We start from the raw sequence: 46592 nt of genomic DNA on the forward strand, positions 1-46592 counted from the left end.
TCAACGCGAAGAAGAACGGCGGCAGCTACGACCTGACCGTCAAGACGGCGAAGGGCGCGATGGCCGCGCCCATGGCGCTGCCCGCGGGGGCCCTCAAGCCCTCGATGAACGTCAAACTCGGCGGCGCGGACAGCGGCATGGTCAAGGTCTCCGGCCCGGCCAACGCGGAGCCGATCCCGGACAAGGCCCCGGTCAGCCTCAACGACATGACCGGCACCTACAAGCCGGGCAAGACCGGCAAGGTGACGCTGAGCCCGGACCAGCTGACCATCGACGTCACGATGGCCCCCGGTTCCACGCCGATCAACGTGCCCTGCAAGGCGACCAGCAGCGGCGTCTCCCTGGAACTGGACACCACCGCCCAGGCGGGCGGCTCCGGCTCGCCCTCCACCACGGGCAGCACCACCAGCGGTCCGGGCGGCCTCGCCGACACCGGCGCCGAGGACGAGGGCGGCATCCAGGCCCTGGCCCTGGTCGCCGGCACGGTGATCCTGCTCGGCGGCGCAGTCTTCACGTTCACACCGTGGCGCCGTCTGCGCGGCACGCGCTGACCGCGGGAGAACGCCGGCACAACGCGGGCGGCCCGGCACACCTTCCGGTGTGCCGGGCCGTCGCGCTGCGAAGGGGGTGCGTCAGTGGACGTCGCCCATCATCGTCTGGACCTTCTTGCGGTACATGTGGATCGCGAAGCCGGCGAGCGCCGCCAGCGCGGCCTGCGCGGCGATGATCGTCGTGCCGTTCAGGTCCACACCGGCGATGGAGAGCAGGCTGGTCGTGCAGTCACCGGCGGTGACCGCGAGGAACCAGACACCCATCATCTGGCTCGCGTACTTCTGCGGCGCCATCTTGGTGGTGACGGACAGACCCACCGGGGACAGGCACAGCTCGGCGATCGTCTGGATCATGTAGATCGAGACGAGCCACATCGGGCTGACCTTGCCGCCGTCGCCCGCCATGCCCATCGGCACGACGAAGACGAAGAACGAGCCGCCGACCAGGACCAGGGCCATCGCGAACTTCACGATGGTCGTCGGCTCCTGGTTCTTGCGCGCCAGCCAGATCCACAGCCAGGCGAAGACCGGGGCCAGGGACATCACGAAGAGCGGGTTCAGCGACTGGAACCACGTCGACGGGAAGTCGAACCCGAAGAGCGTGTTCGCGGACTTGGTCTCGGCGAACGCGGCCAGCGTGGAACCACCCTGGTCGTAGATCATCCAGAAGACGGCGGCGGCCACGAAGAACCAGATGTAGCCGGTCATCTTCGACTGCTCGGGAGCCGAGAGGTCCTTGTCGCGCTTGATGCGGACCAGGACGCCGATCGGGATCAGCAGACCGGCGATGGTCAGCGGGATCATGGCCCAGTTCAGCGTGAACAGACCGGCGAAGGCGACGACCGCGTAGAACAGGGCGATGATGCCGACGCTCGCCGCGACCTTGACGATGATCGCGTTGCGCTCCTGGGCGGAGAGCGGGTTCGGGACCAGGTTGCTGGTCGGGCTCAGGTGCTTGGTGCCCAGGAGGAACTGCACCAGACCCAGCGCCATACCGACACCGGCCATGGCGAAGCCGAGGTGCCAGTTGACGGTCTGGCCGACCGTGCCGATGGCGAGCGGGGCGACGAAGGCGCCGAGGTTGATGCCCACGTAGAAGAGGGTGAAGCCACTGTCACGGCGCGGGTCCTGCGGACCGTCGTAGAGGTGGCCGACCATCGTGGAGATGTTGGCCTTCAGCAGACCGGAACCGACCGCGACCAGCGCGAGACCGGCGAAGAACATCGCCTGGCCGGGGAGGGCGAGCGCGAAGTGGCCGGCCATGATCACGCCGCCCGCGACGGTGACCGTCTTGCGGGCACCCCAGACGCGGTCGCCGAACCAGCCGCCGGGCAGGGCCATGAGGTACACCATGGCGACGTACACGGAGTAGATCGCCGTCGCGACGGCGGTCCGCATGGCGAGGCCGCCCGCCTGGCTGCCCTCCGCCGCGTCGGGGCCGCCCGACAGGATGTACACGACGAGAAGTGCGCGCATGCCGTAGTAGGAGAAGCGCTCCCACATCTCGGTCATGAACAGCGTGGCCAGGCCACGGGGGTGGCCGAAGAAGGTCTTCTCGGTGGACGGATCCGCCGAGTCCCTCGTCAGGCTGGAAGCCATGGTCGATCCTTGCTTGCTCGGGACGCGTGGCCTCGTGAGCCCATCAGCGCCCGGTGGGGGGTGGCCGGCACCGGCAGCGGGGTCCCACCCCACGCCCAGGGGTTTCGCTCCCGTGGGGCCGGGGGCGAAGAGACATCCGTAACCGGGATCCACGCCCGGCCGCGCATCCTCGCGCGACGGGCCCGGCCCACAGGTCATTCACTGTCATCAAGCCCGGCCAGGTCAGTCCGTCAAGACTGCCCGGTCCGGTCAGGACAGAAATAGAGACCTTCGGCGCGCTTTTCGGCACAAAGGTCCCCGAGGTAGTGCATCAGGCGTCTCGACACCATACGACACGACAGGGCCGGATAAGGAAGGACTTGAGATATGGATCACAGGCGATGCGGGAACCGTTCGACCATATTCGAAGGCGGCGCGTCGCTCATAAGCCCAGATAGACAGGGGTGTTCCCGCGGCCGCCTCGAGCCGGTCGCCGCGGACTACCATCACCCACATGACGCGTGTACTGCTCGCCGAGGACGACGCATCCATCTCGGAACCCCTGGCCCGCGCCCTGCGCCGGGAGGGGTACGAGGTCGAGGTCCGGGAAGACGGCCCCACGGCCCTGGACGCCGGACTGCAGGGCGGCGTCGACCTCGTCGTCCTGGACCTGGGCCTGCCGGGCATGGACGGCCTGGAAGTGGCCCGCCGGCTGCGCGCCGAAGGCCACGGCTTCCCCATCCTGGTCCTGACCGCCCGCGCGGACGAGGTCGACACGGTCGTGGGCCTCGACGCCGGCGCCGACGACTACGTGACCAAGCCCTTCCGCCTCGCCGAGCTGCTGGCCCGGGTCCGGGCCCTGCTCCGGCGCGGCGCCGCCGAGGCCAGCCAGCCCCCCGCCACCCACGGCGTGCGCATCGACGTCGAATCGCACCGCGCCTGGATGGGCGAGGAGGAGCTCCAGCTCACGGCCAAGGAGTTCGACCTGCTGCGCGTCCTGGTCCGCGACGCCGGCCGGGTCGTCACCCGCGACCAGCTCATGCGCGAGGTCTGGGACACCACCTGGTGGTCCTCCACCAAGACCCTCGACATGCACATCTCCTGGCTGCGCAAGAAGCTGGGCGACGACGCCGCCAACCCCCGCTACATCGCCACCGTCCGCGGCGTCGGCTTCCGCTTCGAGAAGAGCTGAGCAGCTCCCACGCCATGCGCCGCCGTCTGATCAACTCCACGCTCGCCGTCGTACTCGTCGTGATCGCCGTCTTCGGCGTCTCCCTGGTGATCGTGGAGACCCGGACCATCACCAGCAGCGCCCAGGAACGCATCGAGTACGAGGCGCAGCGCCTGGCCGGCATCGTCGAGGCGAACGTCATGGAGCGCAAGCAGGTCGACGCCCAGGCCCTCGCCGACCAGCTGGACGTGGGGCACCACGCCACCATCACCATCCCCGGGCAGCCCTCCGTGGAGGTCGGCCACCGGATCGACGAGGACGTCATCCGCGGCACCGCACACGGTGAGCAGGGCGAGCTCGTCGTCGTCGAGGAAGCCCGCTCCACCGTGACCAAGGAGGTCGTCCGGACCCTCGCGGTGGTCGGCGCCGTCGCGCTGCTGGCCGTCGTGGCGGCCGTACTGCTCGCCGTACGCCAGGCCAACCGGCTGGCCTCCCCGCTCACCGACCTCGCCGAGACCGCCGAGCGCCTCGGATCGGGCGACCCGCGGCCCCGGCACAAGAGGTACGGGGTGCCCGAGCTGGACCGGGTCGCGGACGTACTGGACTCCAGCGCCGAGCGGATCGGACGGATGCTGACCGCCGAGCGGCGCCTGGCCGCGGACGCCTCCCACCAGCTGCGCACCCCGCTCACCGCACTGTCGATGCGGCTGGAGGAGATCACGGTCACCGAGGACCTGGAGACCGTACGGGAGGAGGCGACCATCGCCCTCACCCAGGTGGAGCGGCTCACGGACGTGGTCCAGCGCCTGCTCACGAACTCGCGGGACCCGCGGACCGGCTCGGCGGTCCCCTTCGACCTCGACGAGGTCGTCAAACAGCAGGTGGAGGAGTGGCGGCCCGCCTACCGCAGCGCCGGCCGCGCCATCGTGCGCTCCGGCAAACAGGGCGTACGGGCCGTCGGCACCCCGGGCGCGGTCGCCCAGGTCCTGGCCACCCTGGTGGAGAACGCGCTGATGCACGGCGGCGGCACGGTCGCCCTGCGCACGCGGGTGATCGGGAACCAGGCGGTGCTGGAGGTCACGGACGAGGGACCGGGAGTCCCGCCGGACCTCGGCAACCGGATCTTCGAGCGGGCCATCAGCGGCCGCAACTCCACCGGCATCGGCCTGGCCGTCGCCCGGGACCTCGCGGAGGCGGACGGCGGGCGCCTCGAGCTGCTCCAGGCGCAGCCGCCGGTCTTCGCGCTGTTCCTGAGCCGGACGGCCCCGGATCGCAAGGAACCGGAGAAGACCGTCCGCTAGCGTCCCTGCCGTCCCTAACGTGCGGGCTCGGGTTCGGGCGCGGGGTCGGGCAGCGGTTCGGGCTTGCGGTCCGGCTTCGGCAGCGGGGCCGGCTCGGGTATCGGCTCCGCCTCGGCGGCCGGCGGCAGGGCCTTGAAGACCCAGGTCCGGTACGACCAGAAGCGGAAGACCGTCGCGACGCCGATGCCGATGAACTTGAACACGTTGGTGGCGACCGGTCCGTCCCAGCCGAAGCCGTACGTGGCCGTGTACAGCACGCCGTTCTCGATCACCAGGCCGATCGCGCTGAAGCCCGCGAACAGGGTCAGCTCGCGGGTCCGGCCGCTCTTGGCGCGGTCCCGGTAGGCGAAGTAGCGGAAGCCGAGGTAGTTCGTGGCGATGGCGACCACGGTGGCTATCACGCTCGCGCGCACCACCTGGAGGTCGGTCGTGTTGCGGATCAGGTTGAAGACGCCCAGGTTGACCAGCACACCCAGACCGCCGACCGCCCCGAACTTGGCGACCTCCCGAACGAGACCGCGTACGCGTTCGAGAACAGATCCGTTCCCCGGCGTGCTCATCTGAATGGTCAGTCCCTGTCGGTCACCGCCCCAGAGGGGCGTCCGCTGTTCTCCGTCAACCCCCTCATGTTAAGTGTCGCCCCTCCGGTCCGTCTGTGCCTTCGGACTGCGTGCGACACACGGCACACCGGCGGGTCCGCGCCGAGGGCTGCGTCCATGCGGGTCCTGATGGCCGAATACCGCCGGATACCCTGGAGGAGTGACGTTCCCGGTAGTCGGCATGGTCGGCGGCGGACAGCTCGCCCGCATGACCCACGAGGCGGGCATCCCCCTCGGCATCAGATTCAAGATCCTCAGTGACAGCCCACAGGACTCGGCGGCCCAGGTCGTGAGCGACGTCGTCATCGGCGACTATCGCGATCTGGAGACGCTGCGCGCCTTCGCGCGCGGCTGCGACGTGATCACCTTCGATCACGAGCACGTGCCCACCGAGCACCTCAGGGCCCTGGAAGCGGACGGCGTCCCCGTCCGCCCGGGGCCCGACGCGTTGGTGCACGCCCAGGACAAGGGGGTGATGCGCGCCAAGCTCGACGAGATCGGCGCGCCGAGCCCCCGCCACCGGATCGTGAGCGATCCGGCGGACGTGGCGGCCTTCGCGGACGAGGTGGGCGGCTTCCCCGTCATCCTCAAGACGGTGCGCGGCGGGTACGACGGCAAGGGCGTGTGGTTCGTCCGCACCCCGGAGGACGCGGAGGCCCCCTTCAAGGCGGGCGTCCCGGTCCTCGCGGAGGAGAAGGTCGAGTACGTCCGCGAGCTCGCGGCCAACATCGTCCGCTCCCCGCACGGCCAGGCCGTGGCCTACCCCGTCGTGGAGTCCGTCCAGGTGGACGGGGTCTGCGACACGGTGATCGCCCCCGCCCCGAACCTCTCGGAGGAGCTGGCGGGCGAGGCCCAGGCCCTGGCCCTGCGCATCGCCAAGGAGCTCGGCGTGACCGGCCATCTGGCCGTGGAGCTGTTCGAGACCACCGACGGCCGCATCCTCGTCAACGAACTGGCCATGCGCCCGCACAACAGCGGCCACTGGACCCAGGACGGCGCCGTCACCTCCCAGTTCGCCAACCACGTACGGGCGGTCCTGGACCTTCCGCTGGGCGACCCGCGCCCCCGCGCCAAGTGGACGGTGATGGCGAACGTGCTGGGCGGGGACTACCCCGACATGTACGCGGCCTACCTGCACTGCATGGCCCACGATCCCCAGCTGAAGATCCACATGTACGGCAAGGACGTGAAACACGGTCGCAAGGTCGGCCACGTCAACACCTACGGCGACGACCTGGGCGATGTGCTGGAGCGCGCACGCCACGCTGCCGACTACCTCAGAGGAACGGTCACCGAATGAGCACCTCCGCCGCAGCCCCCGTCATCGGCATCGTCATGGGCTCCGACTCGGACTGGCCGGTCATGGAGGCCGCCGCCCAGGCCCTGGACGAGTTCGAGATCCCCTACGAGGTCGACGTCGTCTCCGCGCACCGGATGCCGCGCGAGATGGTCGCGTACGGGGAGCAGGCCGCCGGCCGCGGTCTCAAGGCGATCATCGCCGGTGCCGGCGGGGCCGCCCACCTGCCCGGCATGCTCGCCTCGGTCACCCCGCTGCCGGTCATCGGCGTGCCGGTCCCGCTGAAGTACCTCGACGGCATGGACTCGCTGCTGTCGATCGTCCAGATGCCCGCCGGGGTTCCCGTCGCCGCCGTCTCGGTCGCCGGGGCGCGCAACGCCGGGCTGCTGGCCGTACGGATGCTGGCCGCGCACGACGCCGAGCTGCTGGGCCGGATGCGCGAGTTCCAGCAGGAGCTGAACGACCAGGCCACCGAGAAGGGCAAGCGGCTGCGGGCGAAGGTCGCGGGCGCGGAGTCCTTCGGATTCGGCAAGTGAGCGCCGCGCAGCGCCTGGACGAGGCGCGCGAGCTGCTGGCCGGGCACCCCGTCGTGGACGGCCACAACGACCTGCCCTGGGCGCTGCGCAAGCAGGTCCGTTACGACCTGGACCAGCGGGACATCGCCGGCGACCAGTCGGCGTACCTGCACACCGACATTCCGCGGCTGCGGGCCGGCGGGGTCGGCGCGCAGTTCTGGTCCGTGTACGTGAGCACCGAGCTGACCGGCGACGAGGCGGTCAGCGCCACGCTGGAACAGGTGGACGCGGTCGGCCAGCTGATCCGCCGTTACCCCGCCGACCTGGCGCGGGCCCTGACGGCGGACGACATGGAGGCCGCCCGCGCCGAGGGACGCATCGCCTCCCTCATGGGCGCCGAGGGCGGCCACTCCATCAACAACTCGCTCGCCACCCTGCGCGCCCTGCACCAGCTGGGCGTGCGGTACATGACGCTCACGCACAACGACACCATCGACTGGGCGGACTCGGCGACCGACGAGCCCCGGCACGGCGGCCTGACGGACTTCGGCCGCGAGGTCGTCCGCGAGATGAACCGCGTCGGCATGCTGGTGGACCTCTCGCACGTGGCCGCGACGACGATGCGCGACGCGCTGGACGCCACGGCCGCGCCGGTGGTCTTCTCGCACTCCTCGGCGCGCGCGGTGTGCGACCACCCGCGCAACGTCCCCGACGACGTGCTGGAACGGCTCCCGGCCAACGGCGGCGTGGCGATGGCCACCTTCGTCCCGAAGTTCATCCTCCCGGCGGCCGTCGAGTGGACGCTGGCCGCGGACGAGAACCTGCGGGCCCACGGCCTCCACCACCTGGACACCACACCCCGGGCGATGGCCCTGCACCGGGCGTTCGAGGCGGAGCGCCCGCGCCCGGTGGCCACGGCCGCCACCGTCGCCGACCACCTCGACCACATGCGCGAGGTGGCCGGGATCGACCACATCGGCATCGGCGGGGACTACGACGGCACGGCCTTCACCCCGTCCGGGCTGGACGACGTGGCGGGCTACCCGAACCTGATCGCGGAGCTGCTCACGCGCGGCTGGTCGAAGGCCGACCTGGCCAAGCTGACCTGGTCCAACGCGGTACGGGTGCTGCGCGACGCGGAGGCGGTGGCACGGGACCTGTCGGCGACCCGGGGCCCGTCCAACGCGGTGATCGGGTAGCGGGCAGCCCCACCCGCGCGGGTGGGGCAATCGGGTGTGACCTGCGGATTACACCCGAATGCCACACCTGCCGGGCGACCCGGGCGTCCCGCGTGTCACGGTGGCACCATCTCTCCCTGCTGCCGCCGAGACCGGAGCGAACGCCATGGCCGACCTGCAGGATGAACCTCAGTCCGTGGGCATCGGGGCGGAAGACCTTCCCGCCCCCGCAGCGGTGACCGGCGCCCTCGAACGGGCCGCCGCGCTGCTGTCCGTGCATCCCGTCGTGGACGGGTGCAACACGCTGGTGTGGACCTTGCGCCAGACCCCGTACCACGACATCGACACCCCGGACTTCGGTGTCGACACCGACATCCCGAGGCTGCGCGCCGGGGGAGTGGGGGCCCAGTTCTGGTCGCTGCTCACCCCGAGCGAGGCCCCGGCCGACGACCAGGTGGTCTCCGACACCCTGGAACAGATCGACGTGGCGCTGGCCCTCGTGCACCGCTACCCCGACAGCCTGTGCCTCGCGCTGACCGCCGACGACATGGCGGACGCCCGCAACCGCGGCCGCATCGCCTGCATCCTCGGGCCGGTGTCCGGCCGTACGCTGACCGACTCGCTCAGTGCGCTGCACGCGTTCCACGCCCTGGGCGTACGGATCTTCGCGCCCGCCGGAGCGCCCTGGGCCCGGGAGGACCTGACGGCCTTCGGCCACGAGGTGGTCCAGGAGGCGAACAGGCTGGGCATCGTGCTGGACCTGGCCGGGTGCCCGCCGGCGGCGGCCCGCCGCATCGCGGCGGCCTCGAAGGCCCCGGTGCTCATCTCGAACACGGCGGCCGCGGCCCTGAACCCGTATCGGGGGAACGTGACCGACGAGGTCCTGCTGGCCCTGCGGGAGGCGAACGGCCTGGCGATGGTCACCTTCGACACCGCCCGGACCGGGGACTCCCTGCACGCGGTGGCGGACCACCTCGACCACGTACGGGCCGTCGCGGGTCCGCACTGCGTCGGCCTGGGCGCCGGCTTCGGCGCCGAACCGGGCGCTCCCCGCCCCACGGGCCTCACCGACCCCTCGGGCTACCCGCGCCTGATCGCGGAACTCCTCGACCGCGGCTGGCCGGAATCCGATCTGGCCCTACTGACCTGGGGCAACGCCCAACGAGTCCTCCGCGACGCGGAATTCACCTCCCGCGCCGCCCATCACCGCCGCCCCGCCCCCACTCCTTTTTGACGGGAGGGCCAGGGCCTGCCTTTCGGATCAGGCCCTCAGGCGCGGGGGCGGCCCATCGCCCGGTAGGTCCAGCCCGCCGCACGCCACAGGTCGGGATCGAGCGCGTTGCGCCCGTCCAGGATCAGCCGGTCGGTGACGACGCGGCCCAGCTCCGCCGGGTCGAGCTCGCGGAACTCGCGCCACTCGGTCAGGTGGAGGACGACCTCCGCCCCCCGGGCCGCCTCCACCGCGGAGTCCGCGTACCCCAGCGTCGGGAAGACGCGCCGCGCGTTGTCCATGCCCTTGGGGTCGTAGACGGTGACCTGCCCGCCCTGGAGGTGGATCTGCCCGGCCACGTTCAGCGCGGGCGAGTCCCGTACGTCGTCCGAGTCCGGCTTGAACGTGGCACCCAGCACCGCGACCCGCTTGCCGAGGAACGACCCGCCGACGGCCTCCCGCGCCAGCTCCACCATGTGCCCGCGCCGCCGCATGTTGATCGAGTCGACCTCCCGCAGGAAGGTCAGCGCCTGGTCGGCCCCCAGCTCGCCGGCCCGCGCCATGAAGGCCCGGATGTCCTTCGGCAGGCAGCCGCCGCCGAAGCCGATCCCGGCGCGCAGGAACTTCGCGCCGATCCGGTCGTCGTAGCCGATGGCCTCCGCCAGCTTGACCACGTCACCGCCGGCGGCCTCGCACACCTCGGCCATCGCGTTGATGAAGGAGATCTTCGTCGCGAGGAAGGAATTCGCGGCGGTCTTCACCAGCTCCGCCGTCGGGAAGTCGGTGACCACCAGCGGCGAGCCCTCCGCCATCGGCGCCTCGTACACCTCCCGCAGCACCTTCTCGGCCCGCTCGCCCTGGACTCCGATCACGATCCGGTCGGGGTGCAGGGTGTCCTGCACCGCGAAGCCCTCCCGCAGGAACTCCGGGTTCCACGCCAGCTCCACGTCCGCACCCGCCGGCGCGAGCTCCGCGAGCTTCGCGGCGAGCCGCTGCGCCGAGCCCACCGGCACGGTGGACTTGCCGACCACCAGCACCGGCCGCTTCAGGTGCGGGGCCAGCGAGGCCATCGCTGAGTCGACGTACGACATGTCACACGCGTACTCGCCGCGCTTCTGCGGAGTGTTCACGCACACGAAGTGCACGTCGCCGAACTCCCCGACCTCCTCCCAGGAGGTCGTGAACCGCAGCCGCCCCGACGAGCCCGGCAGCCCGGCCACGTGCGCCGACAGCAGCTCCTCAAGCCCGGGCTCGTACATCGGCACCCGGCCCGACGCCAGCATCTCGATCTTCTCGGGCACCACGTCCAGCCCCAGCACCTCGAACCCCAGCTCGGCCATCGCCGCGGCGTGCGTGGCGCCGAGGTAACCGGTGCCGATCACAGTGATCCTGAGGGGGGCCATGGGTGCTCCGTACAGTTGCTGGGGTGCGGCGGGCCGTTTGCGGCCACTGAGCATAGTCGGGCCGGTCGCGGGGGACGTTCTCCAGTAGGTGACGCCTCTGTCACGCAACTCACGTGGCCGTCCATACCGCCACCCGCGCCCCGGCCACTAGGCTTGCGTTACTTAACGGTAGTTAGCATTACGCATCACCCTGGGGAGTGAGAGATCTTGGCGGGTTCTGCCGACTTCGACCTGTACCGCCCGGCCGAGGAGCACGACATGCTCCGCGAGTCGGTCCGCTCGCTCGCCGAGGCGAAGATCCTGCCGTTCGCCGCCGCGGTCGACGAGGAGTCCCGCTTCCCGCAGGAGGCCCTCGACGCGCTGGTCGCCAGCGACCTGCACGCCGTCCACGTGCCCGAGACCTACGGCGGCGCGGGCGCCGACGCCCTCGCCACCGTGATCGTGATCGAGGAGGTGGCCCGCGTCTGCGCGTCCTCCTCCCTCATCCCCGCGGTCAACAAGCTCGGCTCGCTCCCGGTGATCCTCTCCGGCTCCGAGGAGCTCAAGGCCAAGTACCTCGGCCCGCTCGCCAAGGGCGACGCGATGTTCTCGTACGCGCTCTCCGAGCCGGACGCGGGCTCCGACGCCGCCGGCATGAAGACCCGCGCGGTCCGTGACGGCGACTTCTGGGTCCTCAACGGCGTCAAGCGCTGGATCACCAACGCGGGCGTCTCCGAGTACTACACGGTGATGGCCGTCACCGACCCGGAGAAGCGCTCCAAGGGCATCAGCGCGTTCGTCGTCGAGAAGTCGGACGAGGGCGTCTCCTTCGGTGCGCCCGAGAAGAAGCTCGGCATCAAGGGCTCCCCGACGCGCGAGGTCTACCTCGACAACGTCCGCATCCCGGCCGACCGCATGATCGGCGCCGAGGGCACCGGATTCGCCACCGCGATGAAGACCCTGGACCACACCCGCATCACGATCGCCGCCCAGGCGCTCGGCATCGCGCAGGGCGCCCTGGACTACGCCAAGGGCTACGTCCAGGAGCGCAAGCAGTTCGGCAAGCCGATCGGCGACTTCCAGGGCGTGCAGTTCATGCTCGCGGACATGGCCATGAAGATCGAGGCCGCCCGCCAGCTGACGTACTCGGCGGCCGCCAAGTCCGAGCGGGTTGCCGCCGGAGGTGACAAGGAGGACCTCACGTTCTTCGGCGCCGCGGCCAAGTGCTTCGCCTCCGACGTGGCCATGGAGGTCACCACGGACGCCGTCCAGCTCCTCGGCGGCTACGGCTACACGCGCGACTACCCGGTGGAGCGCATGATGCGCGACGCCAAGATCACGCAGATCTACGAGGGCACCAACCAGGTCCAGCGCATCGTCATGGCCCGCAACCTGCCGTAACGCGCCCGGCCCGCACGAACGCGTCGCGAACGACCCCCGGAGGCCCGCCGGGGGTCGTTCGTGCGTCCGCAGGAGCCAGGACCGACACTTCGGCCAGGTCATTTGGGGACAGGCCGGGCACTACGGCCGTACGGGTGCACGTACCGGCGGCTTCCGTCGCCTCGGGCCCTTCGGGGCCACTCGGATGGGCTAAATTTGGGCCTTCGTACGCAGGAATCGGTTGGGGAGAACGCACATGACGGAAGCGATCCTGCTGGTCGGCGGACAGGGGACGCGGCTGCGTCCCGTGACGGTGAACACGCCGAAGCCGATGGTCCCGACCGCAGGCGTGCCCTTCCTCGCCCACCAGATCGCCCGCGCCGCGGCCGCCGGCGTCACGCACATCGTGATGGCCACCTGCTACCTCGCCGAGGTCTTCGAGCCCTACTTCGGCGACGGATCCGAGTTCGGCGTCCACCTGGAGTACGTCGTCGAGGACGAGCCGCTGGGCACCGGCGGCGCCATCCGCAACGCCGCGCGGCTGCTCACCGGTGGTCCGGACTCCGCCGTCCTCGTCTTCAACGGGGACATCCTCACCGGCCTGGACATCGCCGGACTCGTCGAATCGCACAAAACGGCCGACGCCGACGTCTCCCTGCACCTGGTCCGGGTCGAGGACCCGCGCGCCTTCGGCCTGGTCCCCACCGACTCCGAGGGGCGGGTGCTGGCCTTCACCGAGAAGCCGCAGACGCCCGAGGAGATCATCACCGACCAGATCAACGCCGGCTGCTACGTCTTCCGCCGCAGCGTGATCGACTCCATCCCGGCGGGCCGCCCGGTCTCCGTCGAGCGCGAGACCTTCCCCGGCCTGCTGGCGTCCGGCGCCACGCTGCACGGGGTCACCGAGAACACGTACTGGATGGACCTGGGCAAGCCCGAGGCCATCGTCCAGGCCTCCGCCGACCTGGTCCGCGGCGTGGTCTCCTCCCCGGCCGTGCCCGGCCGGCGCGGCGAGTCCCTCGTCCTGCCCGGCGCCCACGTGGCGGCCGGCGCCAAGCTGTCGGGCGGCACCGTCGTGGGCGCCGGCGCCCGGATCGAGGCGGGAGCGGTCGTCCAGGGCTCCATCGTGCTGGAGGGGGCCGTCATCGGCGCCGACGCCCAGGTGACCGCCGGGCTGATCGGCGCACGCGCCACGGTGGGCGAACGGACCGTGCTGGAGGGCGCCGTCATCGGCGACGACGCCGTCGTGGGAGCCGACAACGAGCTCCGCTCGGGCGCCCGGGTGTGGTGCGGGGCAGAGCTGCCCGCCGCCGCCATCCGCTTCTCCCCGGACGCCTGACCCGGGAGGCGGCCGGGCCGCCTCCCCCATCGGATGAGTCGGCCCGGCCTTCCGTCAGTTGCCGCGGACGGTGACCTTCTCGTCGTTCTGGATCTGCTTCACCAGCTGCTGCACCTTCGCCTTGTCCCAGACGAGGTTGCCGCCGCGCTGGCCGGAGATCGGCATGTTCATCGAGACGCCGTCACCCCCGTTGACGCCCTTCATCGCGAAGAACATCTGGCCCATGTCGTACAGGCCCATGTCCTTGTCCACGATCAGCGTGTCCAGGCCCGCGCCCAGCAGCGGGTAGAGCTCGAACGGGTTGAGGACCGTGGACGGGGTCGCCGCCTGGTTGGCCAGCGCCGCCAGGAACTTCTGCTGGTTCTTCGTCCGCTGCAGGTCCGACTCCGCGAAGGCGTACCGGGTCCGTACGAAGGCCAGCGACTGCTCGCCGTTCAGGGTCTGCTTGCCCGCCTGGAAGTCGGCGCCGGACTTCTCGTCCTTGAAGCCCTCCTCGATGTCCAGCTCCACCCCGCCCAGCGCGTCCACGATGTTCGCGAAACCGGCGAAGCCGATCTCCGCGTAGTGGTCGATCCGCAGGCCGGTGTTGTGCTCCACCGTCCGCACCAGCAGCTCGGGGCCGTCCTCCGCGTACGCCGCGTTGAGCTTCACCCGGCGCCCCTGCGCGGGGAACTTCTTGCCCGACTGGGAGCCGACGAAGGACGGGATCTCCACGTCCGAGTCGCGCGGCAGCGAGATCATCGTGTTCCCGCTGGAGCACTTCGCCAGGATCATCATCGAGTCGGTCCGCTTGCCCTCGGCCGAGCCCGTGTGGAGCTTCTTCTTCTCCTCGTCGGACATGCCCTCGCGGCTGTCGGAGCCCACGATCAGGTACGTCGTGCAGTCGCCCTCCTTCGGGCGCTCGATGACCTTGGACAGGTCGACCTCCCGGCGCACCTTGGAGTCCGCCCAGAAGTACGTGGAGACCGTGGTCACCACCAGCGCGGAGACCAGCACGATCGAGCCGATCTTGATCCGCCGGCGCCAGTCCGGGGCGGGGCCGGGCGCCCGGCCGGGCCGGCCCGGGCCCGAGGGCGGCCGCGCGGGCCCGCCGGGGCCCGCGGGCGCCCCGTAGACCTGGCCGGTGTTGTAGCCGCTGTCGTAGCCGCCGTACGTGTCGTGGCTCTGGGCCTGCTGCGGGGGCACCGCGGGGCCGGGCGGCGGTCCGGGCCGCCGGGCGGGCGGCGGTACCGCCGGGCGCGGGGGCTGCTGCCGCGGCTGCCGCTGGACGTGCCGCATCCGCTGCGCGCCCTCGGGCTGCGCTCCCGCGCTGCCGCGCCCGTACCCGTCCTCACGACCTTCAGGCCAGTCATTCATGCGCCCAAGGATGCCTGCCCCGGCGTGTCGTCCGACAGCCCGGGGTGCCTTCCGTACCGCTCCTGTTGCAGAGCTGATGCCTCCGCACCGCATCTAAGGTGTCCGTATGACAGAGATACCGGGCGAGCTGCCCGGGAAGCCGACCGCGGCCTCCCGTACGACCCTCAGCCACATCATGACGGCCAACGACACCAACCTCCTCGGCACGGTGCACGGCGGTGTGATCATGAAGCTGGTGGACGACGCGGCCGGGGCCGTGGCCGGGCGGCACTCCGGTGGCCCCGCGGTCACCGCCTCCATGGACGAGATGGCCTTCCTCGCCCCCGTACGGGTCGGTGACCTCGTGCACGTGAAGGCCCAGTGCAACTGGACGGGCCGCTCCTCCATGGAGATCGGCGTACGGGTCCTCGCGGAGCGGTGGAACGAGTCCACCCCCGCCACCCAGGTCGGCAGCGCCTACCTCGTCTTCGCGGCCGTGGACGCCGACGGCAAGCCCCGCCGGGTCCCGCCCGTGCTCCCGGAGACCGAGCGGGACGAGCGGCGCTACCAGGAGGCCCAGATCCGCCGCACGCACCGGCTCGCCCGCCGCCAGGCGATCATGGCCCTGCGCGAGGAGCGGGCCGCCCAGGGCTTCGACGACTGACCAGCGGCCGTCCCGGCGGCTCAGTTCGCGCAGGTCACCTCGTCGCCCGTGAGCACCCCGGAGGTGCCCTGGTACGGGTCCTCCGCCCGCACCGGCACCACCTTGCGGTAGTCCGAGCCGGCGATCACCACCACCGTCCGGCCCTGGCGCGCCACCGCCCGCAGCTCGCTGCCGGGCAGCGCGGCCGCCACCGAGCGGGCGGAGCGGTCCCAGCGCGGGTCGTACGTGACCACCGTGCGCCGGACGTCGCGGCCGGCGCCGTTGCCCGGGGCCCCGGTGGTGTCGAAGCCGGTGGCGCGCAGGGCCGCGTCCACCCGGCCGCCCAGCCCGTCGATCCGGGTCCCGTTCTCCACCTGGACCCGGACCTGCTTCGGCGGTACGTCCACCGGCACGGCCGCGGCCCGGCTGCCTGAGCTCGCGGGCCGGGCCGGGGCGAGCGGCCGGTCCTGCCGGAGCGCCTCGAAGAGCTTGGCGGCCTTGGGCTCGTCCCACCTCACGGTGGACCCGATGCTCTTGACCCGGAACGAGGGGTCGCCGATGGGCACGGAGGCGAACTCCGAGGAGGACGGGGTGAAGTCCCGCATGGCCTGCCCGAGCGCGAGCATCTGCTCCGAGCCGAAGCCGGTGTCCGCCCGGACCGAGCCCAGCAGGGTGGAGCTGACCTGCTTGAACTTCACCGGGTTGAGCAGCACCCCGCCGCTGGTCGCCTGCTTGATCAGAGCGGCGACGAACCGCTGCTGGCGCTGCATCCGGCCGAGGTCGGAGGCGCCGTCGATGTGCCGGGAGCGCACGTACTGCAGGGCCTGTCCGCCGGTCAGGCGGTGGGTGCCGGGCAGCAGGTCGAGGCCGGTGTTCGGGTCGCGCATGGTCTTGGCGGTGCAGATGTCCACGCCGCCGATGGCGTCGACCGTCTTCATGAAGCTGGTGAAGTCGACCTCCAGGTAGTGGTCGATCTTCACCCGGGTCATGTTCTCGACCGTCCGCACGGTCAGGTTGGGGCCGCCCTCCGCGTACGCGGCGTTCAGTTTCACCGGGTGGGCCTTGTGCGCCTTTCCGGTGACGAGGTCGTGGTGCGCGGGCACCTCCGCGTAGCTGTCGCGGGGCAGGCTGATGACGCTGGCCCGCTCCCGGTCCGCCGACAGGTGCACGAGCATGATGGTGTCGGTGCAGTGGCAGGGCGCCCCGCCCAGGCGGTACTCGCGCTTCTCCTCCGGAGTGATCTTCTCCCGGCCGTCGGTGCCGACCAGCAGGAAGTTCAGACCGTGCCCGGCCTGCGGGCGGTTCTTCATGTCCTTGAACGGGTCCACCCGCTCGATCCCCGTGTCCAGCCCGGTCATCACGGCATGTCCGACGGCCCCGCAGCCCAGCACCGCCACCGACAGCCCCGCCGCGATCCGCACCCCCCACCGGGGTCTGTCGCCCCGGTGCCGGGCCGGACCGCCGCCCGTACCGCCGCGCCGTGCGCGCTGCGGCTGGGGCGGCCTGGCGGGACGGGTGGGGCGGTGCGGCTGGGGCACGGGGGACACCTCCGCGGGGACAGCAGGGGAAACGATCGGCCTGGATCTGATTCGTCAGAACAGTAGGCCCATACGATCAGCCTCTGTCCGTACCGCTCACTCGGCGCGCACCCGGTTCCCCCGTACGCGGTAACGTGACACCGATACCCGACCTTGAAGGACCACATGCCCGCCCAGCAGCCCGCAGTCTCGGTGATCATGCCGGTGCTCAACGAGGAGCACTACCTCCGCGACTCCGTCCGCCACATCCTGGAACAGGAGTACGCGGGCGAGATGGAGGTGGTGATCGCGCTGGGGCCGTCGACGGACCGCACCGACGAGATCGCCGCCGAGCTCGTCGCCGAGGATTCCCGAGTCCACACCGTTCCGAACCCGACGGGCCGGACCCCGGCCGCCCTCAACGCCGCGATCAAGGCCTCACGTCACCCGATCGTGGTACGCGTCGACGGCCACGGCATGCTCTCGCCGAACTACATCGCCACCGCCGTGCGCCTCCTCGAGGAGACCGGTGCGCAGAACGTCGGCGGCATCATGCACGCCGAGGGCCAGAACGACTGGGAAGAGGCCGTCGCCGCCGCGATGACCTCGAGGATCGGTGTCGGCAACGCGCCGTTCCACACCGGCGGCCAGGCGGGGCCGGCCGAGACCGTGTACCTCGGTGTCTTCCGCCGCGAGGCGCTGGAGCAGCAGGGCGGGTACAACGAGGAGTTCATCCGCGCCCAGGACTGGGAGCTGAACTTCCGCATCCGCGAGGCCGGCGGCCTGATCTGGTTCTCCCCGGAGCTGAAGGTCCAGTACCGGCCGCGGCGGTCCGTAAGGGCCCTGGCCAAGCAGTACAAGGACTACGGGCGGTGGCGCCACGTGGTGGCCCGCTACCACTCCGGCTCCATCAACCTCCGCTACCTGGCCCCGCCGACCCTGGTCTGCGCGATCGCGGCGGGCGTGGTCGTGGGTGCGGCGCTCACCCCGCTCGGCTTCGCCGTCCCGGCCGGCTACCTCGCGGCCATCGCCGTGGGCTCCGTCCCGGCGGGCAGGGGCCGCTCCCTCAAGGCCCGGGCGCAGATCCCCCTGGCCCTGGCCACCATGCACCTGTGCTGGGGCTACGGCTTCCTGACGAGCCCGCGCTCGCTCGCGAACAAGCTCATCGCGACCCGCCGCCCGGCCGTCCACCGGAACACCTCGCAGGTCTGAGCAGCAGGGAGCCCCCGCCCCCGACCCGGTGGCTCGGGCCAGGGGGTCCCGGGAGCTACGGGCGGCCCTGCAGCTTCGCCGACGACGTGCGCGTGTCCGGGAGCTTGCCGTAGAGCTTTGCGCCCGGGCAGGCGGTGGCGAAGCCGTCCCGGTGGCCCGAGATGATGTTCATCGACACGCTCTGGCCCTTGGGGTAGCGGTTGCCGCCGCCCGAGGTCAGGGTCGTCTTCGCGCGCGGGTCCCGGCCGAAGAGGCCGAGCTTCCAGGCCGTGAGGCGGGCGACCGCGTCGACCGCCGCCGCCGGCGGGGCCGTGGAGGTGTAGGTGCCCAGCACCGCGACGCCCATGCTGTTCGTGTTGAAGCCCATGGTGTGCGCGCCGAGCACCGCCTTGGAGACTCCGCCCGCCCGGCCCTCGTAGACCGTGCCGCACTTGTCGACGGCGAAGTTGTAGCCGAAGTCCCGCCAGCCGCTGCTGACCACGTGGTAGCGGTACAGACTGCGCAGGACCGCCGGGGCGTCCTTGCAGGCGTAGTTGTTGCCGGAGGCGCTGTGGTGGACGAAGGCCGCCTTGACCGTGTTCGTATACACGAAGCCCGATTCGCGCAGGGACTCGTCCGCGCCCCACCCCTTGCGGGTGACGATGCGCGGGCGCGGGCCGATGAACGGGGCGGCCGCCGCGGTCAGCTCGCCGTCACTGGCGAAGATCGCGTCGGCGGTGGAGTCGGCCTTGTTGAGCTCGGTGATCTCGTTCGCGCCCAGCGCGGCGTGCGGGATGTTCGCGGCGGAGGACTCCGCCATCTCCATCGTCATGCCGGGCACCGCCACCTCGCCCTTGTCGTCGCCGTCGGGGCCGCTGTTCTTGCCGTCCGACCCGGTGGGCGGGGTTTCCGCACCGGGGTCGACGAGTTCGATCCGCATGCCCGTGGGCAGCCGGGCGGCGGCGCGGCTGGACGAGGTGCCGGGCTCCGCCTGGACGCGGACCTCCACGCCGTCGGACTCGCCGACCCACAGCGGGGCGGTGGCGCCGCGGACCCGGCCGGAGCCGCGTTCCACGGCGTCCGGGTCGGCCGCGTGCTCGCTGTTGTGGGTCTCGACGTCCTGCCAGCCGGACCAGGCCGCGGTCTTCGCGGAGCGGGTGCGGACCTGGACCCTGCCGTGCAGCTGGGTGGTGATGTCGTCCCAGACCACGCCGACCAGCGAGAACGTCTTGACCTCGCGGGCGGTCAGGCCCTGCGTCTCGGGGAGGCCCGGCGAGGCGCTCATGCCGGGGACGCCCGGAGTCCGGGTGGCCGCGGGCCCCAGGGGGACGAGCGGCAGCGATTGGGTGGAGCCGGCTGGGGTGATGGGGGCGGACTCCGCCAGGGCCGCGGCGGGGAACGCGAGGGGCAGGGCCAGTACGGCGGCGGTCGCGACGCCGATCGAGGAAGCAAGGAATCCACGCATGAAAAGGATGGTGAGTACCCGCACCGGCGGGCGCCATCGGAGAACTGACGAACCGTCCGACCCGCCCGGGCGTACCCCTCGCCCGTACGGCGGAGCAGCGGGCCGCCGTACGGGGGACGGCCCCGCGTACGCTGTGCCGGGTGAACGCCACTGACCGCACCCCTGCCGACCTGCTGCGATCCGCGCTCGCCGCCGATCCGGGCCGCCCGCTCGTCACCTTCTACGACGACGCCACGGGCGAGCGCGTGGAATTGTCCGTCGCCACCTTCGCCAATTGGGTGGCCAAGACCGCCAATCTGCTCCAGGGCGACCTGGGCGCCGAACCCGGCGACCGGCTCGCTCTGCTCCTCCCGGCTCACTGGCAGAGCGCCGTGTGGCTGCTCGCGTGTGACTCGGTCGGGGTCGTGGCCTCGGTGAACGGGCACCCGGGCGATGCCGATCTCGTCGTGAGCGGGCCGGACTCGCTGGACCGGGCCCTGGAGTGCGACGGGGAGCGCGTGGCGCTCGCGCTGCGGCCGCTGGGCGGACGGTTCCCGCAGCCGCCGGCCGGGTTCGCGGACTACGCGGTCGAGGTGCCGGGGCAGGGGGACCGGTTCGCGCCCTTCGTCCCGGTGGAGGCGGAGGGTCCCGCACTGATCGTCGGCGGCGAGGAGCTCTCGCACGCGGAGCTCACCGCGCGCGCCCGCGAGGACGCGGCCAAGCTCGGCCTCGGCGCGGGCTCGCGGGTGCTGACCGGGCTCGGCTACGACACCTGGGACGGCCTGTCGGCCGGGCTCTACGCCGCTCTGGCGTCGGGCGGCTCCGTGGTGCTGTGCCGGAATCTGGACCGGCTGTCGCCGGACGGGCTGGCGCAGCGGATCGAGAGCGAGCGCGTCACCCACACCGTCTAATCACGGCCCGGAGCCCCGTCACTCAGACTGGTTAATGCCGAGAAGGGGCGATTTGTCACCCACATGGCCCTAGACACCCCCCTGCCCCCGGGCTGCCCAGGCCGCCCGGAGGCAGGATCGGCAGTAGCCGTGCCCACTCGCACGGCTGTTGTCGGAACGGCGAGGGGACGGACGCCAGTGACGGACAGCGCAGGCATACCGGGCGGGACCGGGACGGCCGCGGGCGGCTCGAAGCCTCCGCGCAGCCGTCGTCGCCGACTGCTGCGCTGGACCGGCTTCGGGGCGGCCTTCCTGGTCCTGGCGGGCTCGGCCACCGGCTGGTGGGTCTACAGCAAGCTCGACGGGAACATCACCGAGGACACCTCGGCGGCGGCCGAGCTGCTGCGCTACGACCGCGACCGACCGACGCACTTCGCGAACGGCGCCCAGAACATCCTGCTGATCGGCTCGGACTCCCGCTCGGGCCAGGACAACGCCCGCTACGGGCAGGACCGGGGCACCGAGCGCTCGGACACCACGATCCTGCTGCACCTGCCGGCGGACCGGCGCAGCGCGACGGCGGTGTCGATACCCCGGGACCTGATGGCGGAGATCCCCGAGTGCCTGATGGCGGACGGGAGTCGCACCCGCGAACAGCACGCGCAGTTCAACTGGGCGTTCCAGTGGGGCGGGGCCGGCTGCACGATCCGTACGGTCGAGCGGCTCACGGGGATCCGGATCGACCACCACATGGTGATCGACTTCCGCGGCTTCAAGAAGATGGTCGACGCGATCGGCGGGGTGGAGGTCTGCCTCAAGCAGCCGGTCGACGACTCGGAGGCCAAGCTGCGGCTGCCCGCTGGGCGTCAGACCCTCCGGGGCGAGCACGCGCTGGGCTTCGTCCGCGCCCGCTACAGCCTGGGCAACGGCAGCGACACCGAACGGATGGAGCGCCAGCAGCAGTTCCTCGGTTCGCTGGTCAAGAAGGTGCAGAGCAACGGGGTGCTGCTGAACCCGGCCCGCCTGTACCCGCTGCTGGACGCCGCGACCTCCTCGGTGACCACGGACCCGGGGCTGGCCTCGCTGCGCGGCCTGTACGAACTCGTACGGGGCGTTCGGAACATACCGCCCGATCAGGTCAAGTTCCTGACGGTCCCGCGCAAGCCGTACTCGGCCGATCCGAACCGGGACGAGCTGGTGGAGCCGGATGCCGCCCGGCTGTTCCGGCAACTGCGGATGGACCAGCCGGTGACGGTCGCCCCGCCGAAGCCCGACAGCGCGAACGCGAACGGGACGAGGAACGGGACGAGGAACGGGAACGGGAGCGGGAGCACCGTCGAGCCGGGCGGGGGAACCATCGGGCCCCCCGTACCCGTCCCCACCTTCACCGGGACCACGGCGGGGATCGTCGACTGCCGGTAAAGCAATCCCAAAAGCCGGTGACCGAAGCGAACGGGATGAGCGCTTCGCCCCGTTATAAGGGGAGTGGAATTTGTCACCAGCATGGTTTGCAGCCGAACCTGGCGGATAAGGTGAGCGATCCGGTGCCCCGCCGGACCAGAGGCCGGGCACCAGCAGCCGGATCGTTGACCGTGCGCCCCGGGGGAGGCGCGTCGCGAGGCACCGACGGAGGATTCGAGCAACCGTGGATGCGCAAAGCCGTGGGCGGGCCGAGGAAATCGACCCCGCAGACCAGTGGGTGCTCAATCCCCGCACCGGCAACTACGAACTGCGACTGGGTGACTCCACAGCGCATCAGCCGCGGGCGGGCGTGACCGCCCCGCGCAAATCACCCTCCGCGCCCGGCAAGCCCAGCACGCCCTCCCCGGCCGTACCGGGGCCCCGGCGCGGCGACCCCCCGCCCGGCGGCCGCCGCGGCGGCCGCTCCCGCAAGGGCGGCGGAGGCGGCGGGCGCCGCAAGAAGGCGCTGCTCATCACCAGCGGGACGCTGGCGTTCCTGCTGGTCGGCGGCGCCGCGGCGGCGTACTTCTACTACGACCACCTGAACGGCAACCTCAGCGTCACCGACATCGCGGGCGCCGGCACCGGCGGCTTCAAGAAGGACCAGGCCATCAACATCCTGGTCATCGGCACCGACAAGCGCACGGGTGCGGGCAACGAGGCCTACGGGGACAAGGACAGCGTCGGCCACGCCGACACCACGATCCTCTTCCACGTCGCCAAGGACCGCTCCAACGCCACCGCGCTGTCCATCCCGCGCGACCTGATCACCGACATCCCGGCCTGTCCGACGAAGCAGCCGGACGGCTCGACGAAGGAGATCAAGGGCACGAAGGGCACCCGCTTCAACAACAGCCTGGGCCAGGAGGGCCGCGACGCGGGCTGCACGATGCGCACCGTCAAGGAGCTCACCGGGATAGAGGTCGACAACTTCATGATGGTCGACTTCAACGCGGTGAAGACCCTGAGCACGGCGGTCGGCGGGGTGCCCGTCTGCCTGGAGAAGGCCGTCGACGACGAGGACTCCAAGCTCAAGCTGCCGCAGGGCGAGCACCGGCTGTCGGGCGAGCAGGCGCTGGCCTTCGTCCGGACCCGGCACGCCTTCGGCAACGAGAGCGACCTGGACCGGATCAAGACCCAGCAGCAGTTCCTCGGCTCGATGATGCGCGAGATGAAGTCGAAGGAAACGCTGACGAGTCCGAAGAAGTTCTTCTCGCTCGCGGAGGCGGCCACCAAGTCGCTGACCGTGGACCAGGGCCTGGGATCCATCGACAAACTCACCGATCTCGCGGGTGAGTTGAAGGACATCGACCTCAAGAACATCACCTTCACGACCCTTCCGGTGCTCGACAACCCGGCGGAGAAGGTCAAGGCCACCGTCGTGGTCAACCAGTCTCTGGCCGATCCGCTGCTGCAGATGATCCGGGGGGACGTCTCGCTCACGGAGGTCGAGAAGAAGGAGCAGGCCGCGAAGGAGGCGGCCGACGCGGACGCGAAGGCCAAGCAGGACGCGCTGCTCCAGGGCAACAAGGCCCCCGCGGCGGACGTACGGGTGAACGTGTACAACGGCGGCGGCCCCAAGGGCGCGGCCTCCACCACCCTGAACTGGCTGCAGAACACCAAGGGCGTGCCCAAGGCCAGCAACCTCGGCAACGCCCCCGCGAAGGTCGGTGCCACGCAGCTGGAGTACGCGCCCAACCAGGCCGACCAGGCGCGGGCGCTGGCGGAGATGCTGGGACTCCCGGCGACCGCCATGAAGATGGGGACGGCGGACGCCTCGGCGAGGACGCCGATGAAGCTGACGCTGGGCCCCGACTTCCAGCAGCCGGGCACACCGCTGGCCGCTCCCGTTCCGCAGGAGCTGCCCAAGGACGTGCAGCAGGCGCAGGCCGACAAGGCGATCTGCGCCAAATAACGGGCTTTTGCCGGTGATACCGGCAGATTTTTGACCAAAAGGGATTTCGAGGGGGACGTGTGAGGCACAGCAACGTGCGGGAGGAGGGGGCGACCGCCCAGAACGCCGACGGCATATCCGGCGGCGATGCGGACGCACCCGGCACCGTACCCCGGCCTCGGGGCGGCGGCTCTCGCCGCGGCCACCGGGCGGGCGGCACCCGTACCAGGCGGGGCCGTCGGCGCGTGCTGCGCTGGGTGTCCTGCGTGCTGTCCCTGCTCATACTCGGCACGGCGGCCGGCGGTTACCTCTACTACCGCCACCTGAACAACAGCATCAAGACGGACCCGCTGAACCTCGGCGAGACCAACCTGGGCGGATCGAAGCCCAATTCCTTCGGGCAGATCCCGCTGAACATCCTGCTCATCGGCTCCGACGCGCGCGACGGCGAGGAGAACCAGTCCCTCGGCGGGGCCACCGAAACCTTCGGCGGCCCGGCGCTGGCGGACGTGCAGATGCTGCTCCACCTGTCGGCCGACCGCACCAACATGTCCGTGGTGTCGATGCCGCGCGACACGATTCTGATGATGCCCAAGTGCACCGAGCCGAACGGCAAGGTGCACCCCGCCAGCAAGGGCCTCGTGCAGACGAACGAGTCCCTCCAGCGCGGCGGACCGGGCTGCACGGTCGCCGCCTGGACCGAGCTGACCAAGATCCCCATCGATCACTTCATGATGATCGACTTCAAGGGCGTGGTCTCGATGGCGGACGCCATCGGCGGCGTCCCGGTCTGCGTCGAGCAGAACGTCCACTCCCGCACCCGCGACGGCAAGGGCTCCGGCCTGAAGCTGCAGAAGGGCGAGAACATCATCCAGGGCGAGACGGCCCTGCAGTGGCTGCGCACCCGCTACGGGTTCGAGGACGGCACCGACATCGCCCGCACCCACGCCCAGCACCAGTACATGAACTCGATGGCCCGCGAGTTCCGCAAGAACGCCAAGCTCTCCAACCCGGTGAAGCTCAACAGCCTGGCGCAGGCGGCCATCGACGCCATGGTCGTGGACCCCGGCCTGAAGAAGATAGACAAGCTCTACGACCTCAGCATGGAGCTCAAGAAGGTCCCGCCGGGGCGGATCACCATGACCACCATGCCGTGGGTGTACAGCACGCGCCCCGGCATGGACGGACGGGTCGAGCCCATGGCGGGCGAGGCCGAGGCCCTGTTCCGGATGGTCCGCGAGGACATCGCGCTCGACGGCAAGGGCTCCGGCACCCCGGCGGACGGCGCCTCCCCCTCGCCGGGCGCCCCCGCGACGCCCTCCGCTCCGGCCCAGCCGACCACCGCGGCGAGCACCGCCCCGGCCTCGGCGCCCGCGAAGATCGCGGTCTCCGTCCGCAACGCCACCGGCGGCAAGGACGGCGCCGAGGCCAAGGTCAAGCTCCGGGCGACCGACGTGGCCACGCTGCTGAAGGGCAAGGGCTTCACCAAGGCCACCGCGGACACCCAGACGGGGGCCGAGGACGCCACGGTGGTCCGCTTCGCCACCGACGCCGAGGCGGCCGACGCCGCGGCCGTGGCCACCGCGCTCGGCCTGCCGGCCACCGCGGTGCAGAAGTCCGCCGAGGTCCCCGGGATCGTCCTGTTCGTCGGCAAGGACTGGCGCACCGGCAACGCGCCGACCCCGCCGCCGCCCGCCCCGACCGTGGCCCCGACGTCCGCCCACGCCCTCAACGGCGACAACGACAAGGCCTGCATGGCGATCCAGGAAGGCTTCACCTGGTAACGCGTCACGCGTAGTTCGTACGCACGAGGGCCCGGCGCAGCGGCTGCTCCGATCACAGCCGCCGCCCCGGGCCCTTTCGCGAGTTGCCCGCAGGGCTACGCTCGAGGCATGGCCGGCCGCTTCGATCCACTCAACCGCACCACCGTGCGCGGCGGCCGCACCCCCGTGCCCGCCGGGCAGGGGCAAGCGGGCGGGGCAGGGGCCAAGGCCCGGCGCTGGGTCCCCGACGGCCCCGTCGACCTCGGCCTCACCCTCGGCCCGCTCCGGCGCGGCCCCGCCGACCCCGCCTTCCGCGCCACCCCCGACGGGTCGGTCTGGCGCACCAGCCGGACCCCGCAGGGCGCCGCGACCCTCCGGGTCTCCCGCTCCGGCACCGAGATCACCGCCGAGGCGTGGGGCCCGGGCGCCGACTGGCTCCTGGAGCAACTGCCCGCCCTCCTCGGCTCCGGCGACGACCCCGCCGCCTTCGTCCCGCGCCACCGCCTCGTCCACGCCAGCCACCGCCGCCGCCCGGGCCTGCGCCTCACCCGCACCGGGCTGGTCCTGGAGTCGCTGGTCCCGGTCATCCTGGAACAGAAGGTCACCAGCGACGAGGCGTACCGCGCCTGGCGCCGCCTCGTACGCCAGTACGGCGAGCCCGCGCCCGGCCCGCACGGCCTCGGCCTGTACGTCATGCCCGACGCCCGCACCTGGGCCCTGATCCCGTCCTGGGACTGGCACAAGGCCGGGGTCGACGCCAAGCGCTCCGCCACCATCGTCCGCGCCGCCCGCGTCGCGCACCGCCTGGAGGAGGCCGCCGCCATGGCGCCCGCCGCCGCGGCCGCCCGGCTGGAGGCCGTCCCGGGCATCGGCCCGTGGACCTCCGCCGAGACCCTCCAGCGCAGCAACGGCGACCCCGACGCCGTGACCACCGGCGACCTGCACCTCCCCGGCATCATCGGCTACGCCCTCGCCGGGGACCGCGACGCCGACGACGCCGCCATGCTGGAGCTCCTGGCCCCGTACGCCGGCCAGCGCCACCGCGCCGCCCGCCTCGTCCTCCTCGCGGGCCACGCCCCGCCCCGCCGCGTCCCGCGCATGCCGCGCACCGACATCGGCCGGCTCTGAGCGGTCCGGCAGAGCGCCCGGCCCGGTCAGCGGACCCGGATGAACTCCTCCGCGGACCGCGCGGGCCGCTCCCGGGGCGGCTCGGCCGCGTGCCCCACCGCCACCGCCCCCATCGGATCCCAGTCGCCGGGCAGCCCCAGCACCTCGCGCACCACGTCCTGGCAGAACATCGTCGAGGACACCCACGCCGAGCCGAGCCGCTCCCCGGCCAGCGCGACCAGGAAGTTCTGCACGCCCGCGCCCATCGCGACCACGAACATCTCGCGCTCCGCCGTGTCCCGCCGCGCGTCCCCGTAGTCGTGCGCGCCGTCCGCCACCAGACAGGGCACCACCAGGTAGGGGGCGGCCCGCAGCAGGTCACCGCGCCGCACCCGCTTCGCGATGGACTCCTCCGATGCGCCGTCCGCCCGCAGGTCCGCGACCCACGCGTCCCGCATGGCGTCCAGCAGCTCCAGCCGGGCCGTCGCGGACTCCAGCAGGACGAACCGCCACGGCGTCGTGTGGTGCGGAGCCGGGGCCGTCACGGCCGCCGCCACCGCCCGCCGCACCGCGCCCGGGTCCACCGGCTCGGCGGTGAAGGCCCGTACGGTGCGGCGCTGCGTCACCGCCTCCCGTACCGCCTCCGAGGTGCCCAGCCGGAACATGTCGTCGGCCGGGGTGCGCACCAGGTCCCGCGCCGACGAGCCCTCGCCGAGCACGTGCGCCAGGCCGCGTACGACGGCCACCGGCAGCCCGGCCGCCTTGCCCTTGACCAGGTCGCCCGCCGCCGCCAGTTCGTCCGCGGTCGCCACCACCGTCGCGCTCAGCGGATTGCCGTGCGCGTCCGTGCCCCCGCGCAGGTCGTCCAGGACCCGCACCCCGGCCGAGCCGATCGCCACGTCGGTGAGCCCGGTGCGCCACGGCCGCCCGAAGGTGTCCGTCACCACCACGCCCACGTCCACGGAGAGGATGTCGCGCACCCCTTCGCGGATCGCGGCGGCCGAGGCGTCGGGGTCCTCGGGCAGCAGCAGTACCGTGCCGGGCGCGGTGTTGGAGGCGTCCACCCCGGCGGCCGCCATGACCAGCCCCTGCCGGTTCTCGACGATCCGCAGGGGACCGCGGCGCGCGACCACCCGTACGGTCTCCGCGTCTATGGCCGCCTCGCGCGAGTCCGCCTCGACGAGGCGGCCCTCGGCCTTCGAGACGATCTTCGAGGTGACCAGCAGGACGTCCCCGTCGCGCAGGCCGGGCGCGGCCACCGCGATCAGCTTCGCCAGGTCGTCGCCCGGCCTGACCTCGGGGATCCCGTCGACGGCCCGCACCTCGTACGAGGGACTGTGCTCGCGAGAAGCGTGTGCGGCGGCGGTCACCGGGAGGCCTCGGCCAGTTCCAGCGCGGCCCGGGCCATGTCGGCGGTGGCGGCCAGGTCGGTCATCATCAGCGGCACGGCGCGGCAGGTGATCCCGGCGGCCTCCACCTCGGCGACGGCGTGCGCGTCGGCGGTGTCCACCAGCCAGCCGTCGAGCAGTTCGGTCCCGTAGTGCAGGGCGACGGCGGCGGCCGTGGACTCGACGCCGACCGCGGCCAGCACCTTGTCGGCCATCCCGCGCACGGGCGCGCCCCCGACGATGGGGGAGAGGCCGACGACCGGCGCCTGGGCGGCGGCCACGGCGTCGCGGATTCCGGGGACGGCGAGGATCGTCCCGACCGAGACCACGGGGTTGGACGGCGGGAAGACGATCACATCGGCGGCGGCGATGGCCTCGAGCACCCCGGGCGCGGGCTTGGCCTGCTCGGCCCCCACGGGGACGATCGCCTCCGCGTCCACCGCGGCGCGCAGCCGGACCCAGTACTCCTGGAAGTGGATGACCCGGCGCTCCGCGGAACCGGCCTGCCCGGTGCCCGCCTCGGTGATCGCGACGTGGGTCTCGACCCGGTCGTCGGACATGGGCAGCAGCCGCACCCCGGGCTGCCAGCGGTCGCACAGGGCCTCGGTGACGGCGCTCAGCGGGTAGCCGGCGCCGAGCATCTGCGTACGGACGATGTGGGTGGCGAAGTCGCGGTCGCCGAGGCCGAACCAGGACGGTCCGACCCCGTACGCGGCGAGCTCCTCCTTGACGGTGAAGGACTCGTCGGCACGGCCCCAGCCCTGGTCCTCGTTGATGCCACCGCCGAGGGTGTACATCACCGTGTCCAGATCGGGGCACACCTTGAGCCCGAACAGGTGAATGTCGTCACCGGTGTTGCCGATGACCGTGATGTCCGCGTCGGGCACTGCCGACTTGAGTCCGCGGAGGAACCGGGCGCCGCCTATACCGCCGGCCAGAACAACAATGCGCATGCGGACAGTCTGTCAGCCGCAGGCGGTCGTTCGAGGGGCGGTGGCCGGGCGACGGGCGGGCCCGGCAGGCGGGTGCCGGTGTTACGCGGGGACGGACTCCGGCGTGGCCGGCGAGCAGCTGTGCATCGGCATCTCGGTCAGGCCGGGGAAGTAGACGTGCAGGCTGACCGCGCCGTCGAGCGCGTCGTTGACGACCTCGTGCGCGTAGCCGGGGGCGAAGACCCGCTGGGAGCCGGCGCCGAGGGTGAGCCGCCCGCGCGTGTTGCGCTCGGTGAGCTCGCCTTCGAGGACGGTCAGGACGCCGGAGGAGGGGCCGTGGTCGTGGTGGCCGCTGCCCTGGCCGGGCACCCAGCTGAGCAGCCAGACCTCGTAACCGGGGCCGGTGCGCAGCCGGTGGTACCAGCGGGTGGTGGCGTCGTACTGGACCAGGTGCTCCCACGAGGCGCGGTCCTCGGCGATGGAGCGGGCGAGTCCGGCGAACTCGGCGACGGTGGCCGGGTGTTCGCGGGCGGGCTGGAGGAGGTGCTGGACGGCGAGGATGTCGCCGGCGATCTGGAGGTCGCTCTCGACGGTGATCGGGGCGATCGGTGCGATCGGGGTGCTGTTCATCGTGGGAAGTCCTCGACGGATGTCAGTGGTGCTGGCGGTTGCGGGTCCGGCCGGAGCTCTGGGGAGCCGAAGCTCCGAAGGCATCAACAGCAGCAACAGCAGCAGCGAACCTGGGCAGCGCTCAGGAACCCACGAATGGGGGTCCGGGTGAGTGCTGCGGGCGCTGACATGGGAACAAGGAGAACGGGTGGGGGGTCGGACTGTCAACCCAATGTCCGGTTTACGGCAAAACTTTCACCTCATCCGGTTACCGTGCACGGAGAAAGGTTTGTGCAGTCCGCGCCGGGGGATGTGGCGCCCATGTGCCACCCAAACCCGAACCCGCCATCTCGTGACCGGACTGTGATCTCCGCCGCTTCTTTGGCCGGATCGCAACCCCACCCCCGAGTGACGCGTGATTCGCAGGTGGAGGCGCGCCTCGCAGGGCGCCTGTGGCATGTGTCACGATTTTTGGCGATATGAACACTTTCTGCATAGGCTTGGTTCCGCAGAGTGAATAAGGGGCCCAATAGCAGACCTCGGCTTGACTGCGCCGGAGCCACGCACTTGTAATTTCACTCGTGTCGTTACGTAGCGATCAGTAACGGCATCACCACGGGGACGCACAGACAGAGCGAGGGGCGCACATGACCGAGCTGTTTCAGGAACTGCTGGTCGAGGAGGCGGACGAGGAGCTCGGATGGCAGGAGCGCGCTCTGTGCGCCCAGACCGACCCCGAGTCCTTCTTTCCCGAGAAGGGCGGCTCCACCCGCGAGGCGAAGAAGGTCTGCCTCGCCTGCGAAGTCCGCTCCGAATGCCTTGAGTACGCCCTCGCCAACGACGAGCGATTCGGCATCTGGGGCGGTCTGTCCGAGCGTGAGCGCCGCAGGCTGAAAAAGGCAGCGGTCTGATATCGAACTGCGCGACCGACAGGGCAAATCAGGCAAACGGCACAGCAGACAGCACGACGGAGAACATCGCCAAGAGCACGGCACACGGTCCGCCTCCTGCACCTTCCCCGCAGGAGGCGGACCGCTGCTTTGCCAGCCGTTAGGGTGGGGCGCTGTCCAGCAGCCTCCGAGGGCACACCACCCCCGGACCCTCCCCCGTGACCCGGTCGCGGGGGACCCCCAGGCCGGAGGGCCAGTAGCGCGATGTCCCTGCACAGCCAGTCGGCGGCCTCCCAGCAGGCCCCCGCCACACCCGAGTTCCCCCGGCACGTCGTCACCGCGGTCCTCGTCGCCCACGACGGCGCCCGCTGGCTGCCCAGGACCCTCGCCGGCCTCCTCGGCCAGGAACGCCCCGCGCAGAACCACGTGGCCGCCGACACCGGCAGCGCCGACGAGTCCGCGCGACTGCTCAACCAGGCCTTCGGCGACGACCGCGTCCTGCACCTCGCCCGCCGCACCGGCTTCGGCACCGCCGTCGACGAAGCAGCCCGCACCGCCGGCACCCTGACCCCCGAGGACCTCCCGTACCTCAAGCGCCCCAGCGGGTGGGATCCCGTCAGCCGCACCTGGCGCGACGACACGTACGACCTCCCCGAGCTCCCGCACGGCGAACCCGTCCAGTGGCTGTGGCTCCTCCACGACGACAGCGCGCCCGAGCCCGACGCCCTCACCGAACTGCTCCGCGTCGCCGACGAGAACCCCGAAGCGGCCGTCATCGGCCCCAAACTGCGCGGCTGGTACGACAAGAAGCAGCTCCTCGAAGCCGGCGTCACCATCGCCCGCAGCGGCCGCCGCTGGACCGGGCTCGACCGCCGCGAACAGGACCAGGGCCAGCACGACCAGGTACGCCCCGTCCTCTCCGTCTCCACCGCCGGCATGCTGGTGCGCCGCGACGTCTACGACGCCCTCGGCGGCTTCGACAAGCGGCTGCCCCTCATGCGCGACGACGTCGACCTGTGCTGGCGCGCCCAGAGCGCCGGCCACACCGTCCTCGTCGCCCCCGACGCCGTCATGCGCCACGCCGAGGCCTCCGCCCGCGAACGCCGCACCGTCGACTGCGCCGGCCGCACCAGCGCCAGCCCGCACCGCGTGGACAAGGCCGGCGCCGTCTACACGATGCTCGCCAACAGCTCCGGCCGCGCCCTGCCGTACGTCCTGCTGCGCGTCCTGCTCGGCACCGTGCTGCGCACCCTCGCCTACCTCGTCGGCAAGGCCCCCGGCCAGGCCGTCGACGAGTTCACCGGCCTCCTCGCCACCCTGCTGCGCCCCGGCCGCCTGCTCGCCGCCCGCAAGGCCCGCCGCCGCCCCGCCGTCCCCGCGGCCGAGCTGCGCCCGCTCTTCCCGCCGCCCGGCGCCTCCCTGCGCGCCAACGCCGAACAGCTCGCCGGATACTTCGGCGACGTCCGCGCCACCGACGCCGCCCCCGCCGGCCGGCACGGCGGCGGCAGCATCCTCAACGCACCCGGCGAGGACGGCGACTACCTGGTGGCCGAAGAGCGGTTCGCGCGCCTCAAGCGGATCGCCCGCAACCCCGCCCCCGTCCTCTTCGGCCTGCTCCTGCTCGTCTCCCTCGCCGCCTGCCGCGCCCTCATCGGCGGCGGCTCCCTGATGGGCGGCGCCCTGCTCCCCGCCCCCGACAGCGGCCCCGACCTGTGGCGCGCCTACACCGGCGGCTGGCAGGCCGTCTCCACCGGATCCACCGCCGAGGCACCGCCCTACCTGGCCGTCCTCGGCGCGTTCTCCACCCTCCTCTTCGGCTCCACCCACGCCGCCCTGACCCTGCTGCTCGTCGGCTCCGTCCCGCTGGCCGGACTCACGGCGTACTTCGCCTCCCGGCCGCTCGTCGAATCCCGGCTGCTGCGCGCCTGGGCCGCCATCGCCTACGCCTTCCTGCCCGCCGTCACCGGAGCCCTCGCCGGAGGCCGCCTCGGCACCGCCGTCCTCGCCGTCCTGCTGCCGCTGACCGCCCGCTCCGCCGTCGCCGCCTTCGGGCTCGCCGACAGCGACCGCAGCAGCTGGCGCGCCGTGTGGACGTACACCCTGCTGCTGACCCTGGCCACCGCCTTCACCCCCGTCGTCTGGCCGCTCGCCGCCGTCCTCGGGACCGGCGCTCTCGTGCTCCGCCGCGCGCAGTGGAAGACGTACGGGCCGCGGCTGCTCGCCACCCTCGCCGTCCCGCTCCTCGTGCTCGCCCCCTGGTCGCTGGGCCTGCTCACGCACCCCGGCCGCTTCCTGCGCGAAGCCGGACTGCCCTACGGAACCGGCTCCGCCTCCGCCCTGGACCTGCTCGGCATCAGCCCGGGCGGCCCCGGCGCCGCCGGCGGCCTGCTGCTCCTCGGCGTCGTCCTCGCCGCGCTCGCCGCCCTGCTCCGCACCGACCGGCAGTTCGCCGTCCGCACCGCCTGGGCCACCGCCCTCGCCGCCCTGCTCCTCGCCGTCCTCCTCAACCGCGGTGCGTGGGCCGGACCGGCCACCCTCGTCTACGGGCTCGCCCTGCTGGCGGCCGCCGCACTCGGCGCCGACGGAGCCAAGGAGCGAGTCGCCGCCCGCAGCTTCGGCTGGCGCCAGCCGCTCGCCGCGCTGATCGCCCTCGTCGCCGCGGCCGCACCGCTGATCGCCGCGGCCTCCTGGCTCGTCGCCGGCGCCGACGGCCCGCTCCAGCGCCGCGACCCGGTGCAGGTGCCCGCCTTCGTCGCCGACGCGGGCGGGGACGACAACCAGACCCGCACCCTGATCCTCGACCTGGACCCGCCCGCCACCGTCTCCTACAGCCTCGTCCGAGGCTCCGGCGGCCGCCTCGGCGACGCCGAGGTCGCCGCCCGCACCGGCAGCGACCCCCGCCTCGACAAGGTCGTCTCCAACCTGGTCGCCGGCTCCGGAGCCGACCAGTCCAGCCAGCTCAGCGCCTACGCCATCCGCTTCGTCATGTTCCGCCCCGGCGGGCCCGAGGAGATCCGCCGCGTCCTCGACGCCACCCCCGGCCTCAGCCGCCGCCACCAGCAGGACGGCACGGCGCTGTGGGGCGTCGAACCCTGGCTGCCGCGCGCCGTCATCGTCTCCGGCAAGCAGGGCGAGGCCCCCATCCCGGTCGCCGCGGGCCCCGTCGAGGCCCACGGCAAGATCCCGGCCGGTGAGGCCGGCCGCGTGCTGCGCATCGCCGACCGCGCCGACGCCGGCTGGCAGGCCACCCTCGACGGCAAGCCCCTCAAGCCCAAGACCCTCGACGGCTGGGCGCAGGGCTTCGAACTGCCCGCCGCCGGCGGCCGCCTCGACCTCGTCCACGAGGACTCCCTCCTGCGCACCGGCTGGCACTGGGCGCAAGGACTCCTCGCCCTGGTGCTGCTGGTGATGGCCCTGCCCGGCCGCCGCGAGCGGCTCGACGACGACCTCCCCGAGGACGAGGCCGCCGCCGCGGCACCCACCGGGGCCCCGCCCGGCCCGGGCGAGCCGGGCGAGGGCCGCCGCGCCCGCCGGCTGCGCGCGGAGGCCGAGCCCGCCCCCGCCCCGGTGGAGGCCGCGGTGGCCGCCGACCCGTACGCGGGGATCCCGGCGCAGCCGGTCTACGGGGAGGAGACGTACGCCTACCAGGCCTACCCGGACCAGAGCGGCTACGCCTACGAGCCGCAACCGCAGCAGCCCTACCAGCAGCCCGCGGGGTACGAGCAGTACCCGTACCCGCAGCAGCAGGCCGAGCAGCAGTACCCCTACCCGTACGAGCCGTACGACCCCCACACCAGCCACGACCCCCACGCGCAGTACGACCCGCGTCCGGACGGGAGCCCCCAGCAGTGAAGCAGCGCGCACCCCTCACGCTGGCGGCCGTCACTGCGGCGCTGGCCGCCCTCACCGGCATCGCCGCCCTCACCGCCCCCGCCGCCGGGGGCACCGCGCCCGACGGCAAGGCCGCGGCCGGAGCCCGGATGCCGGTGGAACGGTCCCTCCTGGTCTGCCCGGCGCCCAGCTCCTCGGACATCGCGGACACCACGTACACGGCGTTCACCCCCGGTGCGGCCGGATCCGCCGAGGGCAAGGGCTCGGCCCGGCTGCTCGGCGCCACCAAGGACGCCAAGCCGGTGCTGGAGCCCAAGGAGGTGGGCAAGCCCTTCGGGGCCACCGCCTCCGGCGCCGACGCCCCCGCGCTCACCGGCAGCGCCGACGGGGTCCTCGCCCCCGGCTGGACCGCGCAGCTGACCACGAAGGTCTCCGTCGGCCGGGCCCGGGGCCTCCTCGGCGCCTCCTGCACGGCGCCGGGCACCGACTTCTGGTTCCCGGCCGTGAGCACCGCCAAGGGCCGCGAGGACTACCTGCACCTCACCAACCCCGACGACGCCGCGGCCGTCGTGGACATCAAGCTGTTCGGCCCGGACGGAGCGGCCAAGCCCGACGCGGGCACCAGCGAGAACATCCGGATCGACCCCAAGTCCAGCAAGTCGGTCCTGCTCTCCTCCCTGGTCCCGAACAGCCAGCTCGCGGACGCCACCGCCCACGTGACGACCCGGGCGGGCCGGGTCGGCGCCTCGGTCCAGGTCGCCGAGGAGGGCGTCGGAGCCGACTGGCTGCCGGCCGCCGCGGACCCGGCGGGCTCGCTGGTCCTGCCGGGCATCCCGGCCGACGCGGTCTCCGTCCGGCTGGTGGCCTTCGTACCCGGCGACGAGGACGCGGACCTGAAGGTCCGCCTCGCCGCTCCGGGCGGCGCCATCACCCCGGCGGGCAACGAACAGCTGCACGTCAAGGCCGGTATGACCGCGAGCGTCGACCTCAAGGACGTGACCCGCGGCGAAGCCGGCTCGCTGCTGCTGACCCCGGCGGACCCCAAGAAGGCCGCCCCGGTCGTCGCGGCGGTACGGGTGGTCCGCGGCAGCGGCGCCAAGCAGGAGCTGGGCTTCGTCCAGGCCGTCGGGCCGGTGGGCACGCGGGCGACCGCGGCCGACAACCGCCCCGAGGAGAACGCGACGGTCCTGTCGCTGACGGTGCCGGGCGACCAGGACGCGAAGGTCAAGGTGACGGCCTCACCGGGCACCGGCGGCGGGGAGGCGGCCTCCCAGGAGGTGACCGTCAAGGCGGGCACCACGCAGGTGGTGGCCGTGGCCCCGGCGGGCGGCAAGGGCTCCTACGCGCTCACCGTCGAGACCCTCTCGGGCGGCCCGGTCCACGCGGCCCGCACCCTGAACCTCCCGCACGAGGGCATCGCGATGTTCACCGTCCAGACCCTGTCCGACGACCACTCCACGGTCTCGGTCCCCAGGGCCGCCGAGGACCTGTCGGTCCTGACCCGCTGACCTGCCGACCCGCTGACCTGCCGACCCGCGCTACGGCCCGTGGACCTAGTCCTGGCCGTAGCGCGGGTCCACCGTCTCCGGCGACAGCCCCAGCAGCTCCGCCACCTGCTCCACCACGATCTCGTGGACCAGCAGGGCCTTCTCGTCCCGCGTCTTGGTACGGATCTCCACCGGCCGCCGGAAGACCACGATCCGGGCCGGCCGGCCCTCGCGCGGCTCCTGGACCCCGCCCAGCGGCACCGCCTCGTCGTTCCAGCCGGCGTCCGGTCCGCCAGGCGGCCCCGGCACGTCGCCGACCAGGAACTCCACCTCGGCCAGCTGCGGCCAGCGCCGCTCCAGCCGCTCCACGGAGTCCCGTACGAGGTCCCCGAACATCTCCGACCGGCTCGCCGACAGCGGCACCTGCGGCGGTGCCACCGGCCCGCGCATCCCGCGCCCGTGCCGGTCCCGCCGGCGCGGGCGCGGCTCGGCGGGGGCCCCGGCGGGGGGTTGGGCGGGACGGGGAGGCAGCGGGCTGTCGGTCACCCCCGCAGGGTAGCTCTCGGCACGACACGGGGGAGTGAGCGGCGGGAGAGTCGTCGCGGCCCGGTCAAGAGTGCGGTACCGTCCAACGTCGTGAGCCTTGTACGTCGTTGTTCGCGCACCGCGTGCGGCCGCCCTGCCGTCGCGACACTGACGTACGTCTACGCCGATTCGACCGCAGTTCTCGGCCCGCTCGCCACCTACGCCGAGCCCCACTGCTACGACCTGTGCGCCGAGCACTCCGAGCGCCTGACCGCCCCGCGCGGCTGGGACGTCGTCCGCCTGTCCGACGGCTCCGGGCCGTCGCGCCCCAGCGGCGACGACCTCGAAGCCCTCGCCAACGCCGTCCGCGAAGCGGCCCGCCCGCCCGAGCGCGCGGCTAAGGCCGGAGGATCCGGCTCGGGGGGCCCGGTCACCGGCGAGACCCGACGCGGACACCTGCGTGTTCTGAGATCGCCCGATTCCTGACGCTCCGTTCATCTGAAGAGCGGGTACCGGTTCAAGGTAGGTTGGCCGGACCGCACGGAACCTTCAGGAGGGCAGGCAGTGGCCGCAGATCTTTCGAACATCGTCAAGGCGTATGACGTACGCGGCGTCGTACCGGACGAGTGGGACGAGCCCCTGGCGGAGCTGTTCGGTGCCGCGTTCGTCGAGGTCACGGACGCTTCGGCGATCGTGATCGGTCATGACATGCGGCCTTCGTCGCCGGGTCTGTCGGCGGCGTTCGCACGGGGTGCGGCCGCGCGTGGTGTGGACGTGACGCTGATCGGGCTGTGCTCGACGGACCAGCTGTACTACGCGTCCGGCTCCTTGAACCTGCCGGGTGCGATGTTCACGGCCTCGCACAATCCGGCGAAGTACAACGGAATCAAGCTGTGCCGGGCGGGCGCGGCCCCGGTCGGCCAGGACACGGGTCTGTCGCAGATCCGTGAGCTGGTGGAGAAGTGGTCGGACCAGGGCGCTCCGGCGATCGCGGCGGGCACGGTCGCGGGCACGGTCACCGAGCAGGACACCCTGACCGGCTACGCCGAGCACCTGCGGGGCCTGGTCGACCTGGCCTCGATCCGCCCGCTGAAGGTGGTCGTGGACGCGGGCAACGGCATGGGCGGCCACACCGTCCCGACCGTGTTCGAGGGCCTGCCGCTGGACTTGGTCCCGATGTACTTCGAGCTGGACGGCACGTTCCCGAACCACGAGGCCAACCCCCTCGACCCGAAGAACATCGTGGACCTGCAGGCCCGTGTGCTGGCGGAGGGCGCGGACCTGGGCATCGCGTTCGACGGGGACGCGGACCGCTGCTTCATCGTGGACGAGCGCGGTGAGGGTGTTTCCCCCTCGGCGATCACCGCCCTGGTGGCGGCCCGTGAGCTGGCGCGCAACGGCGGCACCGGCACGGTGATCCACAACCTGATCACCTCCTGGTCGGTGCCCGAGGTGGTCCGGGAGAACGGCGGCACGCCGGTCCGCACCCGTGTCGGCCATTCCTTCATCAAGGAGGAGATGGCGAAGACGGGTGCGATCTTCGGTGGTGAGCACTCGGCGCACTACTACTTCAAGGACTTCTGGAACGCGGACACCGGCATGCTCGCCGCGCTCCACGTGCTGGCGGCCCTCGGCGGTCAGGACGGCCCGCTGTCGTCTCTGGTGGCCTCCTACGACCGCTACGCGGGTTCGGGTGAGATCAACTCGACGGTCGCGGACCAGGCGGCCCGCCTGGCCGCGGTCAAGGCCGCGTACGGGGCCCGCGAGGACGTCGCACTGGACGAGCTGGACGGCCTGACCGCCACCGGCGGCGACTGGTGGTTCAACGTCCGCGCCTCCAACACCGAGCCCCTGCTGCGGCTGAACGTCGAGGCCCGCGACGAGGCCACCCTGGCCAAGGTCCGCGACGAGATCCTCGCCCTGATCCGCGCCTGATGGCGGGAGGGCGGCGGGGGCTGTTCACAGCCCCCGCCGCGCATCCGGCTCCGCCGGGCGGCGCTTTCGAGTGCAGCCGAGCCACACCCAGCCCCGCCGGCGTTCGAGGCGCGGGTCCGGGCGGAGCCCGGTGCCCGGCGGAGCCGGGTTCCCCCGGGGCGGAGCCCCGCAACGGCGCCGCACCGGACCCACGTAGGGCCGCACCGCAGGTGACTCGGCGGTACGCTGACCACGGCCCACCGTCATCCCCGAAGGGAACCCGCCCCATGCCGCTCGAAGCCGGTCTTCTGGAGATCCTCGCCTGCCCCGCCTGCCACGCGCCCCTCGAGGACAAGTCGGCCGACGAGACGGCTCCCGAGCTGATCTGCACCGGCCAGGACTGCGGCCTCGCCTATCCGGTCCGTGACGGAATCCCGGTCCTCCTCGTGGACGAGGCCCGCCGCCCCGCCTGACCCCACCCGCGCCGACACCGCCGGAGGCCGCCATGCTCGACGAGTCGCTCCTCGACGCACCGGACGATCTCGCCCGCGCCGACCGGCGGGGCCTGCTCCGAGGTGCCGCCGAGGCCGGGGCCAGAGTCCGTACCGCGGCCCGGCACGCGGCCGAGGCGGGCCTCGGCGACCTGCGCCCGGACGGCCGCCCCCGCGCCGTCATGATCGCCGGTTCCGGCACCGCCGCCACCGGCGTCGCCGACCTGCTCGGCGCCCTCGCCGGAGCCTCCGCGCCCGTCATCCGCCTGGACCCCACCGGCGTCGCGCACGCCTCCGGCGCCCTGCGCTGGGCCCTGCCCGGCTGGGCCGGCTCCGTCGACCTGCTGCTCATCGCCACCACCGACGGCACCGAGCCGGGCCTCGCCGTACTCGCCGAACAGGCCTACCGGCGCGGCTGCAACGTCGTTGCCGTCGCCCCCGAGCGCTCACCGCTGAGCGAGGCCGTGGACGGCGCGCACGGGCTCCTCGTACCGATGGCCAAGGCCCCGTACCAGGAGTACGACGAGTCCGCCGCGGCCGGACCCGGCGCCCTGTGGGCCCTGCTGACGCCGCTGCTGGTGCTCCTCGACAAGGTCGGCCTGATCAGCGCCGCCCCCGACGCCCTCCAGCTCGTCGCCGACCGGCTCGACCGCACCGCCGAGCGCTGCGGGCCCGCCATCGCCACCTACTCCAACCCGGCCAAGACCCTCGCCGCCGAGCTGGCCGACACCCTCCCGCTCATCTGGAGCGAGGGCACCGGCGCCGGCCCCGCGGGCCGCCGCTTCGCCGCCACCCTCGCCGAGCTCGCCGGCCGGCCCGCACTGGCCGCGGCCCTCCCCGAGGCGCTGCCCGCCCACGGCGTGCTGCTGGCCGGATCGTTCGCCGCCGGGGCCGATCCCGAAGACTTCTTCCGCGACCGGGTCGAAGAGCCGCAGGCTCTGCGCGCCCGCATCGTCCTGCTGCGTGACCGGCCGGCAGGCGGGCTCACCGCCGCCCCCGCCGCACGCGAGCTCGCCCTCAGCCACGACACGGCCGTCAGCGAGCTCGAACCGGAGGAGGGCGTGGAGCTGGAACAGCTCGCCGAACTCCTCGCCGTCACGGATTTCGCCACCGCCTACCTGGCGTTGGCTTCCGGGGGACACAGCTGAGGTACACGTCCGTGCCCGGCTCTATCCAGGAAGACGACGATGGACCGTCTGACGAACACGATCCGCCCCTACGCCTGGGGATCGACCACCGCCATCCCCCAACTGCTCGGCGTAGAGCCCACCGGTGAGCCCCAGGCCGAGATGTGGATGGGTGCCCACCCGGGCGCCCCGTCCCGCATCGACCGCGGAGCCGGTGAGAAGGCCCTCTCGGACGTCATCGCCGCCGACCCCGAGGGCGAACTGGGCGCCGCCGCCGTCGCCAGGTTCGGCCCCCGGCTGCCCTTCCTCCTCAAACTCCTCGCCGCCGGCGCCCCCCTCTCCCTCCAGGTCCACCCCGACCTCGCCCAGGCCAAGGCCGGCTTCGAGGACGAGGAGCGGCGCGGCGTCCCGATCGACGCGGGCCACCGCAACTACAAGGACCCCAACCACAAGCCCGAGATGCTCTGCGCGCTCACCCCGTTCGACGGGCTGTGCGGCTTCCGGCCCCCGCTCCAGTCGGCCGATCTGCTCGAAGGGCTCGGGGTCGGTTCCCTCAAGCCGTACGCCGACCTGCTGCGCGCCCATCCCGAGGACGCCGCGCTGCGCGAGGTGCTCACCGCCGTACTGACCGCCGACCGCGAGCAGATGGCCCAGACCGTCACCGAGGCCGCGGCCGCCGCCGAGCGCCTGGGCGGCCCGTACGCCCCGTACGCGCACCTCGTCCACGACTACCCCGGCGACCCGGGCGTCATCGCGGCCATGCTGCTCAACCACTTCCGACTCCAGCCCGGCGAGGCGGTGTTCCTCGGCGCCGGCGTCCCGCACGCCTACATCGGCGGCCTCGGCGTCGAGGTGCTGGCCAACTCCGACAACGTGCTGCGCGCCGGACTCACCCCCAAACACGTGGACGTGCCGGAGCTCCTGAAGATCGTGGCGTTCGCGTCCGGCGACCCGCACGTGCTGCGCCCCGAGGGCGACGGCGAGGAGGTCTACGAGGCCCCCATCGACGAGTTCCGGCTCTCCCGCTTCCTCCTCGCGCCCGGTGCGGCCTCCCGCGTGCTCCCCGAGGACGCCCCGCAGATCCTGCTCTGCACGGCCGGTTCACCCCGCGTCGGCGAACTGTCCCTGACTCCCGGAGAGTCGGTCTTCGTACCGGCGGGCGAAAAGACCGAACTGTCCGGAACGGGCACCGTCTTCCGTGCCACCGTGGTGGTCTGACGCAGCGTCCGCCGCAGCAGCTGCAACAATGTGCGGCCGGAAGCCAGCGGCAAGGAAGGACACCCAGCACCCATGAGCGCGTCGGGCGGTACCAAGGCGATCGTGGCGGCACTCGCCGCCAACCTCGCCATCGCTGTAGCCAAATTCGTGGCATTCCTCTTCAGCGGCTCCTCGTCGATGCTCGCGGAAAGCGTCCACTCGCTGGCGGACTCCGGGAACCAGGGCCTGCTGCTCCTCGGCGGGAAGAAGGCCCAGCGCGAGGCGACCCCGCAACACCCCTTCGGGTACGGGCGCGAGCGCTACATCTACGCGTTCCTCGTCTCCATCGTGCTGTTCTCGGTCGGTGGCATGTTCGCCATCTACGAGGGCTACGAGAAGATCAAGCACCCGCACGCGATCGAGGCCTGGTACTGGCCCGTCGGCGTGCTCGTCTTCGCGATCATCGCCGAGTCGTTCTCGTTCCGTACCGCCATCAAGGAGTCGAACGAGATCCGCGGCAACCTGTCGTGGCGCGAGTTCATCAAGCGGGCCAAGGCGCCCGAACTGCCCGTGGTCCTGCTGGAGGACCTCGGCGCGCTCGTCGGCCTGGTGCTGGCCCTCGGCGGCGTCGGCATCGCCCTCATCACCGGCGACGGCGTCTGGGACGGCATCGGAACCCTGTGCATCGGCATCCTGCTCATCGTCATCGCGATCGTCCTCGCCGCGGAGACCAAGTCCCTGCTGCTCGGCGAGGCCGCGGGCACCGATGAGGTCGACAAGATCAACGCCGCGCTCGTCGACGGGGTCGTCGTCACCCGGGTGATCCACATGCGGACCCTGCACCTCGGCCCCGAGGAGCTGCTGGTCGCCGCCAAGATCGCCGTCGAGGGCAACGACACCGCGACGCAGGTGGCGGAAGCCATCAACGCCGCCGAGGACCGCATCCGCGCGGCCGTCCCGATCGCCCGGGTGATCTACCTGGAGCCGGACATCTACCGTCCGGACGGGGCCAAGTAACCCTCGGGCGTACGCGTACGAAGGCCCCCCCGAGCCGTTCCCGGCTCGCGGGGGCCTTCGGCGTTCCCGGCTCGGTACTCAGGCCGCGGGCCAGACCGGCGCGACCGGCTCCGGACGCCGCCGGCGCACGACCAGCGCCCAGACCCCCAGCACGCCCCCGCCCAGGAACGCGACGGCCCCGACCATCATGGCCCCGCCCGCGACCAGGAGACCCGTCGGGCGCGGGACGTCCTCGCCGATCACCGACGACTTGGGGAGAGTGCCCTGGTCGTTCTCGGGGCGAAGCGAGGAGTCGAACGAGTTCATGCGGTTGTCGCCCATCAGGAACATCCGCCCCTGGGGCACCGTCACGTCGAAGGGCACGCTCGACGGCCGCGACCGGTCCAGGATGTACGGCTCGTCCAGGGGCGCCCCGTTGAGCCTGAGCGTCGTCTCGCCCCGCCGGTACTCGATCCGGTCGCCGCCGACCGCCACCACGCGCGACAGCAGGGGCCCGTCCGGCACCCACTCCGGAACGTCGACGAGCACCACGTCCCCACGCGAAACCTCGAAGTTGCCACCGTCGGTGCCCATGGAGAACCAGGCGGTGTCGCCCGGCTCGTACGTCGGCCGCATGTTCTCGCTCGGGATGGTCCTCTTGTCGTAGACCACCTCCGAGTGCTGGTCCGTCATCGCGCCCCGGATCGCCCCGCCGAGCACCAGCAGCCCGCCGGCCACCAGCAGCACGATCGCCCAGATGCCGCGTCTGCGGCCCCGCCTGCGTTCCATCAGCCCGTCCCCCTCAGAAGCACCGTGTGAGCGGGCAGCGTACGGAACGCCGTCGGGCCCGTCACCGCCAGGGTGATGACGGGCCCGACCTGTTCAGGTGGGCTACCGGATCTCGCGCAGCACGTCCAGGATCGCCGTCTCGTCCGGAGCGCTCTGCAGGCGCTCCCGGAAGCCGCCGTCCATCAGCTTGCGCGACAGCAGCGCCAGGATCCGCAGGTGCTCGTCACCGGCCGCCGCCTCCGGCACCGAGACCATGAAGATCAGCCGGGCCTTCGTCCCGTCCAGGGCGCCCCACTCGATGCCCTCGCCGGACCGGGCGAAGCCCACCGCGGGCCGGGCCACCGCATCCGTCTTGGCGTGCGGGATCGCGATCGACTCGCCGAGGCCGGTCGTACCCTGCGCCTCGCGCGCGAGAGCGACCCGCACGAGCTCGTCCACGTCCCGGACGCTGCCGGTGGAGGCCAGCATCTGCGCCATCTCGCGGATCGCCGCCTCCTTGTCGCCGGCGGCCAGCTCCGTCCGCACCGTCTGCTCCGTCAGGTACCCGGAGAGCACCTCGGGCTGCCCGGCGGCCGGGGCGGCGGCCGCCGCCGAGGGCACGGCCTGCGCCCGTACGGCCGTCCCGCCCACACCGGCGCCCGCACCGCCGCCCACGTCGGCACCCGCGCCCACACCGGCCGGCACCGGCTCGGGGGCGAGCACCTGCGGCGCGCTCCCGCCCTCCCGGCGCTGCTTGATCTCGATCAGCGCGTTGGTGGTCAGGGCGGTGACGACCGTGCCCGCCGCGATGGCGACGAAGAACATCGCGACCCCGCTGACGGCGCCGAACAGCGAGACGATCGGACCGCCGTGCGGCACCGAGTCCTCGACCCCGGACAGGCCCGCGATGGCGCCGGCCACCGCGCCGCCGAGCATGTTCGCGGGGATGACCTGCGCCGGCCGTGCGGCAGCGAACGGAATGGCCCCTTCTGAGATGCCGAAGAAGCCCATGAACAGCGCGGCGATGCCGGTCTCCCGTTCCTGGCCGGAGTAGAGCTTGCGGCGCAGCAGCGTCGCCAGTCCCTGGCCGAGCGGCATGACCGGGATCGCGGCGGCGGCCATGCCCATGACGGCGTTGTTGGTGCCGATGAGGCCGACAGCGACGAGGAAGGCCGTCTTGTTGACCGGGCCGCCCATGTCGAAGGCGATCATCAGGCCGATCAGCGCGCCGAGCACGATCGCGCTGGAGCCGGTCATCCCGTTCAGCCAGTTGGTCAGGTGCGTGAACACCCAGGAGATGGGCCGGCCGATCACGTAGATGTAGAACAGGCCGAGCGCGACCGTGGACAGGATCGGGATCACGATGATCGGCATGATCGGCTGGACGAACTTGGGGACCTTGACCTTTTTGATCCAGACGACCAGATAGCCCGCCAGGAAGCCGGTCGCGATCGCCCCCAGGAAGCCGGCGTTGGCATCGGCCTTGTAGATGGCCGTGGCATTGGCGGCCAGGAAGCCGCCGATCATGCCGGGGACGAGCGCGGGCCGGTCACCGAGGGCGAAGGCGATGTACCCGGAGAAGATCGGCAGCATCAGCGTGAAGCCGAGGGCGCCCAGGGCGTTCACGTAGAACCAGAACGACCCCTCGTCGAAGACGATGCCCTCGGACGTCGAGCGCCCGCCGAGCGCGATCGAGACGGCCAGCAGCAGACCGCCCACCACCACGAACGGAATCATGTGCGAGACGCCGTTCATCAGCGCCTTGTACGCGGCACTGCGCTCGTGCCCGTCGCCCCCGGCCCCGCTCCAGCTCCCGCCACTGCCCGCGCCCGCGGCCGCGGCCGTACCGGCCTGCACGGGCGCGCTCTGCACGCGCTCGATCAGCTCCTCCGGCTTGTGGATGCCGTCCGCGACACCGGTGGACAGGACCCGCTTGCCCGCGAAGCGCTCGCGGTCAACCTCCTTGTCGGCGGCGACGATGACGCCGTCCGCCTCCCTGACATCGTTGTCAGTGAGCACGTTCTCGGCCCCGATCGAGCCCTGCGTCTCCACCTTCATGTCGATACCGAGGCGATCGGCGGCCTGCTGGAGCTTCTCCGCGGCCATGTAGGTGTGCGCGATCCCGGTGGGACACGCGGTGACGGCGAGCAGCTTCAGGCGCTTCCGCCCTGCCCCGGACGTCGTCTGGGAGGTGCCCCCAGCGCCCCCGCCCGCGGGCGGGCCTGCCGGACTGGTCACGTGAAAGCTCCTTACGCCGTGGGCGGCCTGCGGGATCGCACGGTCGTGCACGTGCTCCGATTCCGATCCACCGGCATCCTTCCCCCGGTGGGGGATGGATCAAAAGTCCGAAAGGCCCCGAACGGCCCGCCGGAGGACCCGAATCCCACCCGCGACTTGCCCCCGGCCCACTGGGGGACGCTGGGCCGATCGGTGTAGATTCGTCATCAGTGTCAGGCGTCGCTGCTGATGGCGGTCGGGCGGTCCTCGTGACCGGCCGAGGGGAGAGAGGGCCCCCGACGGACTGTGCTCGGTGCGCCGCTTCCTGCTCACGCACGGCAGGCGCACGGCTCAGCCGTACCCACCCTCTCGAACCATGAGGAGCAGCACCCATGGACTTCAAGGTCGCAGACCTTTCCCTCGCCGCCTTCGGCCGCAAGGAGATCACGCTGGCCGAGCACGAGATGCCGGGCCTGATGTCGATCCGCGCGGAGTACGCGGAGGCCCAGCCGCTGGCCGGCGCCCGCATCACCGGCTCCCTGCACATGACCGTGCAGACCGCCGTGCTCATCGAGACCCTCGTCGCCCTCGGCGCCGACGTCCGCTGGGCCTCCTGCAACATCTTCTCCACCCAGGACCACGCGGCCGCCGCCATCGCGGTCGGCCCGAACGGCACCCCGGAGAACCCGCAGGGCGTCCCCGTCTTCGCCTGGAAGGGCGAGACGCTGGAGGAGTACTGGTGGTGCACGGAGCAGGCTCTGACCTGGCCGAACACCCCCACCGGCGGCCCGAACATGATTCTCGACGACGGTGGTGACGCCACCCTCCTCGTCCACAAGGGCGTCGAGTTCGAGAAGGCCGGCGCGGCCCCGGACCCGTCCACCGCGGACTCCGAGGAGTACGCCTACATCCTCACGCTCCTCAACCGCACCCTCGCCGAGGCCCCGCAGAAGTGGACGCAGCTCGCGTCCGAGATCCGCGGCGTGACGGAGGAGACCACCACCGGTGTCCACCGCCTCTACGAGATGATGGCCGAGGGCAGCCTGCTCTTCCCGGCGATCAACGTGAACGATGCCGTGACGAAGTCGAAGTTCGACAACAAGTACGGCTGCCGCCACTCCCTGATCGACGGCATCAACCGGGCGACGGACGTCCTGATCGGCGGCAAGGTCGCGGTCGTGTGCGGGTACGGCGATGTCGGCAAGGGGTGTGCGGAGTCGCTGCGCGGCCAGGGCGCGCGGGTGATCGTCACGGAGATCGACCCGATCTGCGCGCTGCAGGCGGCGATGGACGGCTACCAGGTCGCCACGCTGGACGATGTGGTGGAGACGGCGGACATCTTCATCACCACGACCGGCAACAAGGACATCATCATGGCTGCGGACATGGCCAAGATGAAGCACCAGGCGATCGTGGGCAACATCGGCCACTTCGACAACGAGATCGACATGGCGGGTCTGGCGAAGATCGAGGG

At 72.1% G+C, this 46592-nt stretch carries 38 protein-coding genes (1 of these 38 cut by a window edge); 26 read left to right on the forward strand and 12 right to left on the reverse strand.

The annotated features are described in order from the left end of the window. On the forward strand, positions 1-551 hold the end of the coding sequence (locus ACIPUC_RS29145; protein WP_446593319.1) for a hypothetical protein. Its footprint begins 754 nt before the window's first position; 551 of the gene's 1305 nt are visible here — the last part of the coding sequence; the start codon falls outside the window, past its left edge; it ends in the stop codon at positions 549-551. A gap of 81 nt (positions 552-632) precedes the next feature. Here ACIPUC_RS29145 and ACIPUC_RS29150 read toward each other — a convergent pair whose 3' ends face one another. Further along, positions 633-2150 (reverse strand): peptide MFS transporter, encoded by a 1518-nt coding sequence (locus tag ACIPUC_RS29150; protein WP_446593321.1) that lies wholly within the window; start codon positions 2148-2150, stop codon positions 633-635. A 493-nt stretch (positions 2151-2643) separates the two neighbouring features. Between ACIPUC_RS29150 and ACIPUC_RS29155 the strand changes: the two genes are divergently transcribed. Further along, positions 2644-3321 (forward strand): response regulator transcription factor, encoded by a 678-nt coding sequence (locus ACIPUC_RS29155; protein ID WP_446593322.1) that lies wholly within the window; start codon positions 2644-2646, stop codon positions 3319-3321. A 14-nt stretch (positions 3322-3335) separates the two neighbouring features. Beyond that, positions 3336-4601 carry an ATP-binding protein gene (locus ACIPUC_RS29160; protein ID WP_446593323.1) on the forward strand — a complete coding sequence of 422 codons (1266 nt, stop codon included), beginning with the start codon at positions 3336-3338 and terminating at the stop codon, positions 4599-4601. A gap of 14 nt (positions 4602-4615) precedes the next feature. Here ACIPUC_RS29160 and ACIPUC_RS29165 read toward each other — a convergent pair whose 3' ends face one another. Next, a complete protein-coding gene (locus tag ACIPUC_RS29165; RefSeq protein ID WP_446593324.1) occupies positions 4616-5161 on the reverse strand; it encodes a GtrA family protein in 546 nt (181 codons plus the stop codon). Positions 5162-5360: 199 nt separating this feature from the next. Between ACIPUC_RS29165 and ACIPUC_RS29170 the strand changes: the two genes are divergently transcribed. The 4 genes from ACIPUC_RS29170 to ACIPUC_RS29185 all read left to right on the forward strand — a co-directional run bounded on the left by ACIPUC_RS29170 (position 5361) and on the right by ACIPUC_RS29185 (position 9424). Beyond that, on the forward strand, positions 5361-6500 hold the full coding sequence (locus ACIPUC_RS29170) for a 5-(carboxyamino)imidazole ribonucleotide synthase (protein WP_446593325.1): 1140 nt from the start codon (positions 5361-5363) through the stop codon (positions 6498-6500). Continuing rightward, complete coding sequence (gene purE / locus ACIPUC_RS29175; protein ID WP_446593326.1) at positions 6497-7033, forward strand: 5-(carboxyamino)imidazole ribonucleotide mutase; 537 nt, start codon at positions 6497-6499, stop codon at positions 7031-7033. The genes ACIPUC_RS29170 and purE overlap by 4 nt, the downstream gene beginning before the upstream one ends. Continuing rightward, positions 7030-8211, forward strand: a complete 1182-nt coding sequence (locus ACIPUC_RS29180) for a dipeptidase (protein ID WP_446593328.1) — start codon at positions 7030-7032, stop codon at positions 8209-8211. The genes purE and ACIPUC_RS29180 overlap by 4 nt, the downstream gene beginning before the upstream one ends. Before the next feature lie 145 nt (positions 8212-8356). Next, on the forward strand, positions 8357-9424 hold the full coding sequence (locus ACIPUC_RS29185; protein WP_446593329.1) for a membrane dipeptidase: 1068 nt from the start codon (positions 8357-8359) through the stop codon (positions 9422-9424). 35 nt (positions 9425-9459) lie between these two features. On the opposite strand, the gene ACIPUC_RS29190 is transcribed toward ACIPUC_RS29185, so the two are convergent. After that, a complete protein-coding gene (locus tag ACIPUC_RS29190) occupies positions 9460-10803 on the reverse strand; it encodes a UDP-glucose dehydrogenase family protein (protein ID WP_446593330.1) in 1344 nt (447 codons plus the stop codon). Positions 10804-11010: 207 nt separating this feature from the next. Here ACIPUC_RS29190 and ACIPUC_RS29195 point away from each other — a divergent pair, with 207 nt between their 5' ends. Together ACIPUC_RS29195 and ACIPUC_RS29200 are read left to right on the forward strand one after the other, a co-directional pair. Continuing rightward, a complete protein-coding gene (locus ACIPUC_RS29195; protein ID WP_446593331.1) occupies positions 11011-12183 on the forward strand; it encodes an acyl-CoA dehydrogenase family protein in 1173 nt (390 codons plus the stop codon). A gap of 235 nt (positions 12184-12418) precedes the next feature. Next, positions 12419-13501: a sugar phosphate nucleotidyltransferase gene (locus tag ACIPUC_RS29200; RefSeq protein WP_446593333.1), complete on the forward strand. Its 1083-nt coding sequence runs from the start codon at positions 12419-12421 to the stop codon at positions 13499-13501. A 54-nt stretch (positions 13502-13555) separates the two neighbouring features. On the opposite strand, the gene ACIPUC_RS29205 is transcribed toward ACIPUC_RS29200, so the two are convergent. Further along, a complete protein-coding gene (locus ACIPUC_RS29205) occupies positions 13556-14857 on the reverse strand; it encodes an LCP family protein (protein ID WP_446593334.1) in 1302 nt (433 codons plus the stop codon). A gap of 106 nt (positions 14858-14963) precedes the next feature. On the opposite strand from ACIPUC_RS29205, the gene ACIPUC_RS29210 reads away from it, so the two are divergent. After that, a complete protein-coding gene (locus tag ACIPUC_RS29210) occupies positions 14964-15500 on the forward strand; it encodes an acyl-CoA thioesterase (protein WP_446593336.1) in 537 nt (178 codons plus the stop codon). 20 nt (positions 15501-15520) lie between these two features. Here the strand turns inward: ACIPUC_RS29210 and ACIPUC_RS29215 are convergent, their stop codons facing one another. Further along, positions 15521-17017, reverse strand: a complete 1497-nt coding sequence (locus tag ACIPUC_RS29215; RefSeq protein ID WP_446593337.1) for an LCP family protein — start codon at positions 17015-17017, stop codon at positions 15521-15523. A 165-nt stretch (positions 17018-17182) separates the two neighbouring features. Here ACIPUC_RS29215 and ACIPUC_RS29220 point away from each other — a divergent pair, with 165 nt between their 5' ends. Beyond that, positions 17183-18208 carry a glycosyltransferase family 2 protein gene (locus tag ACIPUC_RS29220; protein WP_446593339.1) on the forward strand — a complete coding sequence of 342 codons (1026 nt, stop codon included), beginning with the start codon at positions 17183-17185 and terminating at the stop codon, positions 18206-18208. A 55-nt stretch (positions 18209-18263) separates the two neighbouring features. Here the strand turns inward: ACIPUC_RS29220 and ACIPUC_RS29225 are convergent, their stop codons facing one another. Beyond that, a complete protein-coding gene (locus ACIPUC_RS29225; protein ID WP_446593340.1) occupies positions 18264-19652 on the reverse strand; it encodes a peptidoglycan recognition protein family protein in 1389 nt (462 codons plus the stop codon). 140 nt (positions 19653-19792) lie between these two features. On the opposite strand from ACIPUC_RS29225, the gene ACIPUC_RS29230 reads away from it, so the two are divergent. The 5 genes from ACIPUC_RS29230 (at position 19793) to ACIPUC_RS29250 (ending at position 26767) form a co-directional block, all read left to right on the forward strand. Beyond that, positions 19793-20542, forward strand: a complete 750-nt coding sequence (locus ACIPUC_RS29230; RefSeq protein ID WP_446593341.1) for a TIGR03089 family protein — start codon at positions 19793-19795, stop codon at positions 20540-20542. 177 nt (positions 20543-20719) lie between these two features. Beyond that, positions 20720-21943 carry an LCP family protein gene (locus ACIPUC_RS29235; RefSeq protein ID WP_446593343.1) on the forward strand — a complete coding sequence of 408 codons (1224 nt, stop codon included), beginning with the start codon at positions 20720-20722 and terminating at the stop codon, positions 21941-21943. 223 nt (positions 21944-22166) lie between these two features. Continuing rightward, positions 22167-23897 carry an LCP family protein gene (locus tag ACIPUC_RS29240; RefSeq protein ID WP_446593345.1) on the forward strand — a complete coding sequence of 577 codons (1731 nt, stop codon included), beginning with the start codon at positions 22167-22169 and terminating at the stop codon, positions 23895-23897. A 59-nt stretch (positions 23898-23956) separates the two neighbouring features. Next, positions 23957-25660 carry an LCP family protein gene (locus tag ACIPUC_RS29245; RefSeq protein ID WP_446593347.1) on the forward strand — a complete coding sequence of 568 codons (1704 nt, stop codon included), beginning with the start codon at positions 23957-23959 and terminating at the stop codon, positions 25658-25660. 108 nt (positions 25661-25768) lie between these two features. After that, positions 25769-26767 carry a DNA-3-methyladenine glycosylase family protein gene (locus ACIPUC_RS29250; RefSeq protein WP_446593348.1) on the forward strand — a complete coding sequence of 333 codons (999 nt, stop codon included), beginning with the start codon at positions 25769-25771 and terminating at the stop codon, positions 26765-26767. A 26-nt stretch (positions 26768-26793) separates the two neighbouring features. Here the strand turns inward: ACIPUC_RS29250 and ACIPUC_RS29255 are convergent, their stop codons facing one another. The 3 genes from ACIPUC_RS29255 to ACIPUC_RS29265 form a co-directional block, all read right to left on the reverse strand. Beyond that, a complete protein-coding gene (locus ACIPUC_RS29255) occupies positions 26794-28116 on the reverse strand; it encodes a coenzyme F420-0:L-glutamate ligase (protein WP_446593350.1) in 1323 nt (440 codons plus the stop codon). Further along, positions 28113-29087: a 2-phospho-L-lactate transferase gene (gene cofD / locus ACIPUC_RS29260; RefSeq protein ID WP_446593351.1), complete on the reverse strand. Its 975-nt coding sequence runs from the start codon at positions 29085-29087 to the stop codon at positions 28113-28115. Before cofD ends, ACIPUC_RS29255 begins: the two co-directional genes overlap by 4 nt. A gap of 81 nt (positions 29088-29168) precedes the next feature. Beyond that, positions 29169-29663, reverse strand: a complete 495-nt coding sequence (locus tag ACIPUC_RS29265) for a cysteine dioxygenase (protein ID WP_446593403.1) — start codon at positions 29661-29663, stop codon at positions 29169-29171. A gap of 659 nt (positions 29664-30322) precedes the next feature. On the opposite strand from ACIPUC_RS29265, the gene ACIPUC_RS29270 reads away from it, so the two are divergent. The 3 genes from ACIPUC_RS29270 (at position 30323) to ACIPUC_RS29280 (ending at position 35904) form a co-directional block, all read left to right on the forward strand. After that, on the forward strand, positions 30323-30586 hold the full coding sequence (locus tag ACIPUC_RS29270; protein ID WP_003983763.1) for a WhiB family transcriptional regulator: 264 nt from the start codon (positions 30323-30325) through the stop codon (positions 30584-30586). Positions 30587-30829: 243 nt separating this feature from the next. Then, positions 30830-34417 (forward strand): glycosyltransferase family 2 protein, encoded by a 3588-nt coding sequence (locus ACIPUC_RS29275; protein WP_446593354.1) that lies wholly within the window; start codon positions 30830-30832, stop codon positions 34415-34417. After that, complete coding sequence (locus ACIPUC_RS29280) at positions 34414-35904, forward strand: DUF5719 family protein (RefSeq protein WP_446593356.1); 1491 nt, start codon at positions 34414-34416, stop codon at positions 35902-35904. Before ACIPUC_RS29275 ends, ACIPUC_RS29280 begins: the two co-directional genes overlap by 4 nt. 45 nt (positions 35905-35949) lie before the next feature. Here the strand turns inward: ACIPUC_RS29280 and ACIPUC_RS29285 are convergent, their stop codons facing one another. After that, positions 35950-36429, reverse strand: coding sequence for a metallopeptidase family protein (locus ACIPUC_RS29285; protein ID WP_446593357.1), 480 nt, complete (start codon positions 36427-36429; stop codon positions 35950-35952). 90 nt (positions 36430-36519) lie between these two features. Between ACIPUC_RS29285 and ACIPUC_RS29290 the strand changes: the two genes are divergently transcribed. From ACIPUC_RS29290 to ACIPUC_RS29315, 6 genes are all read left to right on the forward strand, one after another. Beyond that, a complete protein-coding gene (locus tag ACIPUC_RS29290; RefSeq protein WP_446593358.1) occupies positions 36520-36894 on the forward strand; it encodes a DUF3499 domain-containing protein in 375 nt (124 codons plus the stop codon). Between the two features lie 78 nt (positions 36895-36972). After that, positions 36973-38343 (forward strand): phosphomannomutase/phosphoglucomutase, encoded by a 1371-nt coding sequence (locus tag ACIPUC_RS29295; RefSeq protein WP_446593360.1) that lies wholly within the window; start codon positions 36973-36975, stop codon positions 38341-38343. A 266-nt stretch (positions 38344-38609) separates the two neighbouring features. Beyond that, positions 38610-38795 (forward strand): Trm112 family protein, encoded by a 186-nt coding sequence (locus ACIPUC_RS29300; protein WP_272258431.1) that lies wholly within the window; start codon positions 38610-38612, stop codon positions 38793-38795. 32 nt (positions 38796-38827) lie between these two features. Beyond that, the gene (locus ACIPUC_RS29305; RefSeq protein WP_446593361.1) at positions 38828-39961 is read left to right on the forward strand and encodes an SIS domain-containing protein; all 1134 of its coding nucleotides are present in this window, start codon (positions 38828-38830) and stop codon (positions 39959-39961) included. A gap of 39 nt (positions 39962-40000) precedes the next feature. Beyond that, complete coding sequence (gene manA, locus ACIPUC_RS29310) at positions 40001-41158, forward strand: mannose-6-phosphate isomerase, class I (RefSeq protein WP_446593363.1); 1158 nt, start codon at positions 40001-40003, stop codon at positions 41156-41158. Positions 41159-41230: 72 nt separating this feature from the next. Further along, entirely contained in the window at positions 41231-42154 is a 924-nt protein-coding gene (locus ACIPUC_RS29315) for a cation diffusion facilitator family transporter (protein ID WP_446593365.1), read from the forward strand. A gap of 78 nt (positions 42155-42232) precedes the next feature. Here ACIPUC_RS29315 and lepB read toward each other — a convergent pair whose 3' ends face one another. Both lepB and ACIPUC_RS29325 read right to left on the reverse strand, forming a co-directional pair. Further along, positions 42233-42922, reverse strand: a complete 690-nt coding sequence (lepB, locus tag ACIPUC_RS29320; protein WP_446593367.1) for a signal peptidase I — start codon at positions 42920-42922, stop codon at positions 42233-42235. A 102-nt stretch (positions 42923-43024) separates the two neighbouring features. Further along, positions 43025-45139, reverse strand: coding sequence for a fructose-specific PTS transporter subunit EIIC (locus ACIPUC_RS29325; protein WP_446593369.1), 2115 nt, complete (start codon positions 45137-45139; stop codon positions 43025-43027). A 371-nt stretch (positions 45140-45510) separates the two neighbouring features. Here ACIPUC_RS29325 and ACIPUC_RS29330 point away from each other — a divergent pair. Beyond that, on the forward strand, positions 45511-46592 hold a 1082-nt coding region (locus ACIPUC_RS29330), incomplete at its 3' end, for an adenosylhomocysteinase (RefSeq protein ID WP_446593371.1).

The organism is Streptomyces sp. LARHCF249 (assembly GCF_052871255.1).

Coding starts and splice junctions, on each gene's coding strand:
- cofD (WP_446593351.1), bottom strand. CDS start 29,087: ATGCGCATTGTTGTTCTGGCCGGCGGTATAGGCGGCGCCCGGTTCCTC.
- ACIPUC_RS29250 (WP_446593348.1), top strand. CDS start 25,769: ATGGCCGGCCGCTTCGATCCACTCAACCGCACCACCGTGCGCGGCGGC.
- ACIPUC_RS29270 (WP_003983763.1), top strand. CDS start 30,323: ATGACCGAGCTGTTTCAGGAACTGCTGGTCGAGGAGGCGGACGAGGAG.
- ACIPUC_RS29315 (WP_446593365.1), top strand. CDS start 41,231: ATGAGCGCGTCGGGCGGTACCAAGGCGATCGTGGCGGCACTCGCCGCC.
- ACIPUC_RS29275 (WP_446593354.1), top strand. CDS start 30,830: ATGTCCCTGCACAGCCAGTCGGCGGCCTCCCAGCAGGCCCCCGCCACA.
- ACIPUC_RS29150 (WP_446593321.1), bottom strand. CDS start 2,150: ATGGCTTCCAGCCTGACGAGGGACTCGGCGGATCCGTCCACCGAGAAG.
- manA (WP_446593363.1), top strand. CDS start 40,001: ATGGACCGTCTGACGAACACGATCCGCCCCTACGCCTGGGGATCGACC.
- ACIPUC_RS29165 (WP_446593324.1), bottom strand. CDS start 5,161: ATGAGCACGCCGGGGAACGGATCTGTTCTCGAACGCGTACGCGGTCTC.
- ACIPUC_RS29155 (WP_446593322.1), top strand. CDS start 2,644: ATGACGCGTGTACTGCTCGCCGAGGACGACGCATCCATCTCGGAACCC.
- ACIPUC_RS29300 (WP_272258431.1), top strand. CDS start 38,610: ATGCCGCTCGAAGCCGGTCTTCTGGAGATCCTCGCCTGCCCCGCCTGC.
- ACIPUC_RS29185 (WP_446593329.1), top strand. CDS start 8,357: ATGGCCGACCTGCAGGATGAACCTCAGTCCGTGGGCATCGGGGCGGAA.
- ACIPUC_RS29220 (WP_446593339.1), top strand. CDS start 17,183: ATGCCCGCCCAGCAGCCCGCAGTCTCGGTGATCATGCCGGTGCTCAAC.
- ACIPUC_RS29205 (WP_446593334.1), bottom strand. CDS start 14,857: ATGAATGACTGGCCTGAAGGTCGTGAGGACGGGTACGGGCGCGGCAGC.
- ACIPUC_RS29210 (WP_446593336.1), top strand. CDS start 14,964: ATGACAGAGATACCGGGCGAGCTGCCCGGGAAGCCGACCGCGGCCTCC.
- ACIPUC_RS29200 (WP_446593333.1), top strand. CDS start 12,419: ATGACGGAAGCGATCCTGCTGGTCGGCGGACAGGGGACGCGGCTGCGT.
- lepB (WP_446593367.1), bottom strand. CDS start 42,922: ATGGAACGCAGGCGGGGCCGCAGACGCGGCATCTGGGCGATCGTGCTG.
- ACIPUC_RS29225 (WP_446593340.1), bottom strand. CDS start 19,652: ATGCGTGGATTCCTTGCTTCCTCGATCGGCGTCGCGACCGCCGCCGTA.
- ACIPUC_RS29305 (WP_446593361.1), top strand. CDS start 38,828: ATGCTCGACGAGTCGCTCCTCGACGCACCGGACGATCTCGCCCGCGCC.
- ACIPUC_RS29160 (WP_446593323.1), top strand. CDS start 3,336: ATGCGCCGCCGTCTGATCAACTCCACGCTCGCCGTCGTACTCGTCGTG.
- purE (WP_446593326.1), top strand. CDS start 6,497: ATGAGCACCTCCGCCGCAGCCCCCGTCATCGGCATCGTCATGGGCTCC.
- ACIPUC_RS29190 (WP_446593330.1), bottom strand. CDS start 10,803: ATGGCCCCCCTCAGGATCACTGTGATCGGCACCGGTTACCTCGGCGCC.